Below are 57,671 nucleotides of genomic sequence, written 5' to 3'. Positions count from 1 at the left end.
TTATTACGACAAAGAAAGTGAAAAACAGAACATTATTGAAATTATCATTGCTAAGCAGCGTAACGGACCCGTGGGTACGGTCGAACTGGCCTTTATCAAGGAATACAATAAATTTGTCAATATTGACCGGAAACATCGGGAAGAAGATATGCCCCCAGGTACGTAAAGCCCGGCGGATCCCTCCGAGCTCTATCACGACGGGCGTTTTTAAATCCGAACGAAAAATAATCTCCTGTAACTGAATGTTCGGTTTTTCGTTGACTTTTTAAACGAAAACCTGTTAGACTTAAAGGTGGCTTGAGTGAAAAAATGATTAGGGGGCTACACACATGTCTTCTGTTGTTGTAGTAGGTGCCCAGTGGGGCGATGAAGGAAAAGGCAAAATCACAGATTATCTTTCTGAGAACTCGGAGGTTGTTTCCCGTTATCAGGGTGGAGATAATGCAGGCCATACGATTGTCTGGAATGAAAAAAAATATAAACTGCAGCTCATGCCCTCCGGTATTCTTTATGATAATAAAATCTGCGTGCTCGGCAACGGGATGGTCATAAACCCGAAATCGCTGTGCAGGGAACTGGATTACATGAAAGAGCAGGGCATTAATACGGATAATCTGCGGATCAGCAGCCGTGCGCATGTCGTTCTCCCCTATCATCTGAAGCTGGATATGCTTGAGGAAGAGAGAAAGGGCGCATCGAAGATCGGTACAACGCAGAAAGGGATCGGTCCCGCGTATATGGATAAGGCGGCAAGAATCGGGATCCGGATGGCCGACCTCCTTGAACCGGAAACATTTAAGAAAAAACTGACAAAAAATTTGGCTGAAAAGAACCGCCTTCTTGAAAAAATGTATGACAGCGCGGGATTCGATATCAATGACATCTACGGCGAATATCTTGCCTACGGCGAACGTGTGCGCCACCTGGTGTGCGACACGTCGGTTGTGCTGAATGATGCGCTGGATGCAGGGAAACGTGTGCTCTTTGAAGGAGCCCAAGGCTGTATGCTTGATATTGATCAGGGGACCTATCCTTTTGTCACTTCATCCAACCCGGTCGCCGGAGGAGTAACGATCGGCGCGGGTGTCGGTCCTACGAAAATCAACCATGTTGTCGGCTGCGCAAAATCCTACACGACGCGTGTGGGCGACGGCCCGTTTCCAACCGAGCTGAACAATGAGATCGGCGACCGGATCCGCGAAACCGGCCATGAATATGGAACGGTCACCGGACGTCCGCGCCGGGTCGGCTGGTTCGACAGTGTTGTGGTCCGCCACTCACGCCGTGTGAGCGGTCTGACCGATCTTTCACTGAACTGCATCGATGTTCTGACCGGCCTTGAAACGGTGAAAATCTGCAAAGCCTATGAATACCGGGGCAGGGTGATCGAAGAATTTCCTGCCAGCCTGAACATACTGGCTGAGTGCAGCCCGGTATATGAAGAAATGCCCGGCTGGACCGAAGACATTACGAAGGCGCATTCTCTCTCGGATCTGCCGCAGAATGCCCGCCACTACATGGAGCGCATTTCACAGCTGACCGGCGCTCCGCTTTCATTGTTCTCAGTCGGTCCCGACCGGAAACAGACGATTGAGGTGCGCAGCGTCTTTGCCTGATCGACGGAACAGGAATTGTGTGAGTTGGATACAACCGGCCGGAAACAGCCATTTTGTTTCCAGGCCGGTTTTTTGAGTGCAGAGAAACCCGCTCCGGAAATTCAGGAAAATTGCAGATGAAGCGGACTATCCGGCGGTTGAGAATGACTCTGATCAAAAAAGCATGAGCGGTTTTCCTAAGTGATTTTCTGAAAAAGAGTTGCTATTCTCTTTCATTGATGGTACAATATTGTCTGTGCCGCAAAAAGGAAGTACGATTGACAGGTGTATTCAGAATAAACAGCGGTTGGAAAATTTTATAATTATCGCGGGGTGGAGCAGTCTGGTAGCTCGTCGGGCTCATAACCCGAAGGCCGCAGGTTCAAATCCTGCCCCCGCAACCAATGGATCCGTGGTGTAGTGGTTAACATGCCTGCCTGTCACGCAGGAGATCGGCGGTTCAAGTCCGCTCGGATCCGCCATTACATATGGCTCGATAGCTCAGTCGGTAGAGCAGAGGACTGAAAATCCTCGTGTCGGTGGTTCGATTCCGCCTCGAGCCATGCTTTTTGCTGTGGAACGCGCTTTTAGTACAGCGTATTGTTTGCAATTTTAATAAGCCAAAGCGGCAAACCCTTGGATGAACGATCCAGGGGTTTTGTGTATTTATGACAGAGTAATTGCTCTTATGGTAAAATGAGATGAAACTTGATCTTTTGTCAGGCATTCGGTCAGCTTCCCGACTGCTTTATGGAAAGAAGCGGCGGAACTGGCTGCAAGCCTTTCAAATAGCGATACTCACATTCCATTTATTTTAGCGGATGTGAGCATAAAAAAACAGAAAGATTCACGAGGGGGCAACCTCATATGGACAGCAAGATTTTAGTTGTAGACGATGAACAGCCGATAGCGGATATATTGCAATTCAATTTGGAAAAGGAGGGCTATGAGGTCGTATGTGCCTATGACGGGGAAGAAGCTTTGAAAAAAGTGGAAGAGGAAAATCCGGACATGGTTTTGCTCGATGTGATGCTGCCGATCAAGGACGGTATGGAAGTCTGTCGGGAAATCCGCAAGACACACAATATGCCGATTATCATGCTGACGGCAAAAGATTCGGAAATTGACAAGGTACTCGGACTGGAAATGGGTGCGGATGATTACGTAACAAAACCGTTCAGCAACAGGGAGCTGATTGCCAGAGTCAAGGCAAATCTCCGCCGTCACAGGCAGGAGGCGCCCGAGGATGAGAAAAATAAGGAAAACGACATTGAAATCGGCGATCTCGTGATTCATCTGGACGCCTATGTCGTCACCAAGCGCGGCAAAATGATTGAGCTGACGCATCGCGAGTTTGAGCTGCTCCACTATCTGGCCGACCATATTGGTCAGGTTATGACCCGGGAAAACCTGCTTCAAACGGTCTGGGGCTATGATTATTTCGGCGACGTCCGGACCGTTGACGTGACCGTGCGCCGCCTGCGCGAGAAAATTGAAGATAACCCAAGCAGGCCGGCCTGGCTTATTACGCGGCGCGGAGTCGGTTATTACCTGAAAGTGCCGAACCAGGAGCCGGCGGAATGAAGAAAGTCGGTTTTTTTAAATCGATTCAGTTTAAATTCGTTATTATTTATGCATTGCTCATCCTGCTCGCGATGCAGCTGATCGGTGTTTTCTTTACCGATCGTCTGAAGACCTATTCACTGGACAATTTTGAAAACGCCCTGATCAGCCAGAGCAAAATCATGGCCTATAATATCGGCGAAGCGATCCGGGAGGCAAGAGAAACAAACAACAGCAATCCGAATAATGTGGCCAAGCAGGTAAAAAACCAGCTTTCCGGAGTCGACAGCGGCATCCGGGAAATGGAAGTCATTGATAGCAACGGGGTTATCATTGCAGCGGACGACAAGCATTCGAGCGTGATCGGAGAACGAACAACAAACGAATTAATCATGCGCGACGTTTTATCATCGAACGAAGTCAATCGGTACCGGCGGACGGATCGAAACTCCGGAGAACGGGTGGATATCGTGACAGCACCGATCCGGGTCAATAACCAGAAGTATGGAATTCTCTATGTGGAGAAAACGTTTGAAGGCGTTTATGCACAGCTGCGGACAATCAACCAGATACTCGCGACCGCGACGATCTTCTCGCTTCTTGTGACGGCAGTGCTCGCCTTTTTTCTTGCGCGGACGATTACGAAGCCGCTAGTACAGATGCAGCGGCAGGTTCTTGCGGTTTCACATGGGAATTTCACGCGGAAGGTGGAGATGGTCGAGAAGGATGAAATCGGACAGCTGGCCGCTTCCTTTAATAACATGACCAAAAAATTGCGGGATGCGACCGCCACAACTGAATCTGAACGGCGTAAGCTGAAGTCCGTTCTGACTTACATGACGGACGGTGTTGTTGCTACGGATCGGAAGGGGAATGTGATCCTGATGAATAATCGGGCGGAAGAGCTGCTCGACGTTTATCGGCACGATGTCACCGGAAATTCGCTTCTTGACCTGCTCAAGATCCGCAAAAACTACAAAATCATGGATCTTTACGGAATGACTGATTCAATCATGCTCGATTTCAGCAATGACGAACAGACCGTTTTACTCAGAGCCAATTTCTCAGTGGTCAAAAAGGAAAATGGTGCGGTAAACGGGCTGATTGCTGTGATTCATGATGTGACGGAACAGGAACAAGTGGACATGGAGCGGCGTGAATTCGTAGCCAATGTCTCACATGAACTGCGCACGCCTCTCACCACGATGAAAAGCTACCTTGAAGCACTTCAGGATGGTGCGGTGAGCGATCCGCAACTGGCGACGAAATTTCTCGATGTGACGCAAATGGAAACGGAACGAATGATCCGTCTTGTAAACGATCTGCTGCAGCTGTCGCGGCTTGATACAAAAGATTATAAAATCAACCTGCAGCGGACCGACTATGTGGCTTTCTGCGACCGGATCATCGATCGCTTTGAAATGTCGAAGAAACAGAACATCCAGTTTGTCCGCAAACTCCCAGAAGGGACATTTTATGTCCAAGTTGACCGTGACAAACTGACCCAGGTTATTGACAATATTCTTTCAAATGCGATGAAGTACTCTCCGGAAGGGGGATTGATTACGTTCAGGGTGATAAGGAAGGGGCAGAAGATCCGCACGATGATCAGCGATCAGGGTGTTGGCATTCCGAAGGAAAATCTGGCCAAAGTGTTCAACCGTTTCTACCGGGTTGATAGAGCGCGTTCAAGAAAACTTGGCGGGACAGGGTTGGGCCTTGCCATTGCCAAGGAAATGATTGAAGCGCAGGGCGGAGATATCTGGGCGGAGAGCGAGTGGAACAGAGGAACAACGATTCACTTCATTCTTCCGCTTGACCGGGAGGAAGTCTGACATGAATCATGAAGCGTTCAAGACCATTCTGCTCAGTGCCCTTGTGCTTGCCAGTGTCGCCATGACCTGGAATATTTGGTTTTATAAAACAGACTATGAAAATTACAAGGGACCTTCCGAATCCGTGAAACCCGTCGCCATCGCCCAGTCTCAAAGTATTCCGGATGTGGTCCGACCCTCGCTTGTTCTTCAGCACGTGAATAATGAGACATTTGGCCAAACGGACAACACTCTGGTTATGAATGTGTACAGCCTTTTTCAAAAGGCCGCTTTCACCAATGTCTCTCCAGCTGGTATAAAGAGCGCCCCGAGACGCACGGGCAGCGTTTCCTATGAACTGATTTTTCCCGCCCCGCTGACGCTTGATGCTCTGCAGAGAGTGTTTCATTTCGACCGGTTGGATCCCTCGCTGACAACATACACACTTGTGGACCGTGTGGAAGTTTATGCTTCATCCGATGACGGCCGGGTAGTAACGGCTGTCTTCCGCTCTGAGCAAGGAAAGGACGCGTTCTACGCCACAGCCGGCCACTTGACCATGAACGATCTTAAAAATGCGGTGGAAAAAACCGAGCTGCAGCCGTACGGCAAGCAGCAGCTAAAAAACAAAACGGTTTATCTACCGCTTGGGACAACCAGTATCAGCAGCATAATGACCTACTATGAAGAACTGCCGATTGACGAGTTTATCCCGGTTCTGTTCAACGATCCCGATAACGTCTTTTATACAAGAGGGAAGACAATCTATTCCGATGGAACAAGGCAGCTGGAAAAGACGGGCAGCATACTGCAGTACGTCAATCCGGGCATCAGCGGAAGCGCGCAGGGTGTGTTTGATCCGATTATCCACAGCATCGATTTTATCAACAATTTTAGCGGATGGACCAACAATTACACGTACGACGGCCTGATTTCACCTGGAAAAGGCCAGCCGGCCGGCGCGGAATTCCGCATTCAGGTCGGCAATTACATGGCCTATAATACAGAATACTATCCGAACACGTATTTGCCGACGATGGAATTAACTTGGAGAAACGGAGAACTGAACACGATGAACAGAACGCTGCTCAATCTTAATCTGATCGATGCCCAAGTCAGTGTCACTCTGGACTCCGGAACGGATACGCTGCAAAAGCTGCGGCAGGCGTCGATACCAGTCAAAAATATAGAGGATCTGTCCATCGGCTACAGGCTGAATACTCCGCAGGGCGGAAGAGACCATTCACTGAATCTGACACCCGATTGGTTTTACAAAATGGACAATCGCTGGTATTCGGTAACCGATGCCACCCTGCCGCAGCATTCTCTGAATCAAAGAGGGGGGACACCATGAACTGGAGCAAAACCAAATCGATCTTCATCATTTGCTTCTTTTTGCTGGATGCCTTTCTTGTCTTTGAACTGTATCAGAGACAGCAGGCGGAGAGCATCGGAGGGCTCACCGACGGGCAGGCGGCGAATGTCCTGCAGAACGGCAGCGTCAAACTGCAGACAGTACTCCCGCCGACGCCTCAGGATGCCACTTTTCTCCGCGGCAGCCGGGTCGATTTTTCCAATGAAAAGGCGAACGTTTCCGCGCTGATGGATCCCGGAAGGGGAATGGTCAGACAGAAAATCAGTATTGAAAACGGCGGGTTGCTGCTGCACAGCGTGTTCAGCGGTCCAACCACAGTGTCGATGGAGAATGCGAACTTTCAAAAAAACCTGCTGAACATGGTTTATCAGGGGCAGGATTTTGCGTTATGGCAGTCGGGTTCCAAAAAGGGGGACGCGAACTTTGTTCAGCTTTTCAACAATCGGCCGGTTTTTATCAGCAGCCGGAGCAACATTCCAATGCTCGATTTTGCGGTAAGCAACAATCAGATCACTGGCTACCGGCAGAGCTATTTCAATTTTAAACAGACCAGTCGCGTAGGCGTGATCACCGCGGAGACGGCAATCAACAATCTGGCGGCCGCGAATGATTTGCCGGGGTCCGAGCATCCGCAGATCAAAGTTGTGGAACTGGGCTATGTGAATCTTATTGGAGACACGGGTTCCGATCCGCTGATTTTCGTCCCGGCCTGGCATATCGTTGTCAAGAAAGACAAAAGCACAAGTGAATTTTTTGTTAATGCCGTCTCCGGAACGGTCCAGTCGCTTAACTGACGCCTGGAAGGCGATTGCGGCATTTTTTACACTATAAGTATAAAAATTTTAAGGATTATAGTGTAAGCGACCGAACAGATCGCCGCGTCCTGCGGCATGTTCGGCATTAGGCCGTCCTGGCCCCCGCAACTAAGGCTTCGCCTGCGCCAGGGGCTTGGCTTCGCCAAGTTTGACTTTAAATGCCGGAAAAAGAAGGCAAAACAGAGACAGGCCGTCCGGTCCAATTCTTGATTGTGATCCGGCCGTCGGCCAATTTCTAATTTTTTGTCAGGGAGTGGGAGATCATGGTTTTGCACTACAGCGTTCTGGCGAGCGGCAGTACAGGAAATGCGCTCTATCTTGAAACGGAGGGGCAGCGCCTCCTGATAGACTGCGGTCTGAGCGGGAAGAAGATGGTTGAACTGCTCGGCCAGATCGGCCGCAAGCCCGAAGATATCAGCGCTATTCTTGTGACGCACGAGCATAGCGATCATATAAGGGGACTGGGTGTCTTCGCGCGTCGTTTTCAGACACCGGTGTACGCCAATGAGAAGACGTGGCAGGCGATGTCCCCGGTTGTCGGTGAAATTCCGACGGATCAGAAATTTGTCTTTCAGGCGAACACCCAGCGCAGTTTCGGAGGACTCGATATCGAATCGTTCTCCGTCTCTCATGATGCGGCCGATCCGATGTTTTTCGTGATCCATGAACAGGAAAGAAAGCTGACGCTGCTGACTGATCTCGGTTACGTTTCCGGGCAAATCAAGGGAATGATCCGGGACTCGGACGCGTATATCATTGAGGCCAACCACGACACAGAGATGCTGATGATGGGCAGATATCCGTGGAGCGTCAAGCGAAGGATTCTCGGGGATACCGGCCATATCTCCAACGAGGAATCGGGGCTCGCGCTGGCTGAGGTTCTCGGAAATCGAACAAAAAAAATCTTTCTTGCCCACCTGAGCAAGGATAATAATATGAAAGAACTTGCGCGTCTGAGCGTTGGCCAGCGGCTTGAAGGCAGCGGCCTGAAAATCGGGCGGGATATCGGGCTTTTCGATACCGATCCGGAACACGCGACACAGCTGACGGCGATTTAAGGTTTAACAGAAGAAACTTGGGGAAACCCTGTACATATAGAGCGATTCGAACTTCGGACATGACGGGTCGCCAGATTTTAAGATGGGTAATACTTGCATGATCACGGGATTCCGGTTTTCATTTTTCTCTTTTCAAACAGAATTTTTGAGCTTTTTTCGATGGTTATATAAATTGTCACATAATTTTTATCGGGAAAAACATCGGTGGTACATTAAGATTACAGGCAGGTCCCTTGTCCGGAACATCGCGTCTGTTGGGATCAAGAAAATCGAAACGAAGAGGAGGAATAGTGTATGGGATATTACGATGACAATCGTATAGAAAATCCGCCGGCATCGGATCCCGCACCGAACCATTCGGAGAAAAGGCGGGGGCGCGGAGGCTGGTTCTTCGCCGGATTCATCGGAGCCATCGTCGGTATTGTCTGTTTTCTGATTTTCGCTCCAATCTTATCCAGCCTAGGCGTGCTCCCTTATTCTGTGACAACCGGAAGCCAGTCAACGAGCAATGTTGCCAGTCCGACACTAACACGGGATGTCAATGTGAATGTGAATACAGCGGTCACGGATGCGGTAGCCAAGGTTTCACCTGCGGTTGTGGCCGTGATCAATCTCCAGAAGGCGAACTTTTTCGATAACCAGTACACCGAGTCGGGAATTGGGTCAGGCATTATATATAAAGTCCTCGGCTCTTCCGCTTATGTCGTAACGAATGATCACGTTGTGGCGGGTGCAGGAAAAGTCGAAGTCAGGCTCACCGATAATACGAAAGTGCAGGCTACGGTTCTTGGGACCGATTCACTCTATGATCTTGCTGTTCTCAAAATACCTTCCTCCGATGTTAAGACCATTGCTCAGTTCGGCAATTCATTAAGCTTGAAGCGCGGGGAACCGGCCATCGCTATCGGCAATCCGCTCGGTTTCTCCGGTTCGGTGACAGAAGGCATTATCAGTTCTACCAACCGGACGATTCCGGTCCAGAGCAACAACGCGACGGTTGAAGCCCAGGTGCTGCAGACAGATGCGGCGATCAATCCGGGAAACAGCGGCGGCGCGCTGGTCAATATCGCCGGACAGGTTATTGGTATCAACTCGTCGAAAATTACATCGTCAAATTCGCAAGGTGTCGTTGAAGGCATCGGATTCGCGATACCGATCAATGTAGCCAAGCCGGTCATCAGCAAACTGGAGAGCGGTAGCAAGATCCAGCGGCCGATGCTCGGCGTCAGCATTGTCGATCTTTCCATGGTGCCGCAGGATCAGATCAGCCAGCTCCAGCTTCCAAATTCCGTAACGTCGGGCCTTGTCGTCACGGACGTTCAGAATGGAAGCCCGGCCGCAAAGAGCGGGCTTCAGGCGGGCGATGTCATCACGGAAATCAATGGATATAAAATCAGCAGTTATCTTTCATTTTCCACCTACATGTATAACAATCTTCATGCCGGCCAGACCGTACAGATCAAATACTATAGAATGGGAAAGGCTTCAACGTCGAATCTGACTCTTGGAAGCACAACATTCTCATAAAGGTTTAGAAAACAGACGCAGGGATCTTCGAGATCTCTGCGCTTGTTTTTTTGCACAAGTTAAGAAAGAATAAAAGATTAGAGGTGTCTAGTACAAGAAAAACTAAGGCTCAGACCGTCATCAAAGACTTTGCTTCGTCAAGTTTTTCTTGAAGAAAATGCGTTTGGGGGACAACCTGTGCACAGAATGGAAAAGTTATGCACAAATTATCCACATATGGGGAAAAGCTGTGCACAATTGAAAAAAGTTTCAGCATTCTCTATGATAAAATGAAAATTAGCCAAAGCGATATCATGGGGCAGTTGCGTGCGGATGCGTCTGAATATGCTTAAGGAACGCGGTCGGAACACCTATGCAGGTATCTATTAGGGGTTTGAGAAAAGGTCCGGTTTGTCGGATTGACACAAAAATGGGAAAAATACGAAGTACGGATTGATGGGTTATCCACATTCGGGGAAAACATCTTTTTTCAAGGTATAGATATGGTGGCAAACGCATGCTTGCATACCGAATGTGGACAGCCCTTGTGGATATGTGCATAAGTTCTGTGTATAACTTATGTATAAGGATGGGATAAGCTGTGAATATCGAAATTTTATGTGTAGGAAAACTGAAAGAAAAATACTTTAAACAAGGAATTGAGGAATACATCAAGCGCCTGCGTCCGTACGCGAATGTGTCGATTGTCGAAGTCGCCGACGAAAAAGCGCCGGAAAGCCTGTCGGAAGCGGAGATCGAACAAGTCAAGACGGCGGAAGGCGAGCGGCTGTTAAAAAAATTGCCGGACAGCTCCTACGCCATCGTGCTGGCCATTCATGGGAAGCAGATGCCGTCGGAAGCCTTTGCCGAGAAAATCAGGGAACTGGCCACCTACGGGCAAAGCGATATCGCCTTTATCATCGGCGGGTCAAACGGACTGAGCGACGCCGTGCTGCGCCGCGCCGATTTCCAGCTCTCCTTTTCAAAATTTACTTTTCCCCATCAACTGATGCGCTTGATCCTGGTTGAACAGATATACCGGGCGTTCAAGATAATGAGGGGAGAACCGTACCACAAGTAAATGAGGTTTTTCGTGAGAGTCAGCAATATTAGATTATTTCGCCAACGAGAAACGATAGCTCAATAACTGATACGGGCATCTTTAAGGTGTTAAGTGACAAAAAAGTCGATTACAAACAGTAAAGTTGGTAAACCATTCTATTCAACAATCAGGCTGTATTCTTGAATAACACATGGTGCTTAATTTGGATAATTATGTAAGGAAAATGTTTCAATGGAAAATTGGGCCGGATGTACAAATTGGCTAATTTATTATTGCAATCTAGCGCCCTGAATGCTTTTTCTAAAATGCGCGACCAGAGTCGTCTTGAGACAGATTTTGCATAGTGGTGAATCTATTGAAGAACGTAGAATTGACGAAATATCAAATGAAACACGATGAAATGGAAACAGTCAAAAAAAGGCTACCCGTAAAGGATAGCCTTTTGACGCCTGCTTATATAAAATTGTATTACTTTTCTCCTGCTTTAACATTCTTTTCAAAATCTATTTCATCATTATTTTCAATATCGCTTATTTCATCGATGCGGCGCTGATGGCGGCCGCTTTCAAACTTTGCATCTAACCACACCTTTACAATCATTTTTGCCAATTCGCTGCCCACAACTCGTGATCCGAAAGCCAAAATATTTGTGTTGTTATGCCGCTTGGACAACTCTGCGGAATATGGATCGCTGCATGCGACGGCTCTGATGCCCTTAACTTTATTAGCAGAAATTGAAATACCTATTCCGGTGCCGCAAATTAAGATACCGAGATCATAATTTCCAGAGGCTACTTCTTCGGCAACTTTTTTACCATAAATCGGATAATCTGTTCTTTTTTGATCATAAGCACCGAAATCATGGACGTCATAGCCCAGTTCTTTTAAATAATCAATAATGTCCGGTTTTAAAATATAGCCGACATGATCAGATCCAATCGCAATTTTAGTCATGGGTCATTGCTCCTCTTTGTGTAAGTTATTTAATATGGACCGGTATGAATCCGGTTTATTAAATAGTGATGAAGTTCCAAGCACAAAACCATGAACACCCAATCTATATAAATAGGCTATTTTGTCAGGCGTCATTGCTCCATCGACAACAACTTGATAATGATATGAGTTCCTTAGCTCAATTAATCGGATGATCTTCTTATCGACATAATCCAGATATTTTTGGCCGGAAAATCCGGGATTAACCGTCATGACCAAAACATAGTCGGCCAGATCCAATAGAGGATTAATCACTTCAATTGAAATATCAGGGTTTATTGCTATTCCGGCTTTAATATCGAGATTGTGTATTGAATCCATTGTTCGTGCAGGATGCTTATCACTGTCAGGATGAATATATATAATATTTGCCCCTAATTCATGAAAATAATTGATATAATTTGAAGGTTCCTGGATCATTAAGTGGGCATCAATTGTCTTTTTAGTGGCATTTCTAACAACGGTATAAGCTTCCGGTCCGATACCAAAATTTGGAACATAATTGCCGTCCATTATATCCATGTGAAAGCCATCTGCCCCTGCAGCGTCTAATTCTTTAACTTCTCTACTTAATGATGCAAAATCAGCACACATCATAGAAGGCAGAAGTATCTTTTTCATAATAAATGCCTCCTTTTGAGTAATTGTTTACTCATCCGATTGAAATGAGTACTACTGTATTATCAGCCATGAGTCGAATAATCTAGAATTAAAATGGGAAAACGATTACCCTCTACGAAATATATTATAACTACGGCAGGTCGCTCATGTCAACTCTGATCTTAATCAAGTGCCTGTTGATCCCCTCTTAATTAATGTGACTGGAATTTCTTGTTTGATCGGAGTAATGGTGCCCGGGCTTTTAATATTATTGAGCAATATCTCACACGCTCTTTTAGCTATTTCTCTATAGTCTTGTTTAATGGTGCTTAGTCCGGGTGTAATGATACTCGCTTCCGGTATATCATCGAAGCCAATAACTTTTAAATTATGAGGAACGTTTATTCCGAGTGTCTTTGCATCCTTTAATATTGTGACGCCTATAGAATCATTAATAGCAAATATCCCATTAATACTTTTGCTGAGAACACAATTATTTTGCAAGAAGTTTTTTATATAAATGACTTCCTCTTCCTTGTTCATTTTAGGAATTTTTACGATGTTATGATCGCTTATGGGGATGTGATGTTGTTTAAAAACGCTTACAAAACCGTTCAAACGAGCTTCTTGCGACGAAGATGTTAAAGCGTGCATCATGATGATTATTTTTGTCGCTCCTGCGTTAATGAGTTCTGTGGTAGCCAATTTGGCACCTTCCAAATGATCAGATTCGATAAAAGCTGTATTATCATTATCTTTTGGTTTTCTATCGATACAAATAAGAGGAATTTGTTTTGACATATTTTCGATTCCAAATTCTCTTAATCCGGATATAACGATAAGACCGTCGATCATTTTACTTTCCAGCATTCTCAAATAAGCCGTTTCTTTGTCTATATTTCTGGCCGTGTTGCAAATGATTGTCGAATATCCCTGCTCGAACATGATTCTTTCGATTTCCTGAACAGTACTGGAAAAAAAGAAATTGCTAATATCCGGTACCATAATACCGATCGTATTTGATTTTTTCATGCGTAAACTTTTAGCTATTACATTGGTGCTGTAATTGTTTTCTTCAATTATTTTAAGAATTCTCTTGCGTGTTTCCTCAGAAAATCTCCCGTTATTATTAATAACACGAGACACTGTGGCGACTGAAACTCCGCTTAACTTGGCAATTTCCTTAATTGAAATATTTTTTTTATTCATAGCGTTCACCTAATATTCGTTTTAGACAGTATTTGTTAATATGATAATATAAGTCATTGATATGTACAAACATTTACCTGTAGAAGTTATCCAGCTTTTCCTGAGGCGATGGTTTTTGATAGAAGTGGCGAAAAAGTAATCGACAATCCCTGAGCCAAAAAATAACATCAGATAAATATGAATCCGGAATTAACAAGGAAAAAGCAATTAGCTTTTGTGGCAAATAAATGAAAACGCTTTACAGCGAAAAAATCTTATGGTATATTAAAACCATGCCATGGGAAAACGATTACTCTGTAATTATTTTTTTAACTGTTTTGGGAAAACGATTTCCCTTTTATTTCTGAAAACCTGAATGATCCGTAGGGGAGGGACTATGAACTGACCAAAGGAACTGGCCCTATCGGTGCGCCTCTTATGAATTGTGCATCTGATCAATCAGTTAGATTCATCAATCTCTTGGTTATACAAAAATATTTTTTTTCAGAAAGAGATGATAAAGATGTCGGAAAGTTTGGGTAAAAAGATACTGAATTTAGTTGGCGGTGAGAACAATATCAATACAATCACACATTGTGCAACACGTCTTAGAATGACTCTGAAAGACAACAACAAAGTAAAAAAAAACATTTTGGAAAATACGTCGGGAATTCTAAGTATCGTTGAAAAAGGCGGCCAGTTTCAGGTTGTCATTGGTCCCAATGTACCTAGTGTTTATGATGATTTAATCACGGAAACACATCTTGGCGAAGGGTCAAACAGTACTTCCTATAAAAGCAACGGGAATATTTTAACCAAAGTTTTCGACACAATAGCAGGGATTTTCACACCTTTGCTTCCATTGCTTGCCGGTTCAGGTGTTTTGCGCGGTTTGGTCCTGTTATTTACACAAGTTGGCTGGCTGTCAGACACGTCCGGAACCTATCACATTCTGACAGCGGCTTCGACTTCTGTTTTCTATTTTCTTCCAATTTTGCTTGCGTTTACAACGGCGAAAAAATTCGGTGCGAACTTATACGTTTCTGCAGCAATTATGGGAGCACTGATTATGCCTGAATTTACAAACATTATGGGTTCTCATGGGAATGGTGTGATCACGCATTTCTTTGGCCTTCCAATTGTGACCATGACCTACACATCAACTGTCATTCCCGCAATTCTAGCTATCTGGTGTCAGTCATATCTTGAAAAGTTTCTTAAGAAACATATTTATGAGAACTTACAGCTTTTATTTGTTCCTTTAACCTCGCTTTTTCTTATGGTCCCTGTAACTGCAGGATTATTCGGCCCGTTTGGCGTCTATACGGGCGAAGGAATCGCTAATGTCATCAATTGGCTCATTCAATCGAACGGGTGGATTGCTGGTATGTTAATCGGCGGAGTCTGGAACGTATTTGTGATCTTCGGTCTCCAATGGGCAGTCAATCCAATAATGATTACTGATATTAGCACACTCGGATTTGATAAAATTGTTCCATTAACAGCAGCAGCCAATTTTGGAATGGCCGGTGCCACTCTCGGTACTTTCCTTAAGACCAAAAATAAAAAGACGAAATCATATACAATGTCTGCTTTGTTGTCTATTTTCTTTGCGGGGATTACAGAACCGGCAATTTATGGAGTAGCTGTAAGATATAAACGGCCATTGATCGGTGCCATCATTGGAGGTGCGGCAGGCGGCGCTTTTATAGGCGGCATGCAGACAAAGGCATTTGCCTTTGTGTTTGGGGGCTTAACGACATTGCCCGCTTTTGTCGGATCCACGTTTGTTTACTATGTCATTGGTTTGGCCATTTGTTTTGTCGTGGGGGCTATTGCCACAATGATACTTGGCTTTGACGAAAATTCCGGCGAGACTGCCGATAAAAATGCGAAAATGGTGGAGAGCACCCCATTAACTATTAAACAGCAATTCATTGATGCACCTGTTTCCGGCAAAATATCGAAACTATCAGCGAGTTCCGATCCTGCCTTTGCGGATGGAAGTATGGGCTCGGGGTTTGTGGTGAGCCCTTCTGATGGAAATATATATGCACCTGTCAGCGGCGTTGTCAAAATGTTATTTCCGACTCATCATGCGATTGGAATACAATCCGACAACGGTACCGAAATTATGATTCACATAGGAATTAATACAATGGAATTAAACGGAAAATATTTTGAGAGTCATGTGACGCAAGGTGCGAGGGTTCAAAAAGGGCAGTTATTGATAACGTTTGATTTAGATTCAATTAAAAAAGCAGGATACGATATAAGCACCCCGGTGATTGTGACAAACACGCAAGATTATAAAGACGTCCAACTGCTTAAGACAGGTATCCAATCACATGGAACCACTGTCATGGAAGCATTAATAGAATGAATGGCCCTTTCGAAATACGTTTTTAGCAGGCATTGTTGAAGGGAAGAACTATTTTTGGGAACAGCATTTAAAAGGAACTTTCTCTGGGGCAGCTCGACAAACGCACAGCAATTTGAAGGAGGATGGGATAAAGGAGGAAAGGGATTATCAATTGCCGATGTTCGAAAAATTTCCGGCATCTCCGATTTTCCCGGATTTAAAAAAGCATCCGATCACTATACACATTATCAGGAAGATATAGCTCTTTATGGTAAGATAGGCTTTCAAATTTATCGATTTTCAATGGCATGGACACGTATTTTCCCGAATGGCGATGATCCGGAAGCGAGCAAAGAAGGATTGACTTTCTATGATCGTATACTAAGCGAACTGGAAAAATATAAAATTAAACCGGTTGTTACGTTATATGCGTATGATCTCCCGCTTGCTTTATTAGAAAAATATAACGGATGGATGAATCGTGAATGCATTAAGGCCTATACGCGCTTTGTTGAAACAGTTGTCCATTATTTTAAGGGCAGAGTGAAGTATTGGATCCCCTTTAACGAGCAGAACTTCTTGTCATTGGACTCAGAATATATGACGGGCTACAGAGCAAAAAGCAGGGAAGAGGTCTTTCGACTAGAGCATCATTTTAATTTGGCCTATGCCGCGGCAACAAAGATTGTCCATCAAGTGGATCCGGAAGCAAAAGTCGGAGGAAATATCGGTAATATTTGTGTATACCCTAAGACCTGCAATCCAAAAGATGTCGAGGCCTGCGACGAATTTATGAAACGAATCGGCTATGCACCCGGGGATGTGTATTTCAGGGGAAAATATCCAGCCTATCTGCTGAAACAATATGAAGGCATTAATTTTGATCAAATCATACACGATGGCGATTTGGAACAGATTAAGTCCGGTGAACCTGATTTTATGTCTTTAACTTACTATATGTCTTCAGCGGTCGGTGCGGAAGATCTGATCGAAAATGATTCCCAGCAGATGAACGGTATTAAAATAACAAATCCGTTTGTCAAACAAACAGAGTGGGGATGGAATATTGATCCGTACGGTTTTAAACATTACCTGGAAGATTTCCACCATCGTTATCAATTGCCTATTCTTATTTTAGAGAACGGATTGGGTCATCGTGACAAAATCGAGGACGATGCCGTTCACGATGATTATCGTATTCAATATTTAGCTGCCCATATTGAACGAATGAAAGAGGCTGAAGCGGACGGTGTGGATCTGATAGGCTATCTCACATGGTCGGCAACCGATCTTTATTCAACAAGAGAAGGGTTTGAGAAAAGATATGGTTTCGTGTATGTGGATAAGGCCACTTTAAAACGAACAAAGAAAGACAGCTTTTACTGGTATAAAAAGGTCATTGAGACCAATGGGGCTGATCTCAGCAACTAATAAGGGGTATCGGCAGATTGGATGATCAGGCGTTCAGGGGAACCTTTCTTGTTTTTGTTTAGGTTGGGAAATGACTCCGGCTTCGTGTCAATGAGACTTTCAGATGTCTGTTGCTGACTCAAGAAGGCCCCTGCAAGCTGTACCCGCCTTATCTGATGCCGTTTGACGACATGCCGGCAAGCAAGCTTTTTGTGGTGATTTGATTTTTCAATTCTAAGAGTTCTCCCGGTAGCAAATGAGAGGTCAACGCATGAACCCCTCACGAGACGGGAGAACTCTTTTTCTGTTTAACCCCCCCTTAAAAAACTCCATTTTCCTTTGGAGGTTTCAAAGGGAGATAATAATGAAAAATACACGGCTATTGGTAAACCAGATTTAGACGTTGTCTTGTTAATTTTATTTGCCCAGAAGCAACATCCATTTCAATAGTACGGCTAAAACATCCTCCGGTATCAACCAACTGGTAGTTCAATCCCATATATTCTAGTATTTCTATTGTTTTATTAATATTTTTTTCCCCAATCTTGAAAATTTTATCACTTTTCGATTCTGCTCCGCCAAATAGGCAAATATTTAATTCGTTTCTTAAGCAACCATAATCATGACACATTTTATTAATTAATATTGGGACTCCGATAGTCGCATAGTATGCAGATAATGGGATTTTCTTGAGATTTTCACTGGGTTTTGGGAGTACAATATGAATCATTCCCGCAGTCCTTTTTCTTTTTGAATACATCGTTAACCCTACGCAAGAAGATAAAGCAAATGTTTTCAATACATCACCTGCTCTGTTGGATACAGCCAGTTCCCCTAATCCAATAATCACTTCCATTCTTTCACCTTCAGTGGTAGATTGACTGGATAATAAGACTGGGAATCTGTTCAAGATTAGCTTGTTTATCGACAGCACCAATATTAAATGCTACTTTCGGCATCCCGTACACAACCGAGGAAGCCTCATCCTGACCAATAGTCGTTCCGCCAGCTCTTTTTATTTTAAGCAATCCCTTAGCACCGTCATATCCCATTCCTGTGAGGATAACGGCTGTAGTCTTATTTCCAATCTCTTTAGCAACCGACTCAAACAACACATCGACAGATGGAATATGCCCGTTCACTTTTTCTCCACGGAAACACTCAATCTTAATCTGACTTCCTGTTTTTTTTACTCTCATATGTTGATCACCAGGTGCAATAAAAACCTTTCCCTGTTCTATAATATCTCCTGTTCTTGCTTCTTTGACCGAAAAGACCGTTTCGGCATTTAGTCGCTCCGCAAACATTCTGGAAAAAACTGGCGGAATGTGCTGGACAATAACTATCGCCGGACAGGTTGGCGGTAGTTGTTTCAGTACACTGTATACTGCCTCGGTACCACCTGTTGATGAACCAATAGCAATGACTTGAACCTTACTACTTCCTATAACCGATCCGACCGGTCCTTTGCTTTTCTCGTGATTGTACGGCTCTCTTATAATTTTTGATTGAGCAGCGATCTTGATCTTGGAAATGAGTTCTAGAAGAAAGCGTTCCACATTATTAGGGGACTGAGCATCCGGCTTTGAGATAAATTCAACCGCTCCTGCGTTAACTGCATCAAATACAGCACGGCTTACTGAACTAACGACGATAACAGGTATCGGATATTTTGGTAAAACTCTCTTGATAAATTCAATCCCATTCATTTTCGGCATTTCAATATCACAGGTCATGACATCTGGTTTGTATTTTAATAACCTTTCTATAGCTTCGAGCGGATCCTTAGCGGTAGCCACCACTTCAATACTTGAGCTGGTGGAAATTCCTTGAGAAATCACTTCTCTGAACAAATAACTATCCTCAACAACAAGAACTTTAATTTTTTTTGTAATCATATAGAGGAATATTAACCACCTTTCCTGTAAACAGCAGGAATAACATATTTATAATCTGTTATGTCCCGGCTCAAGGACTCCGAATGCCCAATAAACAAAAATCCGCCTGGTTCTGTACATTCATAAAATCGATGTATCAAATCATTTTTTGTCTGATTATCAAAATAGATCATGACGTTTCGACAAAAAATTACGTGGAATTTTCTTTTAAATGGAAAACATTTATCTATTAAGTTAAACCGTCGAAAAATCACTTCATTTTTAATAGTCTCTTTGATCTCGGTTGTCTGATCATTAACCTTTTTAAAATAATTTTGCTTCCATTGATCTGGAACAGTTTCAATTTGTCTGTCCAAATATCGACCAACTCTTGCCTTTAGCAATACTTTTTCAGAAATATCAGTAGCAAGAATCTTAGTATCCCACCAAAACTTTTCCTTTCCAAAAAAATCATTAATGATCATTGACAATGTATAGGGCTCTTCACCCGTCGAACAACCGGCACTCCAAATTCTCAGATCCTTATCTTTTACCGTTTCCTTTAAAAAAGGAAGAACCTGATCACGAAAAAAGATAAAGTGATCAGCCTCCCGCATAAAAAAAGTATGATTAGTCGTAATGTTGTTGATTAGCGTAACCGCCGCTTGCCTGGTTTTATCCTGGATAAGGTATTCATAATATTCGGTAAAGTTTTGGAAATTTTTTTCTTGTAAAATATGTTGAAGCCTCCCGACAACTAATGTTTTCTTTTCAGTTTTTAAATGAATACCATAATTTTTTTCAATATATGCAGCAAGCTGATTGAACTCTTTCGTTGTAATAACCAATGAAAACACCTCATCGAATCATTGAAAGTGTCGCTGGTGCTTCTCCCTGAACAGACAATCGATTAATATTTTCCAAAATCATGATCATTTATTGCCGCCGCTACCGGAACTTGTTTTTCTGGCTGTACTAATTCTCTCTCGTTTTCCTGTTTGCCCAGTTTTTCAATCATTTTCAAGACTTTGGGGCTAATTTTCTCAGATTCAGAGAATGTCTGACCACTAGCATCCTTTAATTTAAATTTTGCTACCATTTCCCGTAACAGCTCAGCCTGACTAGTTAGCTCCTCACTGGCTGCCGCGCTTTCCTCAGATGTCGCCGAATTGGCCTGTACAACCTGAGAAACCTGCATAATGCCTTGATTGATTTGTGAGATACCAGATGCCTGTTCTTTGGATGCTACTGCAATATTATTTACAGAGGTTGCAACTTCTGTCACGGCATCCACAATTTTATTCAGAGCCCCTGCCGTATCCTTGGCAATTTTTGTCCCTTTCTCCACCTTTTTAATTGAGCCTTCAATTAAAGCTGTCGTTTCCTTAGCAGCACCGGCGCTTCTTGCAGCAAGGTTTCTTACTTCTTCAGCAACCACGGCAAAGCCCTTCCCGTGCTGGCCGGCTCTTGCAGCTTCGACGGCCGCATTCAGTGCAAGTATATTCGTCTGGAAGGCAATTTCATCGATTACTTTGATAATCTTCGAGATATTGCTTGACGATTCATTAATATCGTCCATAGACTTCAACATTTCAGCCATCCGGTCGTTCCCCTGTACCGCTTCTTTCTTTGCAACATTAACAAGACTATCAGCCTTGCCGGCATGTTTTGCATTATTATCCGTTTGGGATGAAATTTCTTCCATTGAGGCTGTAAGCTGTTCAATTGAGCTCGCCTGTTCCGTTGCTCCGCTAGCCAGCTCCTGAGCTGAATCTGAAACCTGTTTGGAACCTGCTGCTACCTGATTAGAAGCATTGTTGATATTATGCAGCAGCGAATTAAATGATTGAATGATGTGGTTTAACGACTTTTTCAATGCTGAAAAATCTCCGCGATATTCTGTTGTAATCGCAACATCCATATTCCCTTCAGACATTTCTGTTAATACTTCAGAAACTTCCTTAATATTATTTTCCAGAGTCGTAACCGTATCATTCAGAGCAATCTTGATACGCTCATGATCCCCTTTATAATTTCCTTCAACACGCATCTGAAGATTGCCTTTGTCCAGCTCGTTCAGCACAGCTGAGACTTCTTGAATGGGGGCTAGAATGGCATCGATTAAACTGTTTAACCCATCGATCAAAGTTGCCCAATCACCGGAAAATTCACTAGAATCCGCCCGTTCACTCAGACGTCCTTCATGGGCAGCTTTAATGAGACGATTGATTTCAGCATGAACCTTTTTCAAATCTGTTCGCAAGGTTTCAATGCTTTCATTAATGAACGCTTTCTTGCCCGGAAAATTCTCCAGCGGCGCTTCGAAATTCCCTTTCCCGAATTGTGCCACCACATCCATCGCTTTTTTATTCATAGAAACGAGATCATTGACCATACGGTTAATCTTTTTAACAATTATTTGATATTCACCGTCAAACTGATCCTCCGGGATCATCACATCAATATCTCCGGTCTCATGTTCATTGGTCATGTGTTCAATCTGACCAATCAAATTCTTTAATTCTAGGAATGGCTTGCTTACTCTTCTTGAAATAATTAACCCAATTATCAGAAATAGAAGCACTCCGCCAGACAGAACCGACTCTCTTGCAACATCACTGCTAACCTGATAAGCGGCTAAATAGCTGATGAGAACAGAAATGAACGCTAAGAAAATGTAACTGGCTAATAGTTTATTGCTTACTTTTGCTTTTTTGTACCAAGTAAACATTCTTATCATTCTCCTTTAGATAAATTCAATAATTCTTCATTTACCTGATCGTTTAACAGTCGTTCACAATCAATTAACAGCTTGACCTTGCTGCTGCCCTTTCCAATACCTTTGATGTATCGATTACTCAACCCTTTAGTCAGATCTGGAGGAGCAACGACATCTTCATCTTTGATCGAGTAGACCTCAGAAACCGTGTCAACAATTAGGCCAACAGACACACCTTTAATGTCAACAACGATGACGCAGGTTCGATCGTTATACTCTTTGAAAGGTTTCCCGAATCGGAGCCTGACGTCCATTACAGGAATGATTTGACCGCGCAGGTTAATAATTCCTTTAATGTATTCCGGTAATTCCGGAACAACTGTTATTTCCTGAATCCCAATTATTTCTATTACGTATTTGATTTCCAGACCATACTGTTCCTCACCCAACGTAAACGTCAAGTACTTCCCTTTTTGCGTATCCTCTTCATCCTGGACGACTAAATTTTCTGCCCTGTTAGACACATTGGTTCCTCCTTCTATTATTTTTTTGTCAACCGTTTTTTCTAGGTTATTAAACCACTCGCATCCAGAATTAAACTGATACTTCCATCTCCCAAAAGGGTACATCCTGCTAATCCTTTTATCTTCTTGATTTTTTGAATATATTCCGGAAGAGCCTTTACAACAACCTGTTGTTTGCCGAGGAGCTCATCAACAAAAAGGCAGGCGGATTTATCATCATTTTCAATAACAATGAAAATTCCTTTGTCAAATTCTTTTATTTCAGTCTGAACGTTATAAAAATCATGCAACCTGATGATCGGATAACAATTTCCCCTGATTATTATCATTTCATTTCCATCAGGATCTTTAAATATGTCTTCCTGATTCGGTCTGAAGGATTCCTTAATGGACGTCGTTGGCAGTGTATATCTGGACATGCCTACCCTGAGATTCATGCCGTCGATGATCGCTAAAGTAAGCGGAATTTTTAACAGGATTGTTGTTCCGTTTTCATCACTTTCAATCTGAATAGATCCTCCTACTGCTTGAACATTGTTGAGGACAACATCCATTCCCACACCTCTGCCTGAATATTCCGTGACTTTTTCATTAGTTGAAAATCCTGGTAAAAAGATAAGATTATAAATCTCTTTGTCCGTCATTTCTTCAGGATTTTTATTGAGCAGGTTATTTTCGCGAGCTTTTTTGATAATACCTTTTTTATTCAATCCCTGACCGTCATCTTTAATAACAACGAAAACTTCATTTCCGGCATTTTTCGCTTCCAGAGTAAGCGTCCCGGAACGGCCTTTTCCTTTTGTAACCCTTTCCTTAGGTGTTTCTATTCCATGGTCAACCGCATTTCTTACGAGGTGCATCAGCGGATCTTCAAGATTTTCAATAATATTTTTATCCACCTCTGTGTCTTCGCCGATAATTTTTAGGTTGACCTCCTTGTTTAATTTTTTCTTCATATCCCTGACAATCCGATTCATTTTAAAGAACGTAGGGCCAATCGGCAGCATTCTGATGGACATCACAATACCCTGTATTTCACCTGTTATTTTTCTTAATTGCCTTGCCGCTTTATAAAAATTATGAAGCGGAAGCCCCTTTAAGTCAGGGTTTTGCGATACCATTGACTCCGAGATGACCATTTCGCCTACCAAATTCAGCAGTTTATCAATTTTGTGAATGTTTACACTGATAATATTTGAACGGGCGTGTTCACCAACCAAATTTTCTTGATGCGGAATTTTATCGGATCCGGTGAAGTGGCAAGATTCGTATTCTAAAGTTTTGTAAGCCTTCAGATTGTCTAATTGAGTAAGTTCAAATGATTTTACATAGGCAGTCTCAGAAAAGAAATTATACATTTCTTCATAGGATTTATCCGTTTTAAAATTAATGATGAAGCCATCTTTTTTAATTATTTCTTCGCTTTTTTCATTTTCTGTAATATCCTTAGGAAGATAAAAAAAATCATTTGAAATTTCTTCAAGGTTGTGAACTATAACATAGGCGTGTATGTTTCTCATTTCACAATCCTCATCAAACCGAATGATAGCCTTAAAAGCTTTTTCATTCGCCGGCTTTTCAATACTGAGCATCGCCGTAGGTCGCTCTGAGTGAGTTATATTTTGTTCTTCTTTCTCTTCCAAGTTATATATTTGCTTTAAACTTTTTAAATAGCTGCTAATACGTTTAATTAATCTTGTTTCATCATTATCAGGTTTATCCCCATTTTTTATTTTTTCTAACTCCAATTTAATGAAATCGACTGCTTCTAGAACAAGATCGCAGAGCGAGGAAGTATCAACATTTGATGGACGGTTCTCTCTGATAAAGTAAAATAAATCTTCCGTGGAATGTGCCACTGTTGCGATATTTTTAAATTGCATCATGGCAGCTGAACCTTTAATTGTATGCACAAATCTAAAGATGTCAGTTACATTATTTTCTGAATAATTGCCGACTGATTCCGCTTCTATGACAACCTGCTCTAATTGTCCTAGTTGTTGCGAGGTCTCAAATAAAAATGCTTCTAATATTGGATCTTCCATCGAAAATTTTCGCCTCTATAAAAATCTGGTTACTAAATTAACTGCATATTAAAAAATTGTAAAAAGAGTATATTCTTCCCAGCTCTTTATCGATAAGTTTGTGTATTCAGCCTAGACGTATTATCCACGAAATTATTCCTAAATTTGTTTTTTGAATTTATAATATTTTTCACAGTTTCGATCGATATAGGTCTACCATAAAAATAGCCTTGGAGCATATCACAATGATTTGATTGAAGAAAATTCTTTTGTTCGATACTCTCGATTCCTTCTGCCAAAACCGGAATATTTAATTGATGCACTAATAAAATCATAGTACTGATAAAATGGTTCCCCATTTTATCGTGGTTAATGTTGTCAATAAAAGATTTATCTATCTTTACTAAATCGAAGGGAACTTTTTGAAGATAACTCAATGAAGAATAACCCGTTCCAAAATCATCCAAAGCAACCCTAATACCCAACTTATGGAGATTTTCTATTGTTTCAATAAACTTATTGTTCGATTCGATAAATGCTGTCTCTGTTCTTTCCTAATTTTTTCGATCTATACATCGCTGTGTCTGAGTTTTTTTAAAATTTCCTCCACAACATTTGAATCTTGTGGATATATTGAGATTCCAAAACTTGCGCTAATTGTAATTTTAATCTTTCTAAGCATCACCGGTTCTCTTAATTTGACAGCAAGTGAAGTCAAATAATCAATAATATTTTTGTGAGACAAAAGCCGCTGAATAACCAAAACAAATTCATCACCACCAAGGTGAGCAAGCATGTCAGACGGGTCAATGTATTGACGCAATCTAAAACTAATGTGCCGTATCAATTCATCCCCGGACTGATGACCAAACGTATCATTTACGTTTTTGAAATTATCCAAGTCAATAAAAACAAGTGCGAAAAAATTACTTGTGGTGTTTGAAGAGTTAACCATTTTATTAAGATGATCTCGAAACATCCGCCGATTTGGCAGGTTGGTCAGTGAATCTATATAGGCTAACCGGTGCATCTCCTCTTTGTCATGACAGATAGTTTTATTTAATTTTTTAAGTTGTTTATTCTTCTTCCAAAGTTCTTCCTCAGAAAGTGCAGTTTTCAGAAACGATTTGGAGACTATTTCTTCTTTTTTTAATAGATCAAAATAGGTTTGAGATCCCATCTTTATAAAATAGGAAATTACCAAGATTGACATTATCGTATCAATACTTAGAATGAAAACTAATTGTGATCCATACGAATGATCTACAGTTAGTCTATAAGTTGACTGAATAATTGTTATAAAATTAAAAATTAGAGCGGTTATGCATCCGATGCGTAAATAGATTAAAGTCATCAGTAAAGAAAGAATAAGCTGGAATTGAATCATCATACCTATTATCAGCCAATACTTTGGAAATACTCCGATGATAACGTAAGAAACACTAAAAATGACCAGAATACTTATCTGCATTAACTTACGATTAAAATTGTTTCTCGGCAGACAAAACTTTTCAGAAAACATTGGTAATATGCAGACTTTTTCCCTATTGGTCGTCAAACGTATCTCTCCCTAAGAAAATAAGGATAATTTAATCTTCTCTAAATAGTAATAGGAATCCCTGACACTTTAATAACTTTTGTTAAAAATACTACTATTAAGCCTTTTGGCCTATTAAATATATCACATTATTTCTATTTTTAACAACATATATTAACCCTGAATTATTCATAGCACTACAGTTGAGAGGTGATAATCGTTGGGGAAACAAGGTTTTCCGAGATACATTCTGGTCATCTATTAAGTGACAAAAAGAAATGAAAAAGGAGGGGCTCCTGAACGATAACGAATGTTACTCAGCTGAAAATATTCTTTGAGATAAGCATTGACACGCACTACCGCTGTTCTTTGTTTGAAAACTTTTTTCTAAGTTTTTAACCCTCTTGCCGGAACTGTATACTTTCGTAAGTCTTTCGTTATCTTGGACTGAAATAATATGATCAGAGTGTTGGAACTGTTAATTCATATTGCTATTTAGTGAAAATATTGATGATGCCAAGAAAGAAATAGCAGGGGATAAAAAGAAAATCGAACTCGAGAATATTAGAGAAACGCCGCTTGATGGCCCTCAAAGCAATTTTGGTAACAGTAATTCTACATTTGAGGATGGAACGTCCGCAACGGTGACTTCTGTACCTGTTTATCCAGACACCCCCCAGGTTAAAGAGTCACCAAAGAATGCGCATTTCTATATGTCGGCGAGGTTGGACAATACCCGAACCAATCGTGATGTCAGCCGTCTGGTTGATGAAATCATCAGCCACCTGACTTCAATCGATGGCAGTGATGTAGATATATCGCTTGACGTGAATGCAACTGTCAAGAAGGGCATTCCCCAAAACACAGTCAGAACAGTTAGTGAGAATTGCCGCACACTTAAAGTGACAGACTTTGGCTTTGATGAATGAAAGATTTATCTGTTTCGCAGTTTTCGTAATAAAACAAGAAAACCGTATCATAAGTAAGTGAGGTTTTTTTGCATGGGAAACAATAGGTTCTGAATTTGGTTTATAATATAGTAAGCGCTTACATATAACGGATTATGAAGGAGATGGAAAAGATGGTGCAAAGTAACGAATTGAGAGAATTACTAGAGGAAATGGTTCAATTGCGGAAGGATGTCTATCAGGAAGGAAGAGAAACTTTCACTAGATGGCAGCCTAAAATAAAAGAACCGTCATTTTTAGAAAGTGCGAAGAATCTTGCTTTCTATCTTGCAGTAAGACGAAGAGATATAAGAGAACTACAGGAATCATTGATGAAATGGGGATTATCATCTTTAGGAAGGTTGGAGTCCCGAACAATGGATAATTTGGATGCCGTTATTGCAAGTCTATGTAAAATCAATGACGACAGTGAATTGCAATACGAATACCCAACCCATGATTCTTTTTTGCATGGGAGACGACAGCTGGATCAAAATGCGGAGAAAATTTTAGGAACGAATCCAGCCAACAGATATTCAAGAATAATGGTAACACTGCCTACAGAAGCTGGAGAGAACGAAAAGTTTGTATTTGATCTTATTTCAGCTGGTATGGATGTAGCAAGGATCAACTGTGCTCATGACGACCCAGAGATTTGGAAAAAAATGATTGAACATATTAGAAAAGCAGAAAAAGAACTGCATAGAAAATGTAAAATACTGATGGATATTGCGGGTCCTAAGATTAGAATTAAAAGATTAGTTACTACCTTAATGAATCCAAAGGTAAACGTAGATGACCGGTTATTTCTTACAAGAAAAGAACTAATGCAAAGCGATCATGGAATTGAAATTGTGTTAGAATGCAGCATTCCGGAAATCATCTCCTGTCTTAATGAAGGGGAGCCTATTCTAATCGACGATGGAAAGATAGAGGGAGAAGTTGAAACGATAACGGACGACGGAGTGATTGTGAGAATCAAAAAATTGAAAGCCGAAAAAGGGGTTAAAATAAAGGCAGAAAAGGGATTAAATTTCCCCCGATCAAATTTTCGTATTGATCTGTTAACAGAGAAGGATAAGAAAGATCTTGATTTTGTTTGTGATTATGCGGATATTATTGGTTTCTCATTTGTGAAGAGTGCTGAGGATATTACCTTCGTACAAGATGAAATCAGAAAGAGATTGAGTGAGGAAAGGGCGTCTAAAATTCCCTTAATAGTGAAGATGGAAACGATAAAAGGCGTTAAAAATTTACCGGAAATCATTGTAGCAGCCGCAGGTCAAAATCCATTATGCGTGATGATTGCAAGAGGAGATCTGGCAGTTGAAGCAGGATATTTAAGAATGGCAGAACTCCAGGAAGAAATTCTGTGGATATGTGAAGCAGCCGATGTTCCGGTTGTCTGGGCTACACAAGTTCTTGAAGGTATGCTTAAAACAGGAATCCCAGCAAGAGCCGAGATAACAGATGTAGCAGAAGGGGCAAGAGCTGAATGCGTGATGCTCAACAAAGGAAGACACATATTGGAAGGGATGAATGTCCTGGATCAAATTCTTGAAAAAATACAGGAGCATCAATATAAAAAAATGTCCAGATTAAGGCCTTTAAATATAGCAAAGGAACAGGGTTATTCGATTAAATAACGGCTGTTGCCAAATGAATGGGGTATCTGATGAATTTTTGGAAAGCATATTAATTATGTAAAGACTAGGCCTGGATCATCTGTTTATTCCTACTTGGCGCATTTTTTATGTGAGCCAGTCTGATTACACTTTTCAAGTCAGCGGATATTCAAAGGTTTGTAGCCAATCGCGCAATGAGTCCAACGCCAAAAAGTGCAGCAAAAGCTTCGAGTCAAAACCTGGCGAACTCCCCCAGCCGTTTTAGAGCTATAAGAAAACGAAAAGCCTTAGCCCAAAAGGGAAGGCTTCGTTTTGTTGCCATGAAATTAATTGGTGCTTCGGTATAATCGCAAGGGCCGGCCAACCGTCCCGTATTTTTGCTCTTCTATCAATACTCGTTCTTCGACTAAATGGGAAAGATATGTTCTTGTCGTTGAAAGACTGACCCCGGCCAATTTAGCAATCTGATCCGCGCTTAAGGAACTTTTGGCGTTCATCATACAATTTTTTATTTTTTCTAACGTACGGGTATCAATCCCCTTTGGGTTGACTGCGGGACCTGATTCAGATATTCGCAGCTTTTTTAAATCATCCACTGTTTCTTGGTCAATCTGGGATGACACCGAAAGACGGCATTTAAACTTAATATATTTATTTAGGGATGCCTGCAGCTGGGTTAGATCAAATGGCTTAATAAGGAAATCAATAATGCCAAAACGAAAACCATTTTCAACTATTTCCAGCTCTTTGGCGGCAGTAATGACGATTACGTCGCATCGTCTGTTTTGAGTCCTGATTGTGTGTAATAGCTCGATTCCGGATCGATCGGGTAAGTAAATATCTAAAAGAATCAAATCGGGCTGCACTTTGTCCATACATTCTATTGCCTCATAAAAACTATGTGCTGTTCCCGCTAATTTATAGCCTTTCTGGGAATCGACAAAGTTCCCATGAAGTTTTGCTATCATAAAGTCGTCGTCTACGATCAATGTACTTAATAAACGATCGCTCATTTTTGTCCCTCCAGTATAGGTAAGTTAACCTGCAATGTTGCCCCTGCTGAAGAAGAAACCATTTGTATACGCCCACTTATTCGTGAAACTAAACGGGAAACCAATGCTAATCCAAAACCTCTGCCAGGACCTTTCGTTGTGCCCCCATCATCAAATAGTTTATTACCGAGATTGGGATCAATTCCCGGGCCATTATCTTTAACTTCCATGTAAAGGCCTGCCGTTTCAGTTTTAAAGTGAATGGAAATCATAGCATCCCGCTTATCCCTTGCAGTCGATTGAATGGCTTCTATGGCATTTTCAATGGCATTTCCAAGAATCGTTAGAACAATGTCCCGATGCGGGCAGCGATCCGGAACATATGACTCTGGGGTAATCGTCAGGTGAATACCAAGTTCTTTGGCCCGATGCATTTTCCCGATAAGAACCCCAACAATTGCCGGGTCACGGATATGGGCCAGAAAGAAATTAAGTACATTTTGCTGTTCACCATTTACTTGAGCAATGAGTTTCCGGACAAGGTCATATTCCCGCATTTGGATCAAACCGGAAATAAGATGAAGCTTGTTCATAAATTCATGGCGCTGGCTGCGTAATGTATCCGCATATTTACCGATATCGGCAAGCCTATTTTCCAATTGATCAAGATGAAGTTTATCACGAAAACTCGCCACCGCTCCGATTACCTCTCCGTTAAACATCACAGGTATCCTGTTAACGACAACCAGAGAATTTCCCATGATCATCTGATGATCATATTGTGGAGCCCCCTTTTTCATGACTTCGGTAAGCCGGGAGTTTGGTAAAATATGGGCTATCTCTCTGCCGATTAAATTACCATTATTGTCTTCCAGCATATTTTTTGCTTCCCGGTTTAATGTTGTTATTTTCCCAGTTGTATCAATGGCAATGATTCCTTCCCGAATGGATTCAAGTATAGCAGCCTGCTGATTTGTCAAGAAAGCGATTTCATTTGGTTCCATATTAAAGATTTGTTTTTTAATATGTCCGGAGAGAATAAATGCACCGATAAGTCCAACAACTACGGCAATGGCGCCAAGACCGATGATTTCAAGAATTAATGAAGTCAGCTTTTTCCAGATATCCTGGATAAGAAAACCGACGGACACAACCCCAATCTGATGATGATGAAGATCAAAAATGGGATACTTCCCGCGTATAGAAAGACCGAGAGTACCGGTAGCCTGGGTAATGCTCCCTTGTTCACCCGAAACTAAAGTATCATCATTACCCACCATGTGTTGTCCAATCATTTTCAGGTCAGGATGGCTGTAACGAATTAAATTCATATTTGAAACGACAATAAACTGAGCGCCTATTTTTTTTCGGAGAATTTCGGCAATGGGTTGAATTTGTAGAGAAGGATTCGGTTCTTTAAAGGCTTGAACAATTTCCGGTAATGCTGCAACCGTTTTTGCGGTTGCTAAAGCATTTTGGCCTGTTTCATCAAACTCACGATGCACCATGATCCAAGAAAGAGAAACGATAAAAAGCAAAAGGACAAAAAGGAGATTTAATAAGATAAGAAGGTTGATTTTGGTGCGCAGCTTTACCCGATTTTTTTTACGTTTCATATCTAATCAACTCCTCAGCGACTTCTTCCAGCCGACTGGCCGCATCTTCAAATACGATGGATCTGGGCATGATTTGATGCTCCTTTCATCAGATAAAGGATCGACTAGAAAGGAATTTAGACATTTATCGTAGGATTTCCTTCTTTACCCGATGTTTTTTAGTACCGTTTATAGAGACAAATACACTGTTTTTCTTGTTGTGGAAATCGTTTTAATCGTCTTTATTACTTTTATCACTTATATTGGCAAAATATTTATATAAAATTTGAAAAATATATAATCAGTAATGTAAGCGCTATCAAATCGAAGAGAAATGGAGGGAAAGTGATGAGTGCTTTGGAGACGGTATATCAGGCTAATACTCAGACTGAACCAGCTATGATCGAACTCAAAGGGATATCGAAGGAATTTGTCAAGCCTTCGGGTGACGTTCATTCCGTGTTGCAGGGTATTAATTTGCAAATTCCAAAGGGGGAATTTGTGTCGATTGTCGGACCGACGGGCTGCGGGAAATCAACCACACTAAGCCTAATTGCGGGATTCGAGCCTCCTACACAAGGTAAGGTGTATATCTCCGGTCAAAAACTGGAAGGGACGAACCAGCGGGCCGCATGTGTTTTCCAAACAGAAAATGCTTTTCCGTGGAAAACCGTTATGGATAATGTTTCGCTGGGACTAAGGCTGCGAGGCAAAAACAAAGCAGAGGCCAATGATGAAGCAAGGAAGTGGATTGCAAGGGTTGGACTTAAAGACTTTGAGGGTCATTATCCGTCCCAGCTTTCCGGAGGGATGAGGAAACGGGTGGCATTGGCCCAATGCTTGATTGTTCAACCAGAAATTCTCCTTATGGATGAGCCCTTTTCAGCGCTTGATGTTCACACAAGACATTTAATGGAAGATGAATTGCTAAGAATCTGGGAAGAGACCTCTGCTTCTGTTTTTTTTATCACCCATGATTTAGAAGAAGCGATTGCGCTCAGTGATCGGGTCATTGTTCTTACAGCGGGACCAGGAGCAAGGGTCAAAGGGGATTATCGGATTGATTTACCAAGACCTCGTAATGTTGCGGAAATAAGCTTTGACCCCGCTTTTATGAGGATTCACCAACAAATATGGCAAGATCTGAGGGACGAGGTGATCATCAGCTATGAAAATGCAAATAAATTCAGTAGTTAGTCCCGCAAGTAGGGAAGTGGTTTCACGAAAGGCTGAGTTAAAGAGAGAAGCGTTAAAGCTCAGGGCCCGAAATTTGAGTTTACAGCTTGCGGTATTTGTTGTATTGACGGGATCCTGGCAATTTTTATCGAGTAATAAAATAATTGATCCGTTCTTTTTCTCCAGTCCTTTTGACATCGTTAAACATATTTGGACATGGGCTGTAAACGGAACGACAGCAGGCCCCCTGTGGCTTCAATTTTGGGTGACCTTCGAAGAAACGATCCTCTCCTTCATCCTGGGTGGTGTTTTTGGGATTATCTTTGGCTATGCACTGGGTGTTAATGAGTTGCTATCCGTCATTTTAGGACCGTACATTAAAATGATCAACGCCATTCCGCGTGTTGTTTTAGTTCCTATTTTTATCCTGTGGTTTGGACTCGGCATGCCGTCAAAAGTTGCTTCCGGGCTTGTGTTAACATTTTTTATCGTATTCTTCAATGCTTTTCAGGGTGTACGTGAAGTGGACCGAAATTTGGTCAACAATGCACGCCTTCTTGGCGCGAGCAAAGGCCAACTGGCTCGGCATGTGATTATACCCTCTGCGTTGACTTGGATCCTCTCCAGCCTTCATTCCAGTTTTGGATTCGCGTTAATCGGGGCGGTTGTTGGAGAATTTATTGGGGCAACTCATGGATTAGGCTATTTAATTGCCCAATCTCAAGGAGCATTTGATACAACGGGAGTATTTGCCGGAATGCTCATCCTTTCGGTTACGGCGCTTATTGCCGACTGGGGTGTTTCAAAGCTTGAAAAACGTTTTATTGCTTGGCGATATGTTCGAAAATAAATAACAGTTTGGAGGGGTTTACATGAAAAAAAGTGCAATGAAAAAAATAGCAGCAGGCGTGTCAGGTATTGTCGTTTCCGCAATGCTATTAGCAGGTTGTGCATCGACTGCGCCGAGTTCTTCAAGTAACAACAGTTCCACGACGAAGCCCAGAGTCGTTATCATGGTTGGCGGATTGGAGAAAATCATTTACATGCCGTTTATGCTTGCCCAGCAGCTTGGTTACTATGATAAATACGGAGTCAACGTCAGCCTTGTGGAAGAAAGTGCCGGACAGGACGCTGAAGTAGCCATGCTGGCCGGTCAAACGGACGGAGCCGGCGGTTTCTATGACCATACTCTGGACCTTGCAACAAAAGGCAAACAAGTGGAGGCTGTCGTTACAATGGCAGACGTTCCAGGGGAAACGTTGATGGTATCCAACCGTCTGAAAGACAAAGTAAAAACCATTTCTGACTTAAAAGGATTGAAGATTGGTATCACCGGTCTAGGTTCTTCTACAAACATGCTTGCAACGTATAACGTTGTCAAAGGCGGCGGAAAAGAAAGTGATTATTCACCCATTCCGGTAGGCGCCGGCGCTACGTTAATCGCTGCTATGAAAAACGGTAAAATCGATGCGGCTGTGACAAGCGAACCCACTGCTTCTATACTGCAGAACCAGGATATAGCATACACATTGGTTGACATGAACCATAAGGCTGCTGCTCATCAAGCTTTAGGCGGCGGATATGCTTCGACAAGCCTTTACATGACGAACGATTATGTCAACGCTCACAAAGATACCGTTCAGAAACTTGTAGATGCTTATGTTGCTACGTTAAAATGGATGAGCACCCATACTCCAGAACAAATCGCTGCTAAAATGCCGTCTGATTATTATGCAGGTAACCAAAGCTTGTACGTCCAAGCATTGAAAGGCCAGCTTTCAATGTTTACAACCGATGGTAAGATGCCTGCCGGTGTTCCCCAAAACGTTCAAAAAATACTTTCTTCATTCAAACCGGCTGTGAAAAAGGTTGACTTAAGCAAAACCTATACGAACGAATTCGTTGATAAAGCAAATCAGTAAAAGAATTGAATAATGAGGATATAAAAGAGGGATCGATCCTGTGGCAACAACGAGCACTGGGGCGATCCCCTTTATGCAAATAACGGGGCTGTTTAAAGTTAATCCGCGCTCTGTCAAATTAAGGGCGGATTATTTGCAGACGTTAATTTACTCTCGTAATCTAGATTTACAAGTCAATAGCATTTATTCAACGATCATTTTTCCGTACATTCCCTTTGCTGCGTGTCCGGGATACTGGCAGATATAATAATACTGACCCGGCTGGTTAATCTGAAACGTTGTTTGTCTAACGGGATACTGTTGATTATGGGCTTTCGGTAGTGGAGGTATGATCGCATTGGTGACTGCTGCCCCATCCATCATCGCCATTCGATCATAAGGCGGCGCCGCGGTGGTCACTTCAAACCCATGGGGTACATCCTCATCCTGATTATCAAATTGCAGGGTTATCGTAGTATTTACAGGAATATGAATCGTCGGGTTCGCCATGTTGCCGATAACAAATTTTCCGTCGTTTTTTCCGGTTCCGCTTTGAACAACCCAGCTGACCTGATTACCGGAGTATGTGATTGTGTTTTTTTGTCTGTCAATTTTTGTCCCTTTCAAAGACCCGGTTATTTGATTTCTAATATCCTCTGAGGAGGTCACCGGACCATTCACATAACGCGAGCTTTCCCGCATCATATTCCCCATACCATAACCCCATGGACCTTGTGAAAACCAATGCATTGAGGGATACCCGCTGATCGACTGGCCGATCCAAATGCCTGCAATAAGTATCACAATGGAAGAGGCAATGATTAATGCCCATTTTTTCATCGTGATTCACCTCTTTTACGCAGTTTATCATTACGCCTCAATTATACCCATATAGGTATATTAAATCCAGAAACGACTTTTCAATCCGATGTAGTTAGCTTGCAAATCATTATTCTGTTATAGCTCCAGTAACTCTCTGCAGTTCTATCTGAAAAAGCAACATTCATCCTTTTCAAAAATGGATCTTGTAGTCAATATACTCCACGGGGTATAATAATTAGTGAATAGTTTCTCATGGATTTTCAATACCATGGAATACTTCAACCAGGAGGGATTATTGTGAAACAACGCATTATTATTGTGGGGGGCGTTGCAGGCGGTGCCAGTGTGGCTACAAGGCTTCGCCGTTTAAGCGAAGAAAATGAAATCATTATGTATGAAAAAGGAGAATTTATCTCCTTTGCAAATTGTGGACTCCCTTATTATGTAGGAGGAATCATACGAGAGAAAGATTCCTTGCTTGTCGAGTCAGTAGAGAACATGGTAAAGGACTTTAACATTGAAGTTCATAACAATACTGAAGTGATCGATATTGACCCTCAAAAACACAGCATTACTGTAAAAAATGTATTGAGCGGGGATGAGTCCACGGATCATTATGATCGCTTGATTCTCTCCACGGGTGCAAGTCCCCTTGTTCCGAAAATCCCTGGGATTGACCGTTCGAAAAATGTTTTTTCAGTTAGAAATATTCCGGATGTCGAGAAAATTAAAAACTACATTGAAAAAAATACGGTTCAAAAGGTTACTATTATTGGTGGGGGATTCATTGGGCTGGAAATGACCGAAAATCTTTCAGAACTTGGGCTGGATGTTTCTCTTGTTGAGGCGAGTCCGCAAGTCATGGCCCCGCTTGATTTTGAAATGGCACAATTTGTCCATGAACAGATTGAACTCCAAGGTGTCAGACTCATCTTAAACGATGGAGTCAATCATTTTTCCGACGAGGGGCATACCGTCGTATTAAACAGCGGGAAACAATTAGATACAGATTTAACAGTGATGGCGATTGGTGTTATGCCTGACAGTAAATTAGCTCAAAAAGCAGGCATCAAAACCGGCATAAAGAATGCAATTGTTGTTGATAATCATTTTGAGACCAATATACCAGATATTTTTGCCATTGGCGATGTGATTGAGGTTACAGATTTTGTCACCCATAAGCCGACATTAATCCCATTAGCAGGTCCGGCAAATCGTCAGGGAAGACTATTGGCGGATTACTTAAATGGTTTAGAGGTTGACAATCCTTCGATTCAAGGAACGGCGGTAGCCAAAGTGTTCGCTTTAACGATCGCGACGACGGGTAAAAATGAACGCTCGCTGAAGAACGGCGGGATTGATTATCTGGCCATTCATCTGCATCCTAATTCGCATGCAGGATATTATCCGGGCGCTGCTCCCATTGAATTAAAAGTTATCTTTACTCCACAGGGCAGAATTCTCGGTGCTCAGGCAATTGGTACTGAGGGTGTCGATAAGCGAATTGACATGATTTCGACAGTTATGCGGTTAAATGGAACAATAGATGATCTCCAATTGATCGAAGTTGCCTACGCGCCTCCTTTTGCTTCTGCAAAGGATCCCGTCAACTATGCGGGTTATGTAGGTGCTGATCTTCAGCAAGGGCTGGTCAAAACGATTCAGTGGCACGAGGTGGATGCACTTCAATCTAGCGGGGCTTATTTTTTAGATGTACGAGAGGCGTTTGAATTAAATTCCGGGAAACTTGCAGGTGCTTATCATATTCCTAGAGGCGAACTAAGAGGGCGTCTTCATGAACTTCCGAAGGATCAGCCGATTTATGTATACTGTTCCGTCGGGCTTCGTGGTTATAATGCAGTGCGGATACTGATGTTGAATGGGTTCGACGCCTATAATTTGGATGGCGGGCTGAAAACCTACGAGCAATCAAAATATCAGGTAGGGACATCTTCGCAATCTGTTCACCGAACACCCAACAATGGTGATCATTCTTCTGCTTCTTTGAATAAAGCCCCGGAATGTTCAAGGATTGAGGTGGATGCCTGCGGTTTGCAATGTCCGGGACCGATACTCAAGGTTAAAGAATCTATGGAACGAATGGGTAACGGCGATATTTTAAAAGTTCAGGCCTCCGATTTCGGTTTTCATAAAGATATTGTTGCCTGGGCAAATGCAACAGGAAATAAACTATTGAGCAATGATATTATCGGCAGTAAAGTTGTGGCCACTTTATTAAAGGGTTCCAAAGCTGAAAAGCAAGAGGTTTCAGAGCCTTCAAAAGTATCTTCTAATTTATCCGGGGCAACAACAATGGTTGTCTTTGACGGGGATTTAGATAAGGCAATCGCTACGTTTATTATTGCTACCGGCGCAGCAGCGATGGGGAAACCTGTTACCCTTTTCTTTACTTTCTGGGGGTTAAATATTATTAAGAAGAATACCTCTGAAAAAATCAGCAAAACGGGTACGGATAAGTTATTTGATAAAATGCTGCCCAAAGGAGTCGACCATTTACCCCTTTCACGGATGAATATGGCAGGTATGGGACCGAAAATGATTAAGAAAGTTATGGCTCAAAAGAATGTTGATGGGTTATCAACGATGATTGAAAAAGCAAAACAATTGGGGGTTAAAATGGTGGCGTGTACAATGAGTATGGATTTGATGGGCGTCAAACGTGAGGAAATAATGGACGGCGTTGAGTTCGGAGGCGTAGCCAGCTACCTGGGCGAAGCAGCAAAAGCAAACGTAAACCTGTTTATCTGATTTTTTTCAGACAATATTGAGCATATAAAATACAGTGCGACGTGGTTATAGGAAAAAGGCAGGTTTTTAAAGACCAGCCTTTTTCCTATAACCATATTTCATTTCACTTGTTACTTGAGTTAAAATAATTTATCGGATATATGCCTTCTTAATTATGAAAGGAGCTTTTTTATGGACTATACAACGCAGATGAAAAATCGTTTAAAACGTATTGATGGACAAATTCAGGGAATTTTACGAATGATGGAAGAAGGGGCGGACTGCCGGAATATTGTCATGCAAATGACGGCGGCACGGACAGCGATGGACCGCGCACTGGGTCTTATTGTCGGAAAAAATCTCGAAGATTGTTTGCGCCGGCAAATCGAGAATGGCGAGGGATCATCTGATCAATTAATCAATGAAGCCGTTCAAATGCTGGTCAAAAGTCGTTAATAATTGCGTTATAACACGTCATTACTATTATCTGAAACAGAACCCAGTAGTTGTGTGTCAAGGGTTATTTCTTCTGTTTTGAATTTTATTTTGAAATTTTCATTCTTCAATTTTGTTTGCTGGATTCCCATTTAAACGTATGGATTGGTTTCTACATCATGTTTTAAACATCACATCAGCGACACAATCGGACATCGCCTTTAAAACTCTTTCATTCATCGGAAAACATCATCGTCATATCCTTTCTTATTTGTTCAAAAATTTGGACTAATAGTTATCGATACTTTCAACTTTTTCAAAAATCAATTGAATGGAATGTTGATTCTCAGCTTTAATTAACTGGTTGTAAAGATCGTTATTATTTAATAGATTAAGTAATTGCCCTAATGCTTTAACATGTGAAACACGATCAATGGGTGCCAGACAAAATATGACTTTAATTGCTTTTGAAATTTTTTTGTATTTTATTTCTGTTGAATTATGCAAAAGCAGCATTGACATAGATAATTTATTTACTCCGTTCTGTGGGGTGGCGTGGGCTAGCATAACTTGATCCTTAATAATCATATATGGCCCTTTCTTTTCGCTCAAATCAAGAATCTTTTGAACATAAATGGGGTACACATCTTGGTTTCTTGTTAGCGGATTGAATGCTTTGCTTACTGCCTCTTTCCAATCGTGGACATGTTCTATTATCTTAATGTTATTTAATGGGATCAATTTTGAAAGAGATGGATGGTCAGGCTCTGCGTCGAGATTATTTGGTCTTTCAGTTGAGGCAAAATAGTTTGTCAGACTTCTTGTCAAACCATTAAAGTCTTCTATTCGTGCATAATCAAAGATGATATTTAAAACATCTTTAACAGTGTTTGGAATACGTTTTTCATCGATGTTTAAAAGGCCAATTCTTCGAAATTCCTGATCTATTCTACGAAAATCATTCTGCGAGAGTATTGCCTGAACACGGATTACCAAAATATCAGGTTGAGGTTCTATATCTGTTGTCGTGATTATTAGTTTAGGGGTCCATTTTTTCAAAAAATGTGTATGGAATTCTGTTATACTCAATGGTCTTGAAAAAACGATATCCGGGTATCTAGCGGACAACTGTTGAAATAGAAGATTTGTTGTACCTATTCCGCTTGTGCAAACTAAATAAACGTCAGGTTTTGAAGACATTGAAGGTAAAGGTGATCTTCTTAATTCGCCACCAAAATATATGGTAATCAATGCAAGTTCATCCTCGGTTAACAGTTCGCCAATGAACATTTCGAATGGAGTAACTGCATATCTCGTTAATTCCATTAAATGATAATATTGATTTTTTATGATCGATAAATTCGGGAAATGATAAGGAACCTTGTATTTAACCCGGTAATAAGTTGGCAATAAATGAGTGGCAAGTGATTTTATTAACCTTGCTGATGAAATCTCAATTCCAGAAATGACATTAAACCTATTTATGATCTGTTCGGAAATAAATAATAATTTTTGCATAATTGAAGACTTGTTACTGGTACTCTGAAGTTGTGCTGTCAATAACACTTCTCTTAAATTTGCAACTTCACCAGCAGTGACTTTAGCGCTTTGCTCAAGTAATGCTTGACACCAGATACCAATGATATCTGTCCTAAGAACCTGATGTTCGGCTAAAATAGGACCTTGGTTTTTAATACGATTAATTAGCCAGGCAATATAGTAGGTTAGTGTTTTTACGGAATAATCACTGTAAAAATTTTTTGTTTGCTGTTGCAGTGACGTGAGTGCTTTTTTCACACTTTTCAGTTGAGATGATCCCCTGAGATTGTAAAGTACGACTGGATTCCTTTTAACTATTTGTGAATAGACCCATTTTCGCTGGAATTTTTCATCGCCATTCAAAACTTTTCCTGTGGAAGTGTTTTCGATACTCAGATGATCAGGCAAAGCTGAACTTATCATCTTTATATCGTTGATTATTGTGCTTTTCGAGACATCAAAACGATCAGAAAGATTAATTAAGGAGAGCCGGTGAATGTGTTGAACAAGAAGCCACAAAATGGCGTCCTGTCGCTCATTCCCATTGAGTTGACTGAAATAATCAGTTCTATGAAATTTGATCAATTCTTTTTTCGTACGTTGTGTTAAAAAATAAACACCTCTTGCCAAGTGCTGAATAGGGTCCAGCTGCATCTTATCAAGTGTACGATTTAATTCTTTAAGCCAATAAAAAACACTTCTTCTTGACAAATGAAGATCATTCATAAGTTCAGATATATTCTTATATTCTGCCTCTTCAATCAAAGCGGAGACTAATTTGTTTATTTGATGTTTTTTGCTAATGTTGAACATTGTTATATCTCCATTCATCCTTATAAAGCAGGGTCATAAAGAATTGCTTTTATTTTCTTCACTTATGAGTGAAAATAATTATTTTTTACTGATCTCTTATATTGTATCATGAGGGGTTGAATTATTGCACTGAAACAAAGTGAACTGCGCTTACTTGTAAACGCTTTATCTAAAAAGTATGATGACAACGAAAGCTAAGGGAGAAGGGAGGGGATTTTATGTTATCCAGTTTATTAACAGCAGAAACTATCCAAATTGGACACGCTGACAAAATTAGTTGGAGTGATGCAATTAGAAAGGCAGCTGAACCTTTACTCAGTACCGGAAAAATCAAGGAATCATATATAAAAGCAATGATTTCATTAGTGGAAGAGAATGGACCATATATTAACATTGGTCCGAATATCGCGCTTGCCCATGCACGTCCGGAAAACGGAGTGAAAAAAATGGGAATGTCGCTATTGAAGGTTGATTCGGCTATTAATTTAGTAAATAAGGACCATCCAATAAAATTATTTTTTGTTTTGGCTGCTGTTGATAATACAAAGCATCTTCAGGCCTTAAAAGAATTAACGACATTGCTTGGTAATCCGGATATTGTGAAAAGGATTGAAAAAGCTTCTTCGGTATCGGAAATTGTTAGAGAAATTAAGGAGGATGATGAAAAATGAAAATTGCTGCAGTTTGTCAATCTGGATTAGGATCCAGCTTCATGGTCCAAATGAATATTGAGAACGTCTTGAAAGAAGAAAATGTTGACGCAAGTGATATTGAAATCACTCATTTTGATACTGGAGGTTTGAATGAGCAGTCTGCTGATTATTTTTTCCTTGGCAGTGATTTGGCAGATCAGGCATCCGGACTTCCAAAAGACCGGGTATATCTGCTCAAAAGTCTTATTGATAAGGAAGAACTCAGAGGAAAAGTGAATGATATTCTGGATAAAGAAAACATACAGCACTCCTGAAAATGAAAAAAATGAATGGGTGGTGAGCTCCTATGACAGCATTTCTTAATTTCTTTGTTTCAGTCGCAAGTACGCCTGCAATACTCGTTGGTCTGATTGCTCTGTTAGGATTATGGTTGCAAAAAAAACCAGTAACAAAGATTGTTGAGGGAACATTAAAAACGTTTGTGGGATTTTTGGTACTAGTTGGTGGTGCCGGAATTCTTGTAAATTCATTGAACCCGTTCGCAGTGATGTTTAAATTTGCACTTCATGTTCAAGGGGTCGTTCCTTCAAACGAAGCTGTAGTAGCTATTGCATTACAGAAATATGGTACGGCAACAGCATTGGTTATGCTAACCGGAATGATTGTGAATGTGCTACTGGCAAGGTTTACAAAATTTAAGTATATATTTTTGACAGGACAAGCAATGTTGTACATGTCCTGCTTAACTGCTGTAGTGCTTATTTCAACAGGTATGAAAACAAATATATGGACAATTATTCTCGGTGGGATCTTTGAAGGAACATTACTTACGATTACACCTGCGATTTGTCAGCCGTTTATGAGAAAAATCACCGGAAGTAATGAAGTTGCGATGGGACACACAGGCAACATAGGTTATGCAACTGCTGGTCTAATGGGGAAATGGTTTGGAAATGTAAAAAATTCGACTGAGAACATTAAATTCCCTAAAAACCTTGGTTTCCTTCGGGATTCAACAGTTTCAATCACTTTAGTTATGGGAATCGTTTATTTGATTCTTGCTCTGATCACTGGTCCTAAATTTATTGAGACCAAGCTTAGCCTGGGGACTAATTATCTAGTGTACTCAATTACGCAAGCCGGAACTTTTGCCGCAGGGTTTTATGTTGTCTTAGCAGGCGTTCGTATGATTTTGGGTGAAATCATCCCTGCGTTTCAGGGTATTGCAACAAAAATTGTACCTAATGCGAAACCGGCTCTAGATGTCCCAATTATTTTCCCCTATGCACAGAATGCTATTTTGATTGGATTTTTCGTAAGTTTCATCGTTGGAACATTAAGCATGTTCGTTATGGTTGCCATCAAGACAGTTGTTATTATCCCCGGAGTTGTTGGCCATTTCTTCTGTGGAGCTGCATCCGGAATTTATGGAAACGCCACTGGAGGTCGTCGCGGGGCGATCATTGGAGCTGCCGTGAACAGTTTACTCATCAGTTGGTTACCACTATTTATTCTTCCAGTATTAGGAAGCTTGAAACTTGCCGCTTCGACATTTGCTGATACTGACTATCTGTTCGGGGGTATTATCCTTGGAAATATAGGACGCCTTGGTCAGCTGGGCATAACCATTGGAATTCTTGCCTTTTTATTGATCGTTATTCTTTGGTCACTATTTATGAAAGAACCAAATTCAAAAGAAGCGATCAAATAATAACCCTATAGAACTGGGATGCATAGAGGAAGCAATTAAAAAGTTAACAAATAACTAATTTCTAGATTGTCTAACTTTGTATTAATGTAGTTAAAAAATTAGAAAAAGGTGGTACAAAAATGAACATAAAAATTTATGCGGACGGTGCCGTGCTGAGTGATATGCTGGATGCTTACAATGCAGGATTTGTAAGCGGGTTCACGACGAATCCAAGCCTGATGAAGAAGGCAGGGATCACCGACTATATCGGTTTCGCCAAAGATGTGCTTGAACGGATTCCTGATCTGCCGATTTCGTTCGAAGTTTTTGCCGATGACTTTGAAACGATGGAGAAAGAAGCACGGAAGATTCACAGCCTGGGGGATAACGTCTATGTGAAAATTCCGATTCAGAATACGAAAGGCGAGAGCTCAATTCCGCTGATTAAGAAGCTGTCGGCGGACGGCATCTCACTAAACGTCACGGCGATCCTAACCGTCCCTCAGGTGGAACAGACGGTCCATGCTTTCGCACCGGGAACGCGCAATATTGTGTCTGTTTTCGCTGGACGTATCGCGGATACCGGCAGGGATCCGTTGCCTTACATACGTCGCTGCGTCTCGCTGTGCGACCTGCGTCCGGAGGCGGACCTGCTATGGGCCAGCTCACGGGAATTGATTAACGTTTTCCAGGCGGAAGAACTGGGCGTGGACATCATCACCTGCACGCCGGCGATCATCAGTAAGCTGAAGACGAACATCGGCAAACCGCTGGAAGAAGTCTCCCTGGATACGGTGACAACGTTCAACAAGGACATCAAGGCACTGGGCTTTTCCATTCTTTAATCGGTCAGGTTGTACTAAACTACTCGGAGGAGGATTTTTATGAGTAAATCAACTGATCAACTGGCTGTTGACGCGATTCGGACGTTGTCGATTGATATGATCAATAAAGCGAATTCCGGGCATCCTGGCCTGCCGATGGGCGCGGCACCGATGGCCTATACCCTTTGGTCCCGGATCATGACGCACCATCCGGCCAACCCGAAATGGTTCAATCGTGACCGTTTCGTGCTGTCGGCGGGTCACGGATCGGCGCTTCTCTACAGTCTGCTGCATCTGTTCGGCTACGGGCTGACCATCGACGATTTGAAGCAGTTCCGGCAATTGGGCAGTCAAACGCCGGGCCACCCGGAGTACGGCCATACGGCCGGCGTTGAGGCCACGACGGGTCCGCTGGGCCAGGGTTTTGCGATGGCGACCGGCATGGCGATGGCCGAGGCGCATCTGGCGGGTAAATACAATAAACCGGCCTATCCGGTTGTTGACCACTATACGTATGTCCTCTGTGGTGACGGCGACCTGATGGAGGGCGTGACGTCTGAAGCTGCCTCGCTGGCCGGCCATCTGAAACTGGGGAAACTGATTGTTCTCTATGATTCAAACCGGATTTCTCTGGACGGCGGAACGGATATGGCGTTCACCGAGAATGTTCGGCAGCGGTTCCGCGCCTATGGCTGGCAGACCCTTTCCGTGGAAAACGGGAATAGTCTGGATGGCGTGGAGCAGGCCCTTAAAGCAGCGAAGGAGGATGTCCATCATCCCTCGCTGATCGAAGTACGCACGGTCATTGGCTATGGGGCGCCGGATGTCGAGGGCACGCACAACGTACATGGGTCACCGATAGGTGACAAAGAAGCGGCGATCGCGAAGAAGGGTTATGGCTGGAACTACGCACCCTTCACGGTTCCGGATGAAGTCTATCGGAAGTGCAGTGAGGCTGGAAAACGCGGCAGTGAAGCCGAAGACCAGTGGCACGCGCTCCTTCAAGACTACGCGACAGCCTATCCGGCAGAGAGCCGGGAACTGATCGCGGCGATCAAGGGCACGCTGCCAGCAGATTATGACCAGGAGCTTCCGGACTATCCGACAGGGACGAAGGGCGCGACGCGAAAACTGTCCGGCGACGTGCTACAGACATTGAATCAAAGTATCGGGAATCTGTTCGGCGGCGCGGCCGACCTGTTCTCTTCGGTGAAAACCTATCTGAATGGCGAAGGCGACTTTCAACCCGGTCATTACGCGAAAAGCAACATCTGGTTCGGTGTCCGTGAATTCGCGATGGCCGGAGCCGTTAATGGGATGACGCTCCACGGCGGGGTTCGTGCCTACGGTTCGACGTTCTTTGTTTTTTCCGATTATCTGAAACCTGCATTGCGGCTGGCGGCATTGATGAAAATTCCATCAACCTTTGTTTTTACCCATGACAGCATCGCCGTCGGTGAAGACGGGCCAACCCATGAACCGGTGGAGCAGCTGGCCGGATTGCGGGCCATTCCTAACCTGAATGTCCTTCGTCCCGCTGACGCCGTTGAGACCCGGGAAGCCTGGAAACTGGCGATGGAGAGCACGGAGACCCCGACGGTGCTGGTTCTGACACGGCAAAATACAACGACTTACGCGGGCGAGGTCCAGGAGGCGCCGAAAGGCGTGAAGCGCGGAGGGTACGTCGTCTCCCCAGCGGATGAAACGCGGGCGGAAGACGGGATCCTGATCGCGAGCGGTTCGGAGGTTGGCCTGGCGATTGAAGCCCAGCAGCAGCTGGCCGCTGAGAAGGTCAATGTCCGGGTCGTCAGCTTGCCTTGCTTCGCGCTATTCGACACTCAGAGCAAAGCCTATCAGGAGCGCGTGCTGCCGCCGAACCTGAAAAAAAGGATCGGGATTGAAATGGCCTCTTCATTTGGGTGGGACCGCTATGTGGGTCCGGAGGGCGCCTTCGTCACCATCGACCGGTTCGGAGCCTCGGGCAAGGGTTCAGAAGTCACGGAGACTTATGGTTTCACACCGGAACATGTGGCGTCTGTGTTTACCGAATCGCTTGAGAAACAGGTGTCAAAGAGATAATCAACTTAAGAATGGGAAGAAGGTCTTATAACCTGGATTTCCGGGAAATTATAACAAGGTGTCCGAAAGCCCGCGTCAGTAAAGGGCTTTTAGCTCAACGTAGCTTCCACCTTGGTATAATTAATTAACAATGCTATTGATCAAAAAATCCCTTAACATCAAGAATTTTAATGACCTTGGTATAAAGGCAAGGGAATGCAGGTTATAAATGAATATTGGGGTAACCAGAAGCCTCAGAAACTGCTTCCGGGTTCTGTTGATGAGACCATCAGTATTCAGAGCAAAAAGTTGACTCTATTAAGGGGCCCTCATCCGACTTACGGGTTCCATTTTAAGGTGCAAACTTATGAAATCACACCTAAAAACGCATAGCGATTTACAGGGAAAATCGCGGTTATTTTTCGATAATATTTAACAGTAAAAAATGTGGACGATATATCAAAATATCATCCACATTTTTTTGCTAGATTGCAATAATAATTAGCCACCTGGACATCTGGCGGTACCACTGGGTTTGTTCCTGCCGCCTAGGCGGCAGGAACAAAAAGCAACTCAGTCCGCCAGTTTCTGTAATTCCCTTTTGAACGCCTCAGCAGGTGTCCGGTAGTTCAGAATCTTCCTTGGGAGGTGGTCAATGGCCTGGATCATCTGGCGGATGAACGTCCGGGAGTAATTCGCAATCGGCTGCCTCTTTGGAATGAATTTACGGTTTATCTCATTGTGGCACTCATTCGTCGGCCGTTCCCAGGCAGCGTACGGATGCGTGTAGTAGACGTGTGTCGCTTGATCTTTCAAAACTGTTCGTCAAGCTTGAAACTCGCTGCCATTGTCGGCTGTAATCGTTGGGAAGACGTGGCCGAACAGTGGGCCAAATTGATGGATCAACTACTTGATGGCATAGTCTACTGAATCCGGATCTTTGCCGTCAATCTTTTTGGAGATCGTGTCACGGGTTTTGCGTTCTACCAGGGTCAGGAGGACATCATCTTCACGTGATTTCTTACCGACCACGGTATCGATCTCCCAGTGACCAAACTGCTTTCGCTTCTGAACCTCCGTAGGCCGGTTGTCGATACTGTCCCCAAGATACTTGATGTTGGGACAGTGTCCAGATTTTTTAGAACGGTAACGGAGCTTGTTCGGCAGATCCAGGTTCTTTACTTTTAGGAATCCGCGATCAATATAATCGTATACCGTCCGTGTGCAGACCTTGACTTTGTATTTCCACTCCGGATTCCGATTAGTGGCACCACAGACCACATCCGAAGACCATGTGTCTGAGGATAAGATCTCCTTCACGGCATAGGCGGTGAAAGTTTGCTATAGGCTTGGCGGATAGGATAGTTGAACAAACTGCTCAAAACTAATGAAAGAAGTAAATTGTGTCACATTTCACGAACTTTAGGCAGACTGATTCTAGCTCGAAGACATCGTCCAAACATCAGGGAAACTATGAACTGGGTCAGTAAGATATCTCTTTAATTTTGGAAGCCGGCATTCCATCTCGCAGCAACTGCTTTATCATGTTCATGTAAGGAGTAATATGCTTAAAATATTTTTTATAGGATGTGCAGAAGTAATTTAATCTTGGTTCATTTTGATCTGAAACCAGAAATCTATGCTTAGGACATTCACCATGGCAAGCAAACCGGACCTCGCAGCTTCTGCATGAAGAATCGAAGTGATTATCTATGAATCTAAAAAAGATTTTTATCACTCGTTTTGATGAGCCATACTGAACTATGCCATAAGTTTTTGCCTATCGCTATTGATAATAAAATGCAGAAAGCGATTTCACACTTCGAACACACGCATTCAAATAATCTTTTGAAGAGGCTGTCTCATCAGTCACTATTCGACGATGAGACAGCCTTATTAACGTCGTAAACTATAAAAATAAACTTTTTTGAATCCTGAGTGAGTTTTCACCTCGTTTATTCAGAAATAAAAAAGGGGTATTTAGTATTCATCGTCAGTTATTAAACAGGGTTTATCATCTCTTTATAAATAAGCATAGTGCCAAAGTTTTTGGTTCGAAAGGGAATGACATGAAAAATCCGCCCTGAGAAGGAGGGGATTCCCCGACGTGAGTTCATTTTAAAAACAGCAGATACAAATTATAGTAATACAAAGAGGGAGGAATCGAAATGAAACATGTACAGAGCAGGGTAACAGCACAAGATTATGGAGATTGGGCTGTTGAAGCGCGCGGACTTGTTAAAACTTTTGGTGACAACCGTGCGGTCGACGGTGTCAATCTGGACGTGCGCGCCGGTACGATTTATGGCGTACTGGGTCCGAATGGGGCAGGCAAGACCACGACAATCAGAATGCTTGCGACCTTACTGCGGCCGGACGCAGGTTCGGCGAAAATCTTCGGACACGATGTGATGAAGGAACCGCAGATCGTACGTCAATTGATCGGGGTGACCGGTCAGTACGCCTCGGTCGACGAGTCGCTCAGCGCTACCGAGAATCTGGTCATCTTCTCCCGGCTGCTTGGATTGGGACGTACAGAGGCACGGCACAAGGCCGCGGAGCTGCTGGAAGAATTTAGTTTAACGGAAGCCGCGAAACGTCCGCTGAAAAAATTCTCTGGCGGCATGCGCAGGCGGCTGGATCTGGCGGCAAGTCTCATTGCACAGCCGCCGCTGATCTTCCTGGACGAACCGACTACGGGCCTGGATCCGCGCACACGTAATCAAATGTGGGATACGATTCGCCGTTTGGTCAAAACGGGATCGACAGTACTGTTAACCACGCAGTACCTGCAGGAAGCAGATGAACTGGCCGACCGGATCGCGGTGATCGATCGCGGCCGGGTCGTCGCGGAAGGCACCGCGGATGAGCTGAAAGCGTCGGTTGGAAGCTCATCGCTGCAATTGAGGACCCATAATCCACAGGATATAGAAATAGCTCGTCAGATCGTTGAAAAGGTGCTCAAGGTCCAGTCAGCTGTTTCACCGGAAGGCGGGAAAATTACCGCGCCGATGGCGGATGTTGACCGGGTTACCGACCTGCTCATCGCTCTCCGCGAGACGGGAATCCGGCTGGCCGAATTAAGCGTGCAGAAACCGACTCTCGATGAAGTCTTTCTGACCATCACCGGCCATGGTGTGAAAGAAAATACAGCGAAGGCGTCGGATGAAACGAACGAAGTAAGGGAGGCAAGGGTATGAAAAGCACTTCTATAAAGCAGGTTGCCGATCGCCCGCTGAATAATTACGTGAGCTTAGGCCAGTCGGCACGCCACTCGTTTACAATGGCCTACAGAGGTCTGCTGAAAATTAGGCGTACACCTGAGCAATTATTCGATGTCACATTGCAGCCCATCCTCTTCACCCTGATGTTTACCTATATTTTTGGCGGGGCCATCTCTGGAAACGTGCAAAACTATTTACCGGTCATCATTCCCGGCATCCTCGTCCAGACCGTGATTACGACATCAATTGTCACCGGTGTCCAGCTGCGTGAGGACATGGATAAGGGCGTGTTCGACCGATTCAAGTCACTGCCGATTGCGCGTATTGCTCCGCTTGCGGGAGCTTTGCTGGCAGACACTATCCGGTATACGATTGCGACGGTGCTCACCTTCGTCATGGGGTATATCATGGGCTACCGGCCTGATGGAGGCCTGGGTCATGTCATCATCGCCGGGCTTCTTGTCATTGTGTGTTCCTGGACAATCAGCTGGATTTTCGCTTTCTTTGGTGTGATCGCGCGGACGGCGTCAAGCGTACAGGGGATCTCGATGATTGTCCTGTTCCCGCTGACATTTCTCTCCAATGCTTTTGTACCGGTCAAGACGATGCCCGGCTGGCTCCAGTGGTTTGTCAATATCAATCCGATCTCGCATCTTGTTACTGCTGTCCGAAATCTGGCCAACAATGGAACTTTTGGCTGGGATCTCGCCGTCTCACTCATCGGAGCCGCAGCCATTGTAGCCGTCTTTGCTCCGATCACGGTACGTGCCTATATGCGCCGGACATGAATCGGCCAGGGGTACAGGTCTTATAAGTATAATTACAATAAAAACTAATCTTAAGCGTATTCCGGCATGATAATAAACAGCTAAAGTAATTAGAGCGCGACTATTATCCATTATTGAATCCCAAGTTGATCACGACGACCCTGATACAGGGTCTATTTATTTAGGATCCTCCTAATAGGGGACTATAAAATCATAAATTTGACTCATATTACAACCACATTCTAAGATATAGGAAAGATGATATCAAAGGATGGGACGCTCATGAGTGTCAAGGATTTTATGATTTTAAATTTATTAGGTGCCATTTGGGGCGGCTCATTCTTATTTATGCGTGTCGCGTCTCCAGTACTGGGTCCCTTCCTGCTTATTGAATTAAGAGTTCTCATTGCAGGGCTTGTCCTACTGTTCTATGCGCGGTGGATCAGACAGATGCCGGATTTTAAAGGAAAATGGAAAAAGTATGTTATTCTTGGTGCGATTAATGCGGCCATTCCTTTTACGCTGATTGCAACTTCTGAACTATATCTGACGGCTTCCGTGTCATCCATTCTCAATGCCACAACACCGTTGTTCGCTGTGATCGTGGCCCGGATTTGGCTGAAGGAAGAGTTAATGATTAAAAAGATCATTAGCATCATCCTCGGGATCTTTGGCGTGTCCATTTTGGCCGGCTGGGGACATATGGGACAATCTGCCATGGTTTTTCTATCCGTGCTTTTTTCCTTGCTCGCTTCCCTTTGTTATGCAATCGGCGGTGTGTATGCAAAACGCTCTTTGTCGGGTGAACCCTCGCTGACTTTGGCCATCGGCCAGCAGCTTGCAGCCGGACTTGTCCTTATTCCGTTCAGCCTGCCGAACACGAACCGCTTCATTTTAATGAATCCCGGAATCGTATTTTCTGTACTCAGTCTGGCGATTCTCTGTACGGCTATCGGCTACTTATTGTACTTTTATCTCATTCGGAATGTCGGGCCGACCAAAACGCTGAGCGTCACGCTACTTGTCTCAATGTACGGCGTACTGTGGGGGACGCTTTTCCTCAATGAGAAGATTTCTATTGGAGAGTTGGCGGGGATGATCATGATACTGGGCAGTATTACGATGATTACCGAGGTGAAATTAGGGTCAGGCTTCATGAAAATATTGAAAAAAACCAATTAATTTGCTTGTTACAGGTTGAAAAATTACCTTAGACTTCTTTTTTACATAACTTCATGAAAACTATTAATTTAGCATTGTGTGGTTAACTGCTCAATGTCAAAAGTCTCCCGTCTTTCGGATGATCCCGAAGAGTTATTGAAATTTTCAGAAGCAGAAATGAATTTCGGAATAAGGTTACTCCGGAATTAGACATTGAGATGTCCTTGGCTAAATAATCCATAATCAGTGTCCTGTGAATCGCTTTTCATTTAATCAGGAACGCGGGTACATAAATGTTGACGGGGAGAGATCAGAAAAAGATCGCTCCCCGTCTTTTTAACGCTTATCTTGATTTTTACTGAAGGTGGTGTATATTAAGTATTTTTAATACCGGATTGTGTTTAGGAATGATGGTCTATTTACAGCAGAAACAAAACGATAATTTTAGCTACTGTAACTTGGCCGGATTCCGTTTCTGATCGTTTTCCCCAGCTTCGTTGTGGTTGAAAAAGAGGGAAATGACAATTAGTGCAGCCATAATAATGAAGCAAGTGATGGATCCGACCATATTCGCCTTGTTCAGCACAAAGGAAATAAAAATAGCTGAGAGTGCGACAATTCCGGCAATCGTCATATATGGAAATCCGATCACTTTGAAAAAAGGTATTCTGACGTAGGTCGGGCGCAGTTTCAGTTCTGCGGCGCAAATAGCGATCCAGACAAGAATGATGGTAAAACCGGGAATACTCATCAGCTGGACAATAATCTGGTCCCTGACAAGAAAGGCAAGAAATACCCCGATGACAAGAAAACTGCCGGTAAGCGCAAGACCGCCGACCGGCACTCCGCGACGAGAGAGCCTGCGGGCAAATCGAGGCGCCTCACCGCGTTCGGCCATTGAGTAGAGCGTACGGGTGGTCGCGTAAATTCCCGAATTAGCTGCAGACAAAACAGCCGTCAGCAGTACGAAATTCATCAGATGAGGGACACCGGGCATTCGGACGGCTTCAAAGACCTGAACAAAGGGGCTGCTTTGCGTTGCTGAAACGCTGTTCCAAGGCATGATGCCGCAAATGATCATAATCGGCAGAATGTAGAAAAGAATCACGCGGAAAACGACACTTTTAATGATCTTTGGCAGCGTTTTTTCGACGTCTTTCGTTTCCGTCACGGTGAGTCCGATCAGTTCAGAACCGCCATAGGAAAAAATCACGACGAGAAAAGCCTGAACAATTCCGGATATGCCGTGCGGGAAAAAGCCGCCGAACCCAAAAAGATTTTTCAAAGGCTGAGTATGACTCGGAATGATTCCGATTAAAATCAGCAGGCCAATCACGATGAAAACAATGATCGCCGTAATTTTGATCCCGCCGAACCAGAATTCAAATTCCCCGTAATAGTTAACCTGAAAAAGGTTGATTCCGATGACAAAAAGACTGCAAAGTGCGGATAAAAGCCAAAGAGGGGTGTGCGGAAACCAATATTCCAGAAAACTCCCCGCAGCAAGAATCTCAACAACCGTAACAATCATCCAGTTCATCCAGTAGAGCCAGCCTACAATAATCGACGCCCTGAATCCGAATGCTTTGTGGATGATATGCTGGATATTCAGCCCCGGATAAGCAATGGCCAGTTCAGTCAGTGCCGCCATGACGATAAACAGGATCAGTCCGCAGAGCAGGTAGGCGATAATCACACTTGGACCGGCAATATTCAGCGTGTCGCCGCTTCCCTTGAAAATACCGGTTCCAATCATGCCGGCCATTGCCATTAGCATAACATGGCGCGGTTGCAGACCGCGCTGTAATCTCTTTTTCTCTTCTGTTGTGTTAACCATAAGTCCTTCCTCTTTCTCTATTACATTTGTACAAAAACGCTTTAAATGGGTGAAGCGACGGGCAACGAAACACCTTATAGATTGATTTAAAGCAGTCTGTCAAGTCACCGCCTGTTCTTACACAGCATGAACAAGTATATATGTATTTTGTTCTTTGTCAACAACGAGAACATATCGGAAAAAACGAATCCGCAGGCGGCATAACAAATGTTTGGAGCGGCGCATGATGGTCTGGCGCTAGCGGCCGCTTAATCTGGTTTTGAACGATTGAGAGCAAACCAGTGTTTGGTCGAGAAGAGGCAGCCATTGTTATTTTCCTTTTTTATAAACCGCATAGGCAGCCATCAGAAGTAAAAACCAGACGGGGGTCACAAACAAAGCGATCCGAGTATCTCCGGCCAGTCCAATCAGAATAAGCAGAAGAACGAAAAAAATAAGGATCAGCCAATTAATTATTGGAGCAAACGGTGCCTTGAACTTTGATGCCGCTGCAAGATCAGGACGCCTTTTCAGATAAATAATGTGTGAAATCAGAATAATGCTCCACACCCATATGAAACAGATGGCACTGATACTCGTTACTAACGTGAAGACAAAATCGGGCAGAAAGTAGTTCAGCACGACACCTGCGGAGAGAGCCAGGGTTGAAGCGATCAGGGCCGAATCTGGCACTGAGCTTTTTCCTAAAACGGAAAAAAATCGTGGCGCGTTGCCTTCGCGTCCGAGTGAATATAACATGCGGCTTGTTGAGAAAAGGCCGCTATTGCAGGCTGAGGCCGCGGAAGTCAGTACGACAAAGTTGACGATACCTGCCGCTGCCGGAATGCCAATAAGCGAAAATACTTTAACAAATGGACTGCTGCCGGGATTAAGCAATGTCCAGGGGGTGATACACAGGATCACAAACAGGGCACCAATGTAAAACAGCAGAACACGGACAGGCAAGCTGTTGATCGCCCGCGGCAGATTTTTTTCCGGATCAGCTGTTTCAGCTGCCGTGACACCAACAAGTTCAATACCGACGAAAGAGAAAACCGCCATCTGAAACCCGAGGAAAAATCCTGATATTCCATGAGGAAACAGCCCACCATAAGACCAGATGTTCTGAACAGAGGCATGTCCGGTATCCGTCCTGAACCCCGAAAAAATCATAATCAGGCCCAGTACGACCAGAGCGACGATGGTAACGACCTTGATGATGGCAAACCAAAATTCGATTTCCCCGAACATTCTAACCGTAAGCAAATTTAAAGTCATTAATACCAGAAGGCAAAGAAGAGCTGAAACCCATTGCGGAATGTCAAACCAAAACTGAATGTATTTTCCAACCGCTGTGATATCAGCCATGGCCGTCATAATCCAGCAGAACCAGTAAGTCCATCCGGTTATAAATCCGGCCCATGGGCCGACGTACTCGCTGGCGAAATCCGTAAAAGATGAATAGCTGGAGTTGGACAGCAGCAATTCGCCAAGCGATCTCATGACGAAAAAAAGCGCGATACCGATGACGAGGTAGGCAAAAAGAATAGATGGTCCCGCTAAATGGATCGCTTTTCCCGATCCGAGAAATAAGCCGGTTCCTATCGCACCGCCAATGGCAATTAATTGAATATGTCTGTTTTTTAGCCGTCTTTCCAATTTCTTTTCGGGCAACTTCCGTTACTCCTTTGTTTTCTGTAATTTTTGATTGGAATATGTAGGAAAAGCATGTTGTTCAATTATAGCAAAAATCAGTTTACAGATGGAAGGGGGGACTCTCAGGGGATTAATGTTTGCAGCTTTTATAAAAATTAGTTATTCAAGATGTTAAAACCTTAGAAGTAATACTAAGGAGCTATTGTTCCGGGTTATGATGCTTTAACCAAGGAGTATTTAGCTTTTCTCCATAGACTGTATCCGGATTCAAAATGACCAACTGCGGAATTTGCACATAAAATACTTTAGCGATTAAACGCGTTCTATCGACAAATCGAATGATAGCTGGTAGAATATCATTCACAGACCTATTTATGAAAAGAGAGAATAAAGACGCGAACAGAAGAGAGGATGTTGAAGCTTGCAAAAAGAGAAGATGACAGTGAAAGCATTCGTGAACAATGTTCTTGCCGGGCATGCAATCGGAATTGTTGCGGGGCTGATTCCCTCAGCTCTGCTTGGTGAACTTAGTAAGGCACTGATGATTCGGCTGCCGGTGTTCGGCATCATCTACCACCTTGTAACCATTTATATGTTAGCGGTTCCTTTGCTGATCGGTGCGGCAGTGGCATTCAAATTCAAACTGAAGCCGATTCCCATGGCCTGTGTTGCCGCAGCGGCCTGGGTTGGCTCGGGAGCACTGGAGTTTACGCCCAATGGTATTATGATTAACGGGATGGGCGATCTGGTCAATATACTGGTTACGATCAGCCTGACCTGCGGGCTGGTTTTGCTGATTGGAGGAAGACTAGGATCATTCGAACCGCTCGTCATGCCGCTGATTGTCTGCACCATTGGCGGCGGCCTGGGGCTGGCGGCTTATCCATACGTGCATGCCATTACGCTTGGGCTGGGAAAAATGATTAACAGTTTTTCAGTTCTGCAGCCGATCCCAATGGGTATTTTGATTGCGGCCAGCTTCTCGGTGATCATGATTTCGCCTGTTTCAACAGTCGCCATTGCAACGGCAATCGGCATGAGCGGTCTTGCATCGGGGGCGGGCAATCTTGGCTGTGTTGCGGCGGCGGTCGGCATGTTTATAGGCGGACTGCGCGTCAATAAAATCGGACTTTCGCTTTCGATCGTGCTTGGAACGCCGAAAATCATGATTGCGACAATGATCAGGCAGCCTAAAATTGTTATTCCGATTATGTTAAATGCGGCCCTGCTGGGTACACTCGGCGCCCTTTTCCAAATTAAGGGGACACCGATCAGTGCCGGATTTGGCTTTTCGGGCTTGGTCGGTCCGATTAATGCGGTCCGATTCATGACGGGCGGACCGACTGCCGCCAATCTTCTGATCATCGGACTGGTTTTCATTGCGGTGCCTTTCGCGGGCGGCTTTTTCTTCGAATGGCTCTGCCGGAAAGTTCTCCATCTCTATAAATCCGAGGACTATGGAACAGAAATGCCGGATTTGAAAAAGGAGAAACCAGGCCAACAGCCGCAGTTTGTATTAGAAAAAATATAATTTGAAGCCGATTAAACGACCGGGATGAGTCCCGGTTTTTTTCATTGTCTGGGAAATTATTAAATATCGACTTGTGGATAACTTCCGCTAAACGATCTGAAGAATTCTCAAGAGACCCGAACCTAAACACATATCGGCCTTCACGAAAATATATCGCCCTTCAGCAGAATATATCGCTCTTCACGGAAATATATCGCCGCCCAGCAGAATATATCGCTCTTCACGGAAATATATCGACGCTCAGCGGAAAATATCGCTCTTCACGAAAATATATCGCCGCTCGGCAGAAAATATCGCTCTTCACGGAAATATATCGCCGCTCGGCAGAAAATATCGCTCTTCACGGAAATATATCGCCGCCCAGCAGAATATATCGCTCTTCACGGAAATATATCGCCGCCCAGCAGAATATATCGCCCTTCACGGAAATATATCGCCGCTCAGCAGAATATATCGCTCTTCACGAAAATATATCGCCGTTCAGCAGAAAATATCGTCCTTTGCGAAAATATATCGCCGCTCAGCGAAATATATCGCTCTTCACGAAAATATATCGCCGTTCAGCAGAATATATCGCTCTTCACAAAAAATATATCGCCGCTCGGCAGAAAATATCGTCCTTCACACGAAAATATCGCCCTTCACGAAAATATATCGCCGCCCAGCAGAATAAATCGCTCTTCACGGAAATATATCGCCGCCCAGCAGAATATATCGCTCTTCACGAAAATATATCGCCGCCCAGCAGAATATATCGCTCTTCACGAAAATATATCGCCGCTCAGCAGAATATATCGCTCTTCACGAAAATATATCGCCGCCCAGCAGAAAATATCGCCCTTCACGAAAATATATCGCCGCCCAGCAGAATATATCGCTCTTCACGAAAATATATCGCCGCTCAGCGAAATATATCGCTCTTCACGAAAATATATCGCCGCTCAGCAGAATATATCGGCCTTCGTGGGAAGACATCGGCCGTCCCCGGGAATATATCAGTCTTCAAAAAAAACTCTTTTGTTAATGATTTTAAAGCCACAGACCTGCCTAAGGGTGATCGACCTGCAAAATGGAATCGTAAACAGGCAGCACGCCCCTTATACGGCCGCGCAGGTTGTTCAGAACGCGGACAGATTAATCCGGATATTCACGAAGAAGGGGGCTTTTGTCGTTCTCGTAAGAGTTTCCTCTGTAGATGGAAAGGATATGTTCAGGCCGAATACAGATTTAAAACATCATCCTGTGCCGTTTCAGGAAGGCTGGGATCGCCTTGTACCTGAATTAGCCAATTGTAAAAAGGCTCATGTGATAACCAAACGGCAATGGGGAGCATTCTATGGTACTGAACTCGACTTGCAGCTGCGGCGCCGTGGAATCGATACGATTGTCCTTTGCGGTATTTCTACCGCCATAGGTGTAGATACAACCGCAAGAGAAGCTTACCAGCATGGTTATCATCAAATTTTTGTGGAAGATGCCATGACAGCTTCCACAAAAGAAGAACATGACTATGTTTGCCGCTTCATCTTTCCAAGGATCGGTCGGATTCGGACAAGCGAGGAAGTGGCCGGTTTTTTTACAGGGAACTGAATCTATGCGAGTAAAGGAACTATGTGTAAAATGTTTCTCGGTGGATGAATCAGGCTAGGCGGCGTTGGGGGGAGCGGCGTGCCGC

45 protein-coding genes, 3 tRNA genes and 3 pseudogenes (1 of these 51 running past the window's edge) are annotated in these 57,671 nt (G+C 43.2%); 31 read left to right on the top strand and 20 right to left on the bottom strand.

What is annotated here, in order from left to right:
• The 12 genes from dnaB to rlmH form a co-directional block, all read left to right on the top strand.
• Positions 1-166 carry the end of a replicative DNA helicase gene (gene dnaB / locus IEX81_RS11135; protein WP_188803305.1) on the top strand. The gene continues 1,205 nt to the left of window position 1, outside the view, so the window shows 166 of its 1,371 coding nt (coding positions 1,206-1,371); the start codon falls outside the window, past its left edge; it ends in the stop codon at positions 164-166.
• Between the two features lie 163 nt (positions 167-329).
• Positions 330-1,616, top strand: a complete 1,287-nt coding sequence (locus tag IEX81_RS11130; RefSeq protein WP_188803303.1) for an adenylosuccinate synthase — start codon at positions 330-332, stop codon at positions 1,614-1,616.
• A gap of 306 nt (positions 1,617-1,922) precedes the next feature.
• Positions 1,923-1,999 (top strand) — tRNA-Met (locus tag IEX81_RS11125).
• A 2-nt stretch (positions 2,000-2,001) separates the two neighbouring features.
• Positions 2,002-2,077 (top strand) — tRNA-Asp (locus IEX81_RS11120).
• 8 nt (positions 2,078-2,085) lie between these two features.
• Positions 2,086-2,158: transfer RNA gene (locus tag IEX81_RS11115), tRNA-Phe, on the top strand.
• Between the two features lie 304 nt (positions 2,159-2,462).
• Positions 2,463-3,179 (top strand): response regulator YycF, encoded by a 717-nt coding sequence (yycF, locus tag IEX81_RS11110; RefSeq protein ID WP_188803301.1) that lies wholly within the window; start codon positions 2,463-2,465, stop codon positions 3,177-3,179.
• A complete protein-coding gene (walK, locus tag IEX81_RS11105; RefSeq protein ID WP_188803299.1) occupies positions 3,176-4,993 on the top strand; it encodes a cell wall metabolism sensor histidine kinase WalK in 1,818 nt (605 codons plus the stop codon). The genes yycF and walK overlap by 4 nt, the downstream gene beginning before the upstream one ends.
• Before the next feature lies 1 nt (position 4,994).
• Positions 4,995-6,326, top strand: coding sequence for a YycH family regulatory protein (locus tag IEX81_RS11100; RefSeq protein WP_188803297.1), 1,332 nt, complete (start codon positions 4,995-4,997; stop codon positions 6,324-6,326).
• Positions 6,323-7,141 (top strand): two-component system regulatory protein YycI, encoded by an 819-nt coding sequence (locus IEX81_RS11095; RefSeq protein WP_188803295.1) that lies wholly within the window; start codon positions 6,323-6,325, stop codon positions 7,139-7,141. Before IEX81_RS11100 ends, IEX81_RS11095 begins: the two co-directional genes overlap by 4 nt.
• Before the next feature lie 284 nt (positions 7,142-7,425).
• Entirely contained in the window at positions 7,426-8,220 is a 795-nt protein-coding gene (locus IEX81_RS11090; protein WP_188803293.1) for an MBL fold metallo-hydrolase, read from the top strand.
• A 294-nt stretch (positions 8,221-8,514) separates the two neighbouring features.
• Positions 8,515-9,747 (top strand): S1C family serine protease, encoded by a 1,233-nt coding sequence (locus IEX81_RS11085; RefSeq protein ID WP_188803291.1) that lies wholly within the window; start codon positions 8,515-8,517, stop codon positions 9,745-9,747.
• Positions 9,748-10,327: 580 nt separating this feature from the next.
• The gene (rlmH, locus tag IEX81_RS11080) at positions 10,328-10,807 is read left to right on the top strand and encodes a 23S rRNA (pseudouridine(1915)-N(3))-methyltransferase RlmH (RefSeq protein ID WP_188803290.1); all 480 of its coding nucleotides are present in this window, start codon (positions 10,328-10,330) and stop codon (positions 10,805-10,807) included.
• Positions 10,808-11,257: 450 nt separating this feature from the next.
• Here rlmH and rpiB read toward each other — a convergent pair whose 3' ends face one another.
• From rpiB to IEX81_RS11065, 3 genes are all read right to left on the bottom strand, one after another.
• Positions 11,258-11,743, bottom strand: coding sequence for a ribose 5-phosphate isomerase B (gene rpiB / locus IEX81_RS11075; protein WP_188803288.1), 486 nt, complete (start codon positions 11,741-11,743; stop codon positions 11,258-11,260).
• Between the two features lie 3 nt (positions 11,744-11,746).
• Positions 11,747-12,406 carry a ribulose-phosphate 3-epimerase gene (locus IEX81_RS11070; protein WP_229727583.1) on the bottom strand — a complete coding sequence of 220 codons (660 nt, stop codon included), beginning with the start codon at positions 12,404-12,406 and terminating at the stop codon, positions 11,747-11,749.
• Between the two features lie 162 nt (positions 12,407-12,568).
• Positions 12,569-13,591, bottom strand: a complete 1,023-nt coding sequence (locus IEX81_RS11065; protein ID WP_188803284.1) for a LacI family DNA-binding transcriptional regulator — start codon at positions 13,589-13,591, stop codon at positions 12,569-12,571.
• 502 nt (positions 13,592-14,093) lie between these two features.
• Between IEX81_RS11065 and IEX81_RS11060 the strand changes: the two genes are divergently transcribed.
• Entirely contained in the window at positions 14,094-15,953 is a 1,860-nt protein-coding gene (locus IEX81_RS11060; protein ID WP_188803281.1) for a beta-glucoside-specific PTS transporter subunit IIABC, read from the top strand.
• A gap of 54 nt (positions 15,954-16,007) precedes the next feature.
• Positions 16,008-17,363: a glycoside hydrolase family 1 protein gene (locus IEX81_RS11055; RefSeq protein ID WP_188803279.1), complete on the top strand. Its 1,356-nt coding sequence runs from the start codon at positions 16,008-16,010 to the stop codon at positions 17,361-17,363.
• Positions 17,364-17,721: 358 nt separating this feature from the next.
• Here IEX81_RS11055 and IEX81_RS11050 read toward each other — a convergent pair whose 3' ends face one another.
• The 9 genes and pseudogenes from IEX81_RS11050 to IEX81_RS16600 form a co-directional block, all read right to left on the bottom strand.
• Positions 17,722-18,198, bottom strand: a complete 477-nt coding sequence (locus IEX81_RS11050; protein ID WP_188803277.1) for a chemotaxis protein CheD — start codon at positions 18,196-18,198, stop codon at positions 17,722-17,724.
• Between the two features lie 10 nt (positions 18,199-18,208).
• A complete protein-coding gene (locus IEX81_RS11045; RefSeq protein WP_188803275.1) occupies positions 18,209-19,240 on the bottom strand; it encodes a protein-glutamate methylesterase/protein-glutamine glutaminase in 1,032 nt (343 codons plus the stop codon).
• A gap of 11 nt (positions 19,241-19,251) precedes the next feature.
• Complete coding sequence (locus IEX81_RS11040) at positions 19,252-20,067, bottom strand: CheR family methyltransferase (protein WP_188803274.1); 816 nt, start codon at positions 20,065-20,067, stop codon at positions 19,252-19,254.
• Between the two features lie 62 nt (positions 20,068-20,129).
• On the bottom strand, positions 20,130-21,950 hold the full coding sequence (locus IEX81_RS11035) for a methyl-accepting chemotaxis protein (protein WP_229727580.1): 1,821 nt from the start codon (positions 21,948-21,950) through the stop codon (positions 20,130-20,132).
• Positions 21,951-21,955: 5 nt separating this feature from the next.
• Entirely contained in the window at positions 21,956-22,462 is a 507-nt protein-coding gene (locus IEX81_RS11030) for a chemotaxis protein CheW (RefSeq protein ID WP_188803270.1), read from the bottom strand.
• A 41-nt stretch (positions 22,463-22,503) separates the two neighbouring features.
• The gene (locus IEX81_RS11025; protein WP_188803268.1) at positions 22,504-24,507 is read right to left on the bottom strand and encodes a chemotaxis protein CheA; all 2,004 of its coding nucleotides are present in this window, start codon (positions 24,505-24,507) and stop codon (positions 22,504-22,506) included.
• An 86-nt stretch (positions 24,508-24,593) separates the two neighbouring features.
• Positions 24,594-25,022: pseudogene (locus tag IEX81_RS16865) on the bottom strand (EAL domain-containing protein); the annotation flags it as partial.
• Positions 25,023-25,054: 32 nt separating this feature from the next.
• Positions 25,055-26,044, bottom strand: a complete 990-nt coding sequence (locus tag IEX81_RS11015; RefSeq protein ID WP_188803265.1) for a GGDEF domain-containing protein — start codon at positions 26,042-26,044, stop codon at positions 25,055-25,057.
• Between the two features lie 273 nt (positions 26,045-26,317).
• A pseudogene (locus tag IEX81_RS16600) lies at positions 26,318-26,479 on the bottom strand (IS5/IS1182 family transposase); the annotation flags it as partial.
• A 32-nt stretch (positions 26,480-26,511) separates the two neighbouring features.
• Between IEX81_RS16600 and IEX81_RS11010 the strand changes: the two are divergent.
• Together IEX81_RS11010 and IEX81_RS11005 are read left to right on the top strand one after the other, a co-directional pair.
• Positions 26,512-26,952 (top strand): hypothetical protein, encoded by a 441-nt coding sequence (locus IEX81_RS11010; protein WP_188803263.1) that lies wholly within the window; start codon positions 26,512-26,514, stop codon positions 26,950-26,952.
• 152 nt (positions 26,953-27,104) lie between these two features.
• Positions 27,105-28,616, top strand: coding sequence for a pyruvate kinase (locus IEX81_RS11005; RefSeq protein WP_188803261.1), 1,512 nt, complete (start codon positions 27,105-27,107; stop codon positions 28,614-28,616).
• Between the two features lie 305 nt (positions 28,617-28,921).
• Here IEX81_RS11005 and IEX81_RS11000 read toward each other — a convergent pair whose 3' ends face one another.
• Both IEX81_RS11000 and IEX81_RS10995 read right to left on the bottom strand, forming a co-directional pair.
• Entirely contained in the window at positions 28,922-29,608 is a 687-nt protein-coding gene (locus IEX81_RS11000) for a response regulator (protein WP_188803260.1), read from the bottom strand.
• The gene (locus IEX81_RS10995) at positions 29,605-31,203 is read right to left on the bottom strand and encodes an ATP-binding protein (protein ID WP_188803259.1); all 1,599 of its coding nucleotides are present in this window, start codon (positions 31,201-31,203) and stop codon (positions 29,605-29,607) included. Before IEX81_RS10995 ends, IEX81_RS11000 begins: the two co-directional genes overlap by 4 nt.
• Positions 31,204-31,530: 327 nt before the next feature.
• Here IEX81_RS10995 and IEX81_RS10990 point away from each other — a divergent pair, with 327 nt between their 5' ends.
• From IEX81_RS10990 to IEX81_RS10980, 3 genes are read left to right on the top strand one after another with little or no spacing between them, the layout of a single operon-like run.
• Positions 31,531-32,379 (top strand): ABC transporter ATP-binding protein, encoded by an 849-nt coding sequence (locus IEX81_RS10990; RefSeq protein WP_188803258.1) that lies wholly within the window; start codon positions 31,531-31,533, stop codon positions 32,377-32,379.
• Complete coding sequence (locus IEX81_RS10985; RefSeq protein ID WP_188803257.1) at positions 32,351-33,208, top strand: ABC transporter permease; 858 nt, start codon at positions 32,351-32,353, stop codon at positions 33,206-33,208. The genes IEX81_RS10990 and IEX81_RS10985 overlap by 29 nt, the downstream gene beginning before the upstream one ends.
• 22 nt (positions 33,209-33,230) lie before the next feature.
• On the top strand, positions 33,231-34,280 hold the full coding sequence (locus IEX81_RS10980) for an ABC transporter substrate-binding protein (protein WP_188803256.1): 1,050 nt from the start codon (positions 33,231-33,233) through the stop codon (positions 34,278-34,280).
• Positions 34,281-34,463: 183 nt separating this feature from the next.
• Here the strand turns inward: IEX81_RS10980 and IEX81_RS10975 are convergent, their stop codons facing one another.
• Positions 34,464-35,099 carry a plastocyanin/azurin family copper-binding protein gene (locus IEX81_RS10975; protein ID WP_229727579.1) on the bottom strand — a complete coding sequence of 212 codons (636 nt, stop codon included), beginning with the start codon at positions 35,097-35,099 and terminating at the stop codon, positions 34,464-34,466.
• A gap of 279 nt (positions 35,100-35,378) precedes the next feature.
• Here IEX81_RS10975 and IEX81_RS10970 point away from each other — a divergent pair, with 279 nt between their 5' ends.
• Complete coding sequence (locus IEX81_RS10970; RefSeq protein ID WP_188803254.1) at positions 35,379-37,850, top strand: FAD-dependent oxidoreductase; 2,472 nt, start codon at positions 35,379-35,381, stop codon at positions 37,848-37,850.
• Positions 37,851-38,021: 171 nt separating this feature from the next.
• Positions 38,022-38,285: a metal-sensitive transcriptional regulator gene (locus IEX81_RS10965; RefSeq protein WP_188803252.1), complete on the top strand. Its 264-nt coding sequence runs from the start codon at positions 38,022-38,024 to the stop codon at positions 38,283-38,285.
• Between the two features lie 267 nt (positions 38,286-38,552).
• On the opposite strand, the gene IEX81_RS10960 is transcribed toward IEX81_RS10965, so the two are convergent.
• Positions 38,553-40,616 carry a BglG family transcription antiterminator gene (locus IEX81_RS10960; protein ID WP_188803250.1) on the bottom strand — a complete coding sequence of 688 codons (2,064 nt, stop codon included), beginning with the start codon at positions 40,614-40,616 and terminating at the stop codon, positions 38,553-38,555.
• A 218-nt stretch (positions 40,617-40,834) separates the two neighbouring features.
• On the opposite strand from IEX81_RS10960, the gene IEX81_RS10955 reads away from it, so the two are divergent.
• The 5 genes from IEX81_RS10955 (at position 40,835) to tkt (ending at position 45,862) form a co-directional block, all read left to right on the top strand.
• Positions 40,835-41,287 carry a PTS sugar transporter subunit IIA gene (locus IEX81_RS10955; RefSeq protein ID WP_188803248.1) on the top strand — a complete coding sequence of 151 codons (453 nt, stop codon included), beginning with the start codon at positions 40,835-40,837 and terminating at the stop codon, positions 41,285-41,287.
• A complete protein-coding gene (locus IEX81_RS10950; RefSeq protein WP_188803246.1) occupies positions 41,284-41,583 on the top strand; it encodes a PTS sugar transporter subunit IIB in 300 nt (99 codons plus the stop codon). The genes IEX81_RS10955 and IEX81_RS10950 overlap by 4 nt, the downstream gene beginning before the upstream one ends.
• A gap of 32 nt (positions 41,584-41,615) precedes the next feature.
• Positions 41,616-42,980 carry a PTS ascorbate transporter subunit IIC gene (ulaA, locus tag IEX81_RS10945; protein ID WP_188803244.1) on the top strand — a complete coding sequence of 455 codons (1,365 nt, stop codon included), beginning with the start codon at positions 41,616-41,618 and terminating at the stop codon, positions 42,978-42,980.
• A 119-nt stretch (positions 42,981-43,099) separates the two neighbouring features.
• Entirely contained in the window at positions 43,100-43,804 is a 705-nt protein-coding gene (locus tag IEX81_RS10940; protein ID WP_188803242.1) for a transaldolase, read from the top strand.
• Between the two features lie 39 nt (positions 43,805-43,843).
• Positions 43,844-45,862: a transketolase gene (gene tkt / locus IEX81_RS10935; protein WP_188803241.1), complete on the top strand. Its 2,019-nt coding sequence runs from the start codon at positions 43,844-43,846 to the stop codon at positions 45,860-45,862.
• A gap of 552 nt (positions 45,863-46,414) precedes the next feature.
• On the opposite strand, the pseudogene IEX81_RS16960 reads toward tkt, so the two are convergent.
• Positions 46,415-47,176 (bottom strand): annotated as a pseudogene (locus tag IEX81_RS16960) (IS30 family transposase); the annotation flags it as partial.
• Between the two features lie 148 nt (positions 47,177-47,324).
• Positions 47,325-47,579, bottom strand: a complete 255-nt coding sequence (locus IEX81_RS10920; RefSeq protein ID WP_229727577.1) for an SPASM domain-containing protein — start codon at positions 47,577-47,579, stop codon at positions 47,325-47,327.
• Positions 47,580-48,009: 430 nt separating this feature from the next.
• Between IEX81_RS10920 and IEX81_RS10915 the strand changes: the two genes are divergently transcribed.
• The 3 genes from IEX81_RS10915 to IEX81_RS10905 all read left to right on the top strand — a co-directional run bounded on the left by IEX81_RS10915 (position 48,010) and on the right by IEX81_RS10905 (position 51,014).
• The gene (locus IEX81_RS10915) at positions 48,010-49,041 is read left to right on the top strand and encodes an ATP-binding cassette domain-containing protein (protein WP_188803235.1); all 1,032 of its coding nucleotides are present in this window, start codon (positions 48,010-48,012) and stop codon (positions 49,039-49,041) included.
• Positions 49,038-49,853 (top strand): ABC transporter permease, encoded by an 816-nt coding sequence (locus tag IEX81_RS10910; RefSeq protein ID WP_188803233.1) that lies wholly within the window; start codon positions 49,038-49,040, stop codon positions 49,851-49,853. The genes IEX81_RS10915 and IEX81_RS10910 overlap by 4 nt, the downstream gene beginning before the upstream one ends.
• A 261-nt stretch (positions 49,854-50,114) precedes the next feature.
• Positions 50,115-51,014 carry a DMT family transporter gene (locus IEX81_RS10905; protein WP_188803231.1) on the top strand — a complete coding sequence of 300 codons (900 nt, stop codon included), beginning with the start codon at positions 50,115-50,117 and terminating at the stop codon, positions 51,012-51,014.
• A gap of 427 nt (positions 51,015-51,441) precedes the next feature.
• Here the strand turns inward: IEX81_RS10905 and IEX81_RS10900 are convergent, their stop codons facing one another.
• Positions 51,442-52,830, bottom strand: coding sequence for an amino acid permease (locus tag IEX81_RS10900; protein WP_188803229.1), 1,389 nt, complete (start codon positions 52,828-52,830; stop codon positions 51,442-51,444).
• Positions 52,831-53,139: 309 nt separating this feature from the next.
• Entirely contained in the window at positions 53,140-54,483 is a 1,344-nt protein-coding gene (locus IEX81_RS10895) for an amino acid permease (protein ID WP_188803227.1), read from the bottom strand.
• A 403-nt stretch (positions 54,484-54,886) separates the two neighbouring features.
• Here IEX81_RS10895 and IEX81_RS10890 point away from each other — a divergent pair, with 403 nt between their 5' ends.
• Complete coding sequence (locus IEX81_RS10890) at positions 54,887-55,996, top strand: PTS sugar transporter subunit IIC (protein WP_188803225.1); 1,110 nt, start codon at positions 54,887-54,889, stop codon at positions 55,994-55,996.
• Positions 55,997-57,019: 1,023 nt separating this feature from the next.
• Positions 57,020-57,586 carry an isochorismatase family protein gene (locus tag IEX81_RS10885; RefSeq protein WP_188803452.1) on the top strand — a complete coding sequence of 189 codons (567 nt, stop codon included), beginning with the start codon at positions 57,020-57,022 and terminating at the stop codon, positions 57,584-57,586.
• The last annotated feature ends 85 nt before the right edge of the window (positions 57,587-57,671 follow it).

The sequence above is a fragment of the Sporolactobacillus putidus genome (assembly GCF_014647035.1).
Lineage (GTDB): Bacteria > Bacillota > Bacilli > Bacillales > Sporolactobacillaceae > Sporolactobacillus > Sporolactobacillus putidus.
This window is presented reverse-complemented; position numbering and strand designations above follow the sequence as displayed.

What these genes read in the sequence shown, in the direction of transcription:
- IEX81_RS10990 (WP_188803258.1), top strand. Translation starts at nt 31,531, where the DNA reads ATGAGTGCTTTGGAGACGGTATATCAGGCTAATACTCAGACTGAACCA.
- IEX81_RS11000 (WP_188803260.1), bottom strand. Translation starts at nt 29,608, where the DNA reads ATGAGCGATCGTTTATTAAGTACATTGATCGTAGACGACGACTTTATG.
- IEX81_RS11065 (WP_188803284.1), bottom strand. Translation starts at nt 13,591, where the DNA reads ATGAATAAAAAAAATATTTCAATTAAGGAAATTGCCAAGTTAAGCGGA.
- IEX81_RS10915 (WP_188803235.1), top strand. Translation starts at nt 48,010, where the DNA reads ATGAAACATGTACAGAGCAGGGTAACAGCACAAGATTATGGAGATTGG.
- IEX81_RS10955 (WP_188803248.1), top strand. Translation starts at nt 40,835, where the DNA reads ATGTTATCCAGTTTATTAACAGCAGAAACTATCCAAATTGGACACGCT.
- IEX81_RS10975 (WP_229727579.1), bottom strand. Translation starts at nt 35,099, where the DNA reads ATGAAAAAATGGGCATTAATCATTGCCTCTTCCATTGTGATACTTATT.
- IEX81_RS11005 (WP_188803261.1), top strand. Translation starts at nt 27,105, where the DNA reads ATGGTGCAAAGTAACGAATTGAGAGAATTACTAGAGGAAATGGTTCAA.
- IEX81_RS10900 (WP_188803229.1), bottom strand. Translation starts at nt 52,830, where the DNA reads ATGGTTAACACAACAGAAGAGAAAAAGAGATTACAGCGCGGTCTGCAA.
- IEX81_RS10985 (WP_188803257.1), top strand. Translation starts at nt 32,351, where the DNA reads ATGAAAATGCAAATAAATTCAGTAGTTAGTCCCGCAAGTAGGGAAGTG.
- IEX81_RS11035 (WP_229727580.1), bottom strand. Translation starts at nt 21,950, where the DNA reads ATGTTTACTTGGTACAAAAAAGCAAAAGTAAGCAATAAACTATTAGCC.
- IEX81_RS11095 (WP_188803295.1), top strand. Translation starts at nt 6,323, where the DNA reads ATGAACTGGAGCAAAACCAAATCGATCTTCATCATTTGCTTCTTTTTG.
- IEX81_RS11100 (WP_188803297.1), top strand. Translation starts at nt 4,995, where the DNA reads ATGAATCATGAAGCGTTCAAGACCATTCTGCTCAGTGCCCTTGTGCTT.
- IEX81_RS11045 (WP_188803275.1), bottom strand. Translation starts at nt 19,240, where the DNA reads ATGATTACAAAAAAAATTAAAGTTCTTGTTGTTGAGGATAGTTATTTG.
- IEX81_RS10885 (WP_188803452.1), top strand. Translation starts at nt 57,020, where the DNA reads ATGATTTTAAAGCCACAGACCTGCCTAAGGGTGATCGACCTGCAAAAT.
- IEX81_RS11025 (WP_188803268.1), bottom strand. Translation starts at nt 24,507, where the DNA reads ATGGAAGATCCAATATTAGAAGCATTTTTATTTGAGACCTCGCAACAA.
- IEX81_RS11050 (WP_188803277.1), bottom strand. Translation starts at nt 18,198, where the DNA reads ATGGAAGTGATTATTGGATTAGGGGAACTGGCTGTATCCAACAGAGCA.
- yycF (WP_188803301.1), top strand. Translation starts at nt 2,463, where the DNA reads ATGGACAGCAAGATTTTAGTTGTAGACGATGAACAGCCGATAGCGGAT.
- IEX81_RS10980 (WP_188803256.1), top strand. Translation starts at nt 33,231, where the DNA reads ATGAAAAAAAGTGCAATGAAAAAAATAGCAGCAGGCGTGTCAGGTATT.
- IEX81_RS10910 (WP_188803233.1), top strand. Translation starts at nt 49,038, where the DNA reads ATGAAAAGCACTTCTATAAAGCAGGTTGCCGATCGCCCGCTGAATAAT.
- rpiB (WP_188803288.1), bottom strand. Translation starts at nt 11,743, where the DNA reads ATGACTAAAATTGCGATTGGATCTGATCATGTCGGCTATATTTTAAAA.
- IEX81_RS11090 (WP_188803293.1), top strand. Translation starts at nt 7,426, where the DNA reads ATGGTTTTGCACTACAGCGTTCTGGCGAGCGGCAGTACAGGAAATGCG.
- IEX81_RS11085 (WP_188803291.1), top strand. Translation starts at nt 8,515, where the DNA reads ATGGGATATTACGATGACAATCGTATAGAAAATCCGCCGGCATCGGAT.
- IEX81_RS11060 (WP_188803281.1), top strand. Translation starts at nt 14,094, where the DNA reads ATGTCGGAAAGTTTGGGTAAAAAGATACTGAATTTAGTTGGCGGTGAG.
- IEX81_RS10995 (WP_188803259.1), bottom strand. Translation starts at nt 31,203, where the DNA reads ATGAAACGTAAAAAAAATCGGGTAAAGCTGCGCACCAAAATCAACCTT.
- IEX81_RS10905 (WP_188803231.1), top strand. Translation starts at nt 50,115, where the DNA reads ATGAGTGTCAAGGATTTTATGATTTTAAATTTATTAGGTGCCATTTGG.
- IEX81_RS10965 (WP_188803252.1), top strand. Translation starts at nt 38,022, where the DNA reads ATGGACTATACAACGCAGATGAAAAATCGTTTAAAACGTATTGATGGA.
- tkt (WP_188803241.1), top strand. Translation starts at nt 43,844, where the DNA reads ATGAGTAAATCAACTGATCAACTGGCTGTTGACGCGATTCGGACGTTG.
- IEX81_RS10940 (WP_188803242.1), top strand. Translation starts at nt 43,100, where the DNA reads ATGAACATAAAAATTTATGCGGACGGTGCCGTGCTGAGTGATATGCTG.
- ulaA (WP_188803244.1), top strand. Translation starts at nt 41,616, where the DNA reads ATGACAGCATTTCTTAATTTCTTTGTTTCAGTCGCAAGTACGCCTGCA.
- IEX81_RS10960 (WP_188803250.1), bottom strand. Translation starts at nt 40,616, where the DNA reads ATGTTCAACATTAGCAAAAAACATCAAATAAACAAATTAGTCTCCGCT.
- IEX81_RS10950 (WP_188803246.1), top strand. Translation starts at nt 41,284, where the DNA reads ATGAAAATTGCTGCAGTTTGTCAATCTGGATTAGGATCCAGCTTCATG.
- IEX81_RS11130 (WP_188803303.1), top strand. Translation starts at nt 330, where the DNA reads ATGTCTTCTGTTGTTGTAGTAGGTGCCCAGTGGGGCGATGAAGGAAAA.
- walK (WP_188803299.1), top strand. Translation starts at nt 3,176, where the DNA reads ATGAAGAAAGTCGGTTTTTTTAAATCGATTCAGTTTAAATTCGTTATT.